40 protein-coding genes and 1 pseudogene (2 of these 41 cut by a window edge) are annotated in these 57,671 nt (G+C 35.8%); 13 read left to right on the forward strand and 28 right to left on the reverse strand.

The window, feature by feature from the left end; translation table 11 throughout:
- From argE to PQO00_RS16010, 11 genes and pseudogenes are all read left to right on the forward strand, one after another.
- On the forward strand, positions 1–696 hold the 3' portion of the coding sequence (gene argE / locus PQO00_RS15965; protein WP_274185853.1) for an acetylornithine deacetylase. Its footprint begins 528 nt before the window's first position; only the last 696 of its 1,224 coding nucleotides appear in the window; the start codon falls outside the window, past its left edge; its stop codon occupies positions 694–696.
- Positions 697–933: 237 nt separating this feature from the next.
- A complete protein-coding gene (locus PQO00_RS15970) occupies positions 934–1,380 on the forward strand; it encodes a DUF4870 domain-containing protein (protein ID WP_274185854.1) in 447 nt (148 codons plus the stop codon).
- Positions 1,381–1,476: 96 nt separating this feature from the next.
- Positions 1,477–1,818 (forward strand): PadR family transcriptional regulator, encoded by a 342-nt coding sequence (locus PQO00_RS15975; protein ID WP_274185855.1) that lies wholly within the window; start codon positions 1,477–1,479, stop codon positions 1,816–1,818.
- On the forward strand, positions 1,815–3,641 hold the full coding sequence (locus PQO00_RS15980; protein WP_274185856.1) for a PspC domain-containing protein: 1,827 nt from the start codon (positions 1,815–1,817) through the stop codon (positions 3,639–3,641). The genes PQO00_RS15975 and PQO00_RS15980 overlap by 4 nt, the downstream gene beginning before the upstream one ends.
- A 102-nt stretch (positions 3,642–3,743) precedes the next feature.
- Positions 3,744–4,472: a head GIN domain-containing protein gene (locus PQO00_RS15985; RefSeq protein WP_274185857.1), complete on the forward strand. Its 729-nt coding sequence runs from the start codon at positions 3,744–3,746 to the stop codon at positions 4,470–4,472.
- 1,041 nt (positions 4,473–5,513) lie between these two features.
- Positions 5,514–5,585: pseudogene (locus PQO00_RS20430) on the forward strand (hypothetical protein); the annotation flags it as partial.
- Between the two features lie 360 nt (positions 5,586–5,945).
- A complete protein-coding gene (locus tag PQO00_RS15990; RefSeq protein ID WP_274185858.1) occupies positions 5,946–8,750 on the forward strand; it encodes a pitrilysin family protein in 2,805 nt (934 codons plus the stop codon).
- A 60-nt stretch (positions 8,751–8,810) separates the two neighbouring features.
- Positions 8,811–9,257: a protein-disulfide reductase DsbD domain-containing protein gene (locus PQO00_RS15995; protein ID WP_274185859.1), complete on the forward strand. Its 447-nt coding sequence runs from the start codon at positions 8,811–8,813 to the stop codon at positions 9,255–9,257.
- Positions 9,258–9,396: 139 nt separating this feature from the next.
- Positions 9,397–11,358, forward strand: a complete 1,962-nt coding sequence (locus tag PQO00_RS16000; protein WP_274185860.1) for a protein-disulfide reductase DsbD — start codon at positions 9,397–9,399, stop codon at positions 11,356–11,358.
- A gap of 46 nt (positions 11,359–11,404) precedes the next feature.
- A complete protein-coding gene (locus PQO00_RS16005; RefSeq protein WP_274185861.1) occupies positions 11,405–12,412 on the forward strand; it encodes a TlpA disulfide reductase family protein in 1,008 nt (335 codons plus the stop codon).
- 100 nt (positions 12,413–12,512) lie between these two features.
- Positions 12,513–14,033 carry an aminotransferase class V-fold PLP-dependent enzyme gene (locus PQO00_RS16010; protein WP_274185862.1) on the forward strand — a complete coding sequence of 507 codons (1,521 nt, stop codon included), beginning with the start codon at positions 12,513–12,515 and terminating at the stop codon, positions 14,031–14,033.
- Positions 14,034–14,228: 195 nt separating this feature from the next.
- Here the strand turns inward: PQO00_RS16010 and PQO00_RS16015 are convergent, their stop codons facing one another.
- Positions 14,229–17,168: an FAD-binding and (Fe-S)-binding domain-containing protein gene (locus PQO00_RS16015; protein ID WP_274185863.1), complete on the reverse strand. Its 2,940-nt coding sequence runs from the start codon at positions 17,166–17,168 to the stop codon at positions 14,229–14,231.
- Positions 17,169–17,352: 184 nt separating this feature from the next.
- Positions 17,353–18,246, reverse strand: coding sequence for a LysR family transcriptional regulator (locus PQO00_RS16020; protein WP_274185864.1), 894 nt, complete (start codon positions 18,244–18,246; stop codon positions 17,353–17,355).
- A gap of 81 nt (positions 18,247–18,327) precedes the next feature.
- Here PQO00_RS16020 and PQO00_RS16025 point away from each other — a divergent pair, with 81 nt between their 5' ends.
- The gene (locus tag PQO00_RS16025) at positions 18,328–19,236 is read left to right on the forward strand and encodes a DUF1338 domain-containing protein (RefSeq protein WP_274185865.1); all 909 of its coding nucleotides are present in this window, start codon (positions 18,328–18,330) and stop codon (positions 19,234–19,236) included.
- Between the two features lie 419 nt (positions 19,237–19,655).
- On the opposite strand, the gene PQO00_RS16030 is transcribed toward PQO00_RS16025, so the two are convergent.
- The 20 genes from PQO00_RS16030 to PQO00_RS16125 all read right to left on the reverse strand — a co-directional run bounded on the left by PQO00_RS16030 (position 19,656) and on the right by PQO00_RS16125 (position 47,141).
- Complete coding sequence (locus PQO00_RS16030; protein WP_274185866.1) at positions 19,656–20,069, reverse strand: DUF2000 domain-containing protein; 414 nt, start codon at positions 20,067–20,069, stop codon at positions 19,656–19,658.
- A 6-nt stretch (positions 20,070–20,075) separates the two neighbouring features.
- Positions 20,076–21,029: a helix-turn-helix domain-containing GNAT family N-acetyltransferase gene (locus PQO00_RS16035; RefSeq protein ID WP_274185867.1), complete on the reverse strand. Its 954-nt coding sequence runs from the start codon at positions 21,027–21,029 to the stop codon at positions 20,076–20,078.
- A gap of 86 nt (positions 21,030–21,115) precedes the next feature.
- Positions 21,116–22,339: a 6-phosphofructokinase gene (locus tag PQO00_RS16040; RefSeq protein ID WP_274185868.1), complete on the reverse strand. Its 1,224-nt coding sequence runs from the start codon at positions 22,337–22,339 to the stop codon at positions 21,116–21,118.
- Positions 22,340–23,071: 732 nt separating this feature from the next.
- Complete coding sequence (locus PQO00_RS16045) at positions 23,072–24,883, reverse strand: chondroitinase-B domain-containing protein (RefSeq protein ID WP_274185869.1); 1,812 nt, start codon at positions 24,881–24,883, stop codon at positions 23,072–23,074.
- Between the two features lie 4 nt (positions 24,884–24,887).
- A complete protein-coding gene (locus PQO00_RS16050; protein WP_274185870.1) occupies positions 24,888–26,039 on the reverse strand; it encodes a T9SS type A sorting domain-containing protein in 1,152 nt (383 codons plus the stop codon).
- A gap of 199 nt (positions 26,040–26,238) precedes the next feature.
- Positions 26,239–27,120, reverse strand: a complete 882-nt coding sequence (locus PQO00_RS16055; protein ID WP_274185871.1) for an alpha/beta hydrolase — start codon at positions 27,118–27,120, stop codon at positions 26,239–26,241.
- A 14-nt stretch (positions 27,121–27,134) separates the two neighbouring features.
- Complete coding sequence (locus tag PQO00_RS16060) at positions 27,135–28,064, reverse strand: polysaccharide lyase family 7 protein (RefSeq protein WP_274185872.1); 930 nt, start codon at positions 28,062–28,064, stop codon at positions 27,135–27,137.
- 5 nt (positions 28,065–28,069) lie between these two features.
- Positions 28,070–29,980 carry a sialate O-acetylesterase gene (locus PQO00_RS16065; protein WP_274185873.1) on the reverse strand — a complete coding sequence of 637 codons (1,911 nt, stop codon included), beginning with the start codon at positions 29,978–29,980 and terminating at the stop codon, positions 28,070–28,072.
- Positions 29,970–30,623, reverse strand: coding sequence for a bifunctional 4-hydroxy-2-oxoglutarate aldolase/2-dehydro-3-deoxy-phosphogluconate aldolase (locus tag PQO00_RS16070; RefSeq protein ID WP_274185874.1), 654 nt, complete (start codon positions 30,621–30,623; stop codon positions 29,970–29,972). Before PQO00_RS16070 ends, PQO00_RS16065 begins: the two co-directional genes overlap by 11 nt.
- A gap of 12 nt (positions 30,624–30,635) precedes the next feature.
- On the reverse strand, positions 30,636–31,673 hold the full coding sequence (locus PQO00_RS16075; protein ID WP_274185875.1) for a sugar kinase: 1,038 nt from the start codon (positions 31,671–31,673) through the stop codon (positions 30,636–30,638).
- 20 nt (positions 31,674–31,693) lie between these two features.
- On the reverse strand, positions 31,694–32,449 hold the full coding sequence (locus PQO00_RS16080) for an SDR family NAD(P)-dependent oxidoreductase (protein WP_274185876.1): 756 nt from the start codon (positions 32,447–32,449) through the stop codon (positions 31,694–31,696).
- Between the two features lie 25 nt (positions 32,450–32,474).
- Positions 32,475–33,746 carry an MFS transporter gene (locus PQO00_RS16085; protein WP_274185877.1) on the reverse strand — a complete coding sequence of 424 codons (1,272 nt, stop codon included), beginning with the start codon at positions 33,744–33,746 and terminating at the stop codon, positions 32,475–32,477.
- A complete protein-coding gene (locus PQO00_RS16090; RefSeq protein WP_274185878.1) occupies positions 33,747–34,115 on the reverse strand; it encodes a cupin domain-containing protein in 369 nt (122 codons plus the stop codon).
- 12 nt (positions 34,116–34,127) lie between these two features.
- A complete protein-coding gene (locus PQO00_RS16095; RefSeq protein ID WP_274185879.1) occupies positions 34,128–36,362 on the reverse strand; it encodes a heparinase II/III family protein in 2,235 nt (744 codons plus the stop codon).
- Between the two features lie 13 nt (positions 36,363–36,375).
- Positions 36,376–37,827 carry an IPT/TIG domain-containing protein gene (locus PQO00_RS16100; RefSeq protein WP_274185880.1) on the reverse strand — a complete coding sequence of 484 codons (1,452 nt, stop codon included), beginning with the start codon at positions 37,825–37,827 and terminating at the stop codon, positions 36,376–36,378.
- Between the two features lie 31 nt (positions 37,828–37,858).
- Positions 37,859–40,267, reverse strand: coding sequence for a chondroitinase-B domain-containing protein (locus tag PQO00_RS16105; protein ID WP_274185881.1), 2,409 nt, complete (start codon positions 40,265–40,267; stop codon positions 37,859–37,861).
- Positions 40,268–40,276: 9 nt separating this feature from the next.
- Positions 40,277–41,761, reverse strand: coding sequence for a RagB/SusD family nutrient uptake outer membrane protein (locus PQO00_RS16110; protein ID WP_274185882.1), 1,485 nt, complete (start codon positions 41,759–41,761; stop codon positions 40,277–40,279).
- A gap of 11 nt (positions 41,762–41,772) precedes the next feature.
- Positions 41,773–44,910 (reverse strand): TonB-dependent receptor, encoded by a 3,138-nt coding sequence (locus PQO00_RS16115; protein WP_274185883.1) that lies wholly within the window; start codon positions 44,908–44,910, stop codon positions 41,773–41,775.
- A gap of 1,158 nt (positions 44,911–46,068) precedes the next feature.
- Positions 46,069–46,779 (reverse strand): FadR/GntR family transcriptional regulator, encoded by a 711-nt coding sequence (locus PQO00_RS16120; RefSeq protein WP_274185884.1) that lies wholly within the window; start codon positions 46,777–46,779, stop codon positions 46,069–46,071.
- A 185-nt stretch (positions 46,780–46,964) separates the two neighbouring features.
- Positions 46,965–47,141: a hypothetical protein gene (locus tag PQO00_RS16125; RefSeq protein ID WP_274185885.1), complete on the reverse strand. Its 177-nt coding sequence runs from the start codon at positions 47,139–47,141 to the stop codon at positions 46,965–46,967.
- Positions 47,142–47,387: 246 nt separating this feature from the next.
- Between PQO00_RS16125 and PQO00_RS16130 the strand changes: the two genes are divergently transcribed.
- Positions 47,388–47,723 (forward strand): zinc-ribbon domain-containing protein, encoded by a 336-nt coding sequence (locus PQO00_RS16130; protein ID WP_274185886.1) that lies wholly within the window; start codon positions 47,388–47,390, stop codon positions 47,721–47,723.
- A gap of 598 nt (positions 47,724–48,321) precedes the next feature.
- Here the strand turns inward: PQO00_RS16130 and PQO00_RS16135 are convergent.
- From PQO00_RS16135 to PQO00_RS16160, 6 genes are all read right to left on the reverse strand, one after another.
- Complete coding sequence (locus tag PQO00_RS16135; protein ID WP_274185887.1) at positions 48,322–49,152, reverse strand: endonuclease/exonuclease/phosphatase family protein; 831 nt, start codon at positions 49,150–49,152, stop codon at positions 48,322–48,324.
- 10 nt (positions 49,153–49,162) lie between these two features.
- On the reverse strand, positions 49,163–51,004 hold the full coding sequence (locus PQO00_RS16140; protein ID WP_274185888.1) for a family 43 glycosylhydrolase: 1,842 nt from the start codon (positions 51,002–51,004) through the stop codon (positions 49,163–49,165).
- A 200-nt stretch (positions 51,005–51,204) separates the two neighbouring features.
- On the reverse strand, positions 51,205–52,908 hold the full coding sequence (locus PQO00_RS16145; protein ID WP_274185889.1) for a sulfatase: 1,704 nt from the start codon (positions 52,906–52,908) through the stop codon (positions 51,205–51,207).
- A gap of 377 nt (positions 52,909–53,285) precedes the next feature.
- Positions 53,286–55,604 carry a beta-glucosidase BglX gene (gene bglX, locus PQO00_RS16150; RefSeq protein ID WP_274185890.1) on the reverse strand — a complete coding sequence of 773 codons (2,319 nt, stop codon included), beginning with the start codon at positions 55,602–55,604 and terminating at the stop codon, positions 53,286–53,288.
- Positions 55,605–55,606: 2 nt separating this feature from the next.
- A complete protein-coding gene (locus tag PQO00_RS16155) occupies positions 55,607–56,392 on the reverse strand; it encodes a prolyl oligopeptidase family serine peptidase (protein ID WP_274185891.1) in 786 nt (261 codons plus the stop codon).
- Positions 56,393–56,577: 185 nt separating this feature from the next.
- A protein-coding gene (locus tag PQO00_RS16160) for a glucoamylase family protein (protein ID WP_274185892.1) crosses the window boundary here: on the reverse strand, positions 56,578–57,671 show its 3' portion. Its footprint extends 865 nt past the window's final position; the window shows 1,094 of its 1,959 coding nt (coding positions 866–1,959); its start codon lies off the right edge, out of view; it ends in the stop codon at positions 56,578–56,580.

Raw genomic sequence — 57,671 nt, forward strand, 5'->3', positions numbered from 1 at the left:
TATGCAATTATAGGCGAACCTACTCTTATGGAGCCAATCGTTGGACAAAAAGGTATTTATATTTTAGAAACGGCTGTTAAAGGTTCTGCAGGACACAGCAGCAGAATTAAACAAGAAGTAAGTGCCATTCACGAATCTGCGAGACTTATACTATGGCTAGAAAATAAAATGAACGATTTAATCGATGCTGGTCGAATGGACAATCGTTTTAATCCGCCACATACCTCAATTCATATTGGACAATTTAAAGGTGGTATTGCTCCAAATGTTATTGCGGACAAAGCTTCTTTTTTTTGGGATTTACGTGCAATCCCAATGGATGACACTAAAAGTATTGTTGCTGAATTTGATGCACATTGTAGAACACGAGAACAAGAACTCAAAACTATATATCCCGATTTTAAAATTAAAACAGTGGAAAGCCATTGGCCTGTACCACCATTAAACACTAAAGAAACGGATAATGTGGTGTCATTAATAAAAAAAATATCAGGACACTCAAAATTAAATACCGTTGCCTATGCCTCTGAGGCTGGTCAATTTAAAAATGGTGGCTTCCAGAGTGTTATCTGTGGGCCTGGTTCTATTATTCAAGCTCATAGAGCCAATGAGTTTATCGCTAAAGACGAATTGAAAAAAGGCATGGAAATGATTTCTAAATTAATTATAGAAATGTCACATCCTGATTTTACATAAGTCAAAGTTAGAATACTTAATGACCAATCGGAAATAGGCTAATTTTATTAAAAGATTTATTTTTTGAAAAGATTCCCATTTACTTTTTACGAGATAGCATCTTATTATCAGTCGATTAAAGCTATCTCTATAAAAAAGTAAAATGTTAATATTTTGTTAAATTTAAGTACTATGCGTAACATAATACCTTCTTTTAGACATATATTTGTATAAGAAACTATTATATGTTTTAAAACCATGTTAGACAATCATCAAAAAAACATTGCAACATTTATTCATTTATCAACCTTTAGCAGGTTTATAATACCATTTGGAAATTTGATTGGTCCTATTATTCTTTGGGTTGCTAATAAGGATAAGTCAGAATTTGTAGATAGGCATGGCAAACAGGCTATCAATTTTCAAATCAGTATTTTACTATACGCGCTTATTTTAGGAACCTTGACCATTCCATTTTTTATTTTTAAAATATTTAATGGCATCGACTTTATAGATTTTCATGGGTTTCATGATTTTCATATCAATATTGGCAAGCCTTCTCCTCTACTCTATATTGGTGGTAGCTTAGGGGTTTTGGCCATTATAGGTTTCATACTGGAACTTGTGTTTATTATCAATGCAAGCTTAAAAGCTAGAGACGGGGAGCTATACAATTATCCATTAACAATCCATTTTTTAAAATAATATATACCAAGAGCTTAGCTCAAGTATATGTCAATTTTTCATCAATATAATCAATCAAAAAATGAACAGTTTCATAATATTAAAACGCTTTAGAATATGAAGATAGAAAACACAAAAGCACAAATGCGCAAAGGAGTGTTGGAATTTTGCATACTTTCTGTCTTAAAAGACGACGATGCTTATGTAGCAGAAATTTTAGGCACCCTTAAAAATGCTAAGCTGCTTGTAGTAGAAGGGACTATTTACCCTTTACTAACCCGACTTAAAAATGCAGGACTTTTAAACTACAGATGGGAAGAGTCGACCTCTGGACCTCCAAGAAAATATTATGGATTAACAGAAACAGGGAAATTGTTTCTTAAAGAATTAAATACGACCTGGAGTGAATTACAAAACGCAGTAAACATAGTAACAAGCCAAAAAACAACAAAAAAATGAATAAAACTGTCAACATAAATTTAGCTGGTATATTTTTTCATATCGATGAAGATGCATACTTAAAATTACAACGCTATCTTGAGGCTATAAAACGTTCATTTACAGATTCTCAAGGGCGCACTGAGATCATATCGGATATTGAGGCGCGGATTGCAGAACTTTTTAATGATCGCGTACAGAATAATAAAGAAGTTATACGTATTAAGGAAGTAGATGAAGTTATTTCAATCATGGGACAACCAGAAGATTATTTGGTTGATGATGAAATTTTTGAAGACGAACCTCAAACATCTTATAAACGTAAAACCTCACCTTCTAAAAAACTATTCAGGGATACAGACAATTCCTATGTTGGAGGGGTATCATCTGGATTAGCACATTACTTCGGTATTGATGCTATTTGGATTCGTTTAGCCTGGATTATCCTAATCTTTGGAGCTGGTACAGGATTTCTTTTGTATATTTTGTTATGGGTTTTAGTGCCCGAAGCAAAAACAACGGCAGAGAAAATAATGATGACGGGGGAACCCGTTACTATTAGTAACATTGAAAAAAAAATTAAAGACGGTTTTGAAAACGTAACAGATGTTGCCAAAAATGTCACCGATTCTGTTGGTGCTGCGGCTAAAAATGTTTCAAATTCTGTTTCAAACGCAGCGAAAAATGTAGATTTTCAAAAGCAAGGAAATAGGATAAAATCAAGTTCTAAAACATTTTTTGATACACTTGGAGAAGTGATTATGTTCTTTTTTAAAGTGTTTGCCAAATTTATTGGGGTTATACTGCTCTTTACAGGAGCAATAACGATTATATCTTTAATAATTGCTTTATTTTCTTTAGGCGTAGTTAATGTTATTCATATTCCCGGTCTTGATCTCATTGATGTTTTTAACACGGGAAATACACCTGTATGGTTAGTATCTTTATTTACCTTTTTCACAGTTGGAATCCCTTTCTTTTTTCTGTTCTATTTAGGATTAAAAATATTGATAAACAACCTGAAGTCTATTGGTAATATTGCTAAATTCACCTTACTAGGTTTGTGGTTGATATCTATTATTGGTTTAATCGTTATAGGCATAAGGCAAGCGAGCGAACACACTTTCGACGAACGTGTTATTGCAAAGCATGAATTAAACATCACCGCAAATGATACGCTAAAAATTAAAATGGCAGAAAATGATTTTTATGTAAACAGTTATTATAGAAACCATTCGTTTAAAGTATTAAATAACGAAAATGGAGAAAAAACGATTTATAGATCGGATGTTAGAATTATAGTTAAATCTACTACCGATTCTTTGGCCAGAATAGGTATTGAAAAAAGTGCTGATGGCAGTAATTATGAAAAAGCTATTGAACGTGCCAAAAATATAAGTTACAACTATGCCTTTAATGGACATGAATTATTATTGGATTCTTATTTAGCTACCCCTGTAGAAAACAAATTTAGTGACCAGGAAATCGTTGTTATTCTTTATTTACCAGAAGGAAGTATTGTTTATTTTAATAATAACACCAAGCCCTTTTTAAACTATAGAACCTATAATGGAAACATTGTATCCTCAAGTGATGCTAACCATTATTTACAAATCACTGATGATGGTATTACATGTTTGGACTGTCCCATAGAAGAATCTTCTAGTGTAGAGATCGACATTCATGGCGATGATTCCAGCGTTAAATTAGATAGTAATGGCTTAGAGATAAAAGATGATGACGTCAACATAAAAGTAAATGCAAAAGGTATTTCTGGAGAAGATGATGCTATTAAAGTTAAAATAGATTCTAGCGGTATTAATATAAAATCAAAAGACAATTAACAATTCATCAATAAAAACAAACAATTCAGACATTTAAATTACTAATCGACAATCCTTAATTAGATCTTTGAAAAAAAAACATCAATCAAAAAACGAACAACCATGGCAACACTAGTAAAGTTTATTTTAGCAACTATTTTAAGCTTAACACTTTTTTCATGCAATTTCGATATGAACTTCAATACTGGAGTTCGCGGAAATGGAAAGGTTATAACAGAAGAAAGAACAATTAATGAGCCTTTTTCAACTATTAAAGCTACCGAGGGATTAGATGTATATCTAACACAAAGCGATAACGAAAAGATCTTCGTTGAAGCTGATGAAAATCTACACGATCTTATTCTAGTAGAAGTAGTGAATGGTACTTTAAAAATACATACCAAAGAAAGTATTGGCAGAGCTACATCAAAAAAGGTTAAAGTAAGTTTTAAAGATATTTCAAGTATCGTATCTACCAGCGGAAGTGATGTATATGCTACAAATGTGATAACTACTGAAAATTTAGAGCTTAAATCGACCAGTGGTAGCGATATGAAACTTGAAGTAAACACCTCTGTACTAAATTGCAAGTCGACTAGCGGTAGCGATTTAAGATTATCTGGAAAAACAGTTAAACTTGTTGCAGAAGCTACCAGCGGTAGCGACATTAAAGCTGCCGATTTAATTGCTGAATCCAGTCATGTACAAGCAACAAGTGGTGCAGATATTACTGTAAACACATCCAGAGAACTTACAGCAAAGGCAACAAGCGGTGGTGATATAAAATATTACGGAAATCCAGAAAAAGTAGATAAAAACAATAGCACTTCAGGTAGTATAAGAAAACAATAAACCAACTTTATAGTACTCGGTACCGCAACCATTCCTATTCCCGATCCCAAAGGGCCTACCATTTCGTAGATTTAGGAATGGAAAATTTGATATGGACCTGTTCAATTGGCATTGTTAACCCTGATCACGAGGCTTGCAATAGAAAATGTTTTTTTATTTCGAAACAAATTTGAATTATAGTGTGCTTATATGAAATAGAAAACATGTACTCAGCTTCCTGCCGGTGACTAATGTGCGTACACAAATAAAGCACAAAAAAAAGATTGGACACGAATGGCACAAATTTTCACAAATTATTCAGACTATTGACAGATTTCAAGCCTATATAGTCTAGGGATTCATATTCATGCTGTGTCCAATCTATACCATAAAGTATTGGATTCGTGTGAATTTGTGCCATTCGTGTCTTTTTTATAGATGTGTACTCACGGTAGCTGCCAGCGAGGCAGGGACTGGGTATAAAAGTATTGCTAAAACAAAAATGGACACAGTTCCTCCCGATTTTACATGTCCAGATATAAATGTATCCCTTAGCTCTTTTAAGGGAATCCTCAATTAAAAAAAACAGGGGCAGCCCTTAGCCTTGACGAGCAGATTCTTCAGGGCGTTCTTAAAAAAGTTTTAAGGTCATTTCCAAAGTGGGAGCTAGTCCGTGGGATACGTATGGAATATAATATCCCTATTAACCGTTGTGTGAAATGAATGCTTTTACATAAAGTGTTTATTATTAAATCGTAGCTCCATATAGACAGCCTGGTGATGGTAGCGCTTCCAGTTTACATAAGGCCTGGAGTATGGCATGGGTTTTGTTAACGTTCAGTTATATAAAGGGAGGCGCTTAGGGCTTTAACCGTAGTAGTTAATTATAGTAAAACACCCTGCCATTGGAGCGGGACAATCCTTAAAAGGAAGCAATTTTGCAAATATTATGGAAAGGATTAGCTTTAAAAACGGTATTTTTCCAAAGCACATCAAAGTGGATAATGGAAATAAATTTATTAGTATGGGCATCAAGTAGAACCAGACTTCTAAAGACCAGGAAAATCTACAGACAACCCTTTTATAGAGAGCTTTAATGGCTCTTTTAGAAATGACTGTTTAAACGTAAATTGATTCCTAAAAATGGAAGGTGCACAGGAAAGACCAGATATATGGAGAGCGGTTTATAACAATTTCAAACCTCATGGTGCATTGGATAACATACCTCCCAATGTGTACATTAAGATGAACAAAAATAGCTCGGATTCTCTACTTTTAACTGATTCTTAACATAAGAGGGGGCAAAATATTTTTTTAAGAGAACTTTAACAGAGCCTTTATAGGGGTAAATAGATAAAATGTCGACTTAATATTATATAGACACCGTTTTAATAAAAAATAAATAGATGAAACGCCCATGAGAATTGCTTTCACACACACGAGGATGATTATCAAGACGTTCCATATGACCTCTAAAACAATAAAAATAAACATATGAAACGTATTCTTTTGCATGTATTAGTTAGTGCCTTTTGTTTTAATGCCTTAGCACAAAACTTAAATTTGAATGCCCCGCTACCAGTAGATCAAAGTATTAAAAAAGGTGTTTTGCCCAATGGCATGACTTATTACATTCACAATACAGATGTTACAAAAGATGTTGCCAGTTATTATATTATTCAAAATGTTGGTTCTGTTCTAGAAAATGACGAACAGCAAGGCTTAGCCCATTTCTTAGAACATATGGCATTTAATGGTACCGAAAATTTTGTTGGTAAAGGCATTTTAAACACACTGCAAAAACATGGACTTGTTTTTGGAAGGGATATTAATGCTTATACCTCTTTTGATGAAACCGTATATAATATAAATAATATCCCTACTACCCCAGAATTAATAGACACAGGGTTATTAATACTACACGATTGGTCAAACTATTTATTATTAACCGAAGAAGAAATTGATGCCGAAAGAGGGGTTATTAAAGAAGAGTGGCGTACAAGACAAAGTGGGGGGATGAGAATACTTCAAAAATCGTTACCTACCATGTTCAATAATACCATCTATGCTGAACGTTTGCCAATTGGCCTAATGGACATAGTTGACAATTTTGAATACAAGGCTTTACGCGATTTTTATCATGATTGGTATAGAACAGATTTGCAGGCTATTGCTATTATAGGGGATATTGATGTAAATGCCATGGAGGAAAAAATAAAAAAGTTATTTTCAAAAATCCCTAAAGTAGATCATGCAAAAGAGCGTTTTATTGTAAATATTCCAGATAATGATACCATGCTATATAGCATGGCAATGGATGAAGAAGTGACGACCTCGCAAATAAATTTTGGTATAAGACATCCTAAATCCTTAACCAATGAAACAGTTGCAGATTTAAAACAATCCCTTTTAAACAGTTTGGTAACAAACATGTTATATACCAGAATAGATGAGATTACCCAAAAACCAGATGCCCCATTTTTGGCAATGCAAGTAGATTATAGCAGCCATTCTAGAGCAACAAATGCATTGAATGTTAGGGTTTACCCAAAACCAAATGAGCAACACAAAGCTTTTAAAGCCGCTTTGGAAGTCATAAATCGTGCTGTAAAATTTGGGTTTACAACAGAAGAAATAAACCGGTCCATACTTTATTTTAAAAACCATTATAAGACTCAAATAAGTAAAAAGGATGACAGATCCCATCTGTCCATAGTTTCAACAATACAGCAAAACTATTTAGAAAATGAGACTATGACCGATATCGCAAAAAATTATGAGCTCATAGAAAAGATATTTGATGCTACAAACAGCAAAGAGATCCACAACAGACTTAAACAATTATATACGGCAAAAAATAGATTTTTAACAGTAACAGGTGTTAAAGGACATAATAACCTAACTAAGGAAAATGCTTTACAGATTATTAAAACTGTAGAAAACGACGATACACTTGTCCCCTATTCAGATGCATTTGCCGGGAAAACACTTATTTCTAACTTAAAGATCAAAAAAGGAAAAATAACGAAAGAAAATAATAATAAATCGTTAGGCTCCACTACTTTTGTTTTAAGCAATGGCATCACTGTACATTATAAATTTGCCGATAAGAATAAAAATGATGTAAACTTAAACGCTTTAAGCTATGGGGGTACATCTTTACTAAAAGATGAAGATTTACCGTCTGCTAACCTGTTGGCCAACTTAGTCAACATGTCTGGTTTAGGAGATTACTCTTCAACAGATTTAACTAAAGTATTAGCAGGAAAAACGGCTTCAACAGATATTAATCTTTCTGGCTTATCAGAAGGCATTAGAGGGTCTTCTGTAACAAAAGATGTCGAAACGATGTTACAAATGGTATATTTACGTTTTGTAAAACCGCGTTTTGATAAGGATGCTTATAAAGTACTTATGGGTAATATTGATAATTATATCATAAGAAGAAGTAATGATATAAATCAAAAAATCGGTGACAGTGTTACTGTTGCGATTTATGGAAAAGATCATCCAAAAGTACGCTTATTTACTACAGATTATGCCAATGATATTTCTTTTGAAAAAATGAAAGAAATCTATTTAAATAGGTTTAATAATGCATCCGATTTCGAGTTTTTTATAATAGGTGATATTCAAAAAGAAACGCTTAAACCTTTATTGGAAAAATATATTGCAAGTATTCCAACAAATAACAGCTCTGAAACCTGGAAGGATAATTCGGTCGATTGGGTAAGTACATCTATAGATAAAGATGTATATTTAAAAATGGAAGACCCAAAAAGTTCTGTAAGAATAGCTTATAAAAACGATTATGAATATAATTTAAAAAATAAATTAATAGCACAGGCAGTAGGTGACATGCTGCAACTGAGATTTACAGAAACATTAAGAGAACAAGAAGGTGGAACCTATGGGGCAAGCTCCTATGCCGATGTCTCAAAAAGACCCACTCAAGAAGCTTCGATTATGGTGACTTTTGATTGTAATCCAGACAAGGTAGAACAACTAATAGCCATCGTTCATAAAGAACTAAAGAAGATGGCAAATGGTGACATTAATCAACTAGACTTAGAGAAAACAACAACTAACTATTTAAAGGAGAGAAAACAACAACAAGATTATAACAGCTATGACATGCGATTACTTGTTAATTATTTCAGAGAAGGATATCATATGAACCATCCAGAAAATTTCGAAGATATCGTGAAAGGCATGACTATTGATGACATAAAATCTTTTGTACACAACGTACTTGTGGATGCTGAAACGTATGAAATAGTAATAAAACCTTTAAAGTAACACTTGTTACGTTAAACCATAGTCTTAATCTTATTTTTGAGAACAATATAAAAAAACGACATGAAGAAACTACTTTTAATATTTGCCTTAGGAATTAGCGCAACGACATTTTCACAAATTCACGATCCCGTAAAATGGTCTACGTCCGTAGAAAAAATATCTGATACAGAATATGAGCTGCTTGCTACTGCTACCATAAGTGGCGCATGGCATTTATATTCCCAAAACGTTCCAGAAAATGGTCCGATTCCAACAAGTTTCACTTTTGAAGGCGATTCCAATTATTTAAAAAAAGGTAATACTAAAGAAGAAAAAGGCCATACCATTCAAGATCCCATTTTTGATATGGAAATTAAATATTTTGATACAAAAGCATTATTTAAACAACGTATAAAACTAAAAGGTAAAAAACCCTTTAATGTCAATGCAGTAGTAGAGTTTATGGTGTGCAATGACACGCAATGCTTGCCACCAAAAGAAGTTGATTTGATTTTCGAAATAAAATAACTATAATAATTTAAACTAACCATAAAATCTTTCTCTCAACCTTGTGTTCTCAACAAGGATTTATTTGAATTAGTCACTCAACAAAAGAAAGATGTAAAGGGTTGTTGTAACAACAACCCTTTTTTTTAAAACGGTAAAAATGAAAAAAGTACTTTTATTTATTATTCTATTAAGCTCATGGTTTGTTGATAGCCAAATTCATGAACCAGTAAAGTGGTCAACATCTGTAGAGAAGCTTTCGGAGACAGAGTACAAATTAATTACAAAAGCAAGCATTGAAACAGGCTGGCATTTATATTCACAATCGGTGCCCGAAGACGGTCCCATTCCAACTAGTTTCATTTATGATGATGCCAATGGTGCATTTAAAATAATTGGTAATACCACAGAGGAAGAAGGTCATACCGTTGATGATCCTATTTTCAATATGAAAATTAAATACTTCGAAAACAATGCCGTATTTGAACAGAGAATTGAAATTTTAGGCGATATATCCACTGTGAATGGTTTTGTTGAATTTATGGTTTGTGATGATGAGAAATGCTTGCCACCAACAGAAGTTGATCTAGAGTTTATTATAACGGACAATAAAGTAGTAGACAACAATAAAGTAGTAGAAAGTAATACTTCAGAAAAAGATACACCCAAAGAAGGAGAATCCAAAAAAGGGTTATGGACCATATTTTTTATAGCCTTTCTATCAGGATTTGCAGCATTACTAACGCCTTGTGTATTTCCTATGATCCCTATGACCGTGAGCTTCTTTACTAAACAAAGTAAAAACAAAGCCCAAGGTATTAAAAATGCGATCATCTACGGTATTTGCATCATTGTAATATATGTGTTATTAGGAACAGCCGTAACAGGAATATTTGGAGCCGACGCTTTAAATGCGTTAGCCACAAATGTTTGGTTTAATATTATTTTCTTCCTGTTATTAGTCATATTTGCTGTCTCCTTTTTAGGAGCCTTTGAAATTATGTTGCCCAATTCCTGGGCAAACAAAGTAGATTCACAAGCAGATAGAGGTGGTCTTATAGGTATCTTTTTTATGGCTTTAGCTTTAGCCATCGTTTCTTTTTCCTGTACTGGCCCCATAGTAGGTACTCTATTAGTAGAAGCAGCATCAAAAGGCGGCTTAGCGCCCATAATAGGTATGCTAGGGTTTTCATTAGCCATAGCGCTACCATTTGCCTTATTTGCGGCCTTCCCAGGCTGGTTAAACTCTTTACCAAAATCAGGAGGCTGGTTAAATACAGTAAAAGTAGTCTTGGGCTTTTTAGAATTAGCATTAGCTTTTAAGTTCCTATCGCAAGCAGATTTAGTATTACAAACCCATCTGTTGGAACGCGAAGTGTTTTTAGCCATATGGATTGCCATATTTGGGGCTTTGGCCTTTTATTTATTTGGAAAAATACAATTGCCCCACGATTCGCCATTAACCCATATTTCGGTAGGACGTTTAAGTATGGGACTCCTCGTACTGTCTTTCACCATTTATATGATTCCAGGATTATGGGGAGCACCTTTAAATTTAATAAGTGCCTTTCCGCCACCGCAGGAATATAGCGAATCTCCTTATGGCGTAGGCTTTTCTAAATTGGGAGGAGGCTCAGCATCTGCATCCCATGATGACTTGCCAGAGGGCGCTCATTTATTGGCCCCACATGACATACTAGCTTTTAACGATTACGATAAAGGGCTGGCTTATGCAAAAAAAGTGGGCAAACCGGTCATGATAGATTTTACAGGATGGGCCTGTGTAAACTGCAGAAAGATGGAACAGAACGTATGGCCAAAACCCGAGGTTTTACAGATCCTAAAAAACGATGTCGTTTTAATTTCATTATATGTGGACGACAAACGAAAGTTAGAAGCAGATGAGATTGTAGACTCAAAATTAAAACCGGGCAAAAAACTAAAATATATTGGGCAAAAATGGAGCGAAATGCAAACCATTAAATACAAAGCAAACTCCCAACCATTTTATGTGCTTATGGATCATAATGAAGATAATTTAATAGATCCTGTAGCCTATACTCCAGATGTTGAAGAATATCTTTCATGGTTGAAAAATGGTATTTCGAAATTTAAAAAATAAAGAAGTAGATGCTCATGTATATGAGAATAAATTAAAACTAAATTCAATGAAAAAATTAGCGTATATATTATCAATAGCCCTAGTACTTGTATCTTGTAAAGAAGAAGCTCCTAAAGATTACGTGACCCTTTCGGGCACTATTACCAATCAAAATTCCGACTCCTTAATCGTTGCACAACGAAACATTATCAAAACAATTAAGGTCAATCCAGAAGGTACTTTTTCAGATACACTCAAAATAGAAGCTGGTCACTATATTTTATTCGATGGCAAAGAACAGGCTAAAGTGTATTTAAAAAATGGCTACGATTTAAAAATAAGCTTAGACACTAAAGCATTTGATGAAACCCTTAAATATGAAGGTAACGGTGCCGAGGCTAATAATTATTTGGCCCAAAAAGGTTTGCTGAATGAGAAATTAATCGACTTTGAAGAATTGATGGCTTCAGATAAAGCAAGTTTTGATAGCAGTTTGGATAACTTAACTACAGAGCTTAAAGCTTTACTGGATAAAACCCAGGGCTTAGATTCTACATTTATTGCCGGACAAGAAAAAGAAGCTGAGATGACTGCAAAACAGCTAACCATGATGTATAACCAAAAACAAACATTGTTAGCATTAAAAGGCCAAGAATCGCCAAAATTTGTTGATTATGAAAATTATGCAGGGGGTACAACATCCTTAGACGATTTAAAGGGCCAGTACGTATACATTGATGTATGGGCTACATGGTGTGGACCATGTAAGGCAGAAATTCCTTATTTAAAAGAAGTAGAGGAAGCTTACCATGATAAAAATATAGCGTTTGTTAGTATCTCGGTAGATAAAGCAGAAGACCACGCAAAGTGGAAAGAAATGATTGCTGAAAAAGAATTAGGAGGTATTCAATTAATGGCAGATAATAATTTTAAATCTAGTTTTGTACAAGACTATAAAATCAACGGCATTCCAAGATTTATACTTATAGATCCTAGTGGGAATATCGTCTCTGCAGACGCTCCCAGACCATCAAATGAAAAGCTGAAAGATCTATTTAACGGATTGAAAATTTAATTAAGTGGTTACTGCTTAATTATTCTTTATTGTTTTAGTAAGAAGAGTCACTTTGGTATTTGATTAAATCAAGGTGATTCTTCGTTAAAAATTTAAAACTATGAACCTAAGAACTAGTGCTATTAAAAACATTTTTAGCAATAAAAAAGAGGGATCTCGCCTAGAAGCTTATTTTAAGCCTTTTAGGGATGGCATTGTAGGCATAAATCAGACCTTTGAGTCACCATACGGAAAAAAGAAGATTATTTATGCCGATTGGACAGCCAGTGGCAGACTCTATAAATCCATAGAAGAAAAGTTATTAAATGAGATAGGGCCATATGTAGCCAATACCCATACAGAAACCTCTATTACGGGCTCATCCATGACCTTGGCATATCATAATGCCAGAAACATTATAAAAAAGCATGTAAATACTTCTAACGAGGATGTACTTATTACTGTTGGCACAGGTATGACAGGTGCTATTAATAAGTTTCAACGTATTTTAGGTTTAAAGGTTAATGAAAACCTAAAAGACCACACGCAAGTTCCAGAAGCCTTAAGACCGATTATTTTTGTATCCCATATGGAGCATCATTCCAATCAAACATCTTGGTTGGAAACTATTGCCAATGTTGAAGTCATTCCCTCAAATGAAGCAGGCTTACCATGTATTGAAAATTTACAAAAACTCATTACAAAGTATAAAGATCGCCCTATAAAAATAGCTGCTATTACAGGGTGTTCCAACGTTACGGGTATTAGAACCAATTACCATGAAGTGGCAAAAGTCATGCATCAGAATAATGGCCTGTGTTTTGTTGATTTTGCATGCTCGGCACCTTATATAGACATAGATATGCATCCAGAAGATGAGGAGGCATATTTAGATGCCATTACCTTTTCTCCACATAAATTCTTAGGAGGGCCAGGTGCTTCAGGTGTGTTGATCTTTAATAAAAAATTATATAAAAACCTGGTACCGGATAATCCAGGAGGCGGAACCGTATCTTATACGAACCCTTGGGGGGATCATGATTATATAGATGATATAGAAACCAGGGAAGATGGCGGAACACCTGGTTTTTTACAAGCTATAAAAATTGCACTATCCATTCAGCTTAAGGAGAAAATGGGTGTGCAGAATATTCTAGATAGAGAGCATGAGTTAAATGCTATCATTTTTGAAAAACTTAGAGCTATAGAAAATTTAACCATATTGGCACCTGAACATACCGATAGGCTAGGCGTGTTTTCATTTTATATTGATGGTGCTCATTATAACTTAATAGTGAAGCTTTTAAATGACCGTTTTGGGGTACAAACCAGAGGGGGCTGTTCTTGTGCAGGAACTTATGGGCATTATCTATTAAATGTAGATGAGCCGACTTCTAAATCCATAGAACAAAAAATATTGGAAGGTTGTTTGATAGAGCGTCCGGGCTGGGTAAGAATGTCTATCCACCCAACTATGACCAATGCAGATATTTACTTTATCTGTGATGCTATAAAAGAAGTGGCCGAGAATTACGAGCACTGGGAAAAAGATTATGAATACAACGCTGTAAAAAATGAGTTTATCCATAAAGGAAATCACAATATTGAAAAAGAGATAACAAAGGAATGGTTTAATTTATAAAAGCAACAAAATATTAAATTTTATAACTCAATAATACCAATTATGAATTAAAATACACTATTCAAACTCATTCATTAATTCATAATTGGTATAAATCTTTTTTAAAGGACCAAAAAATAGCATTCAGAACACTCCCCTACAAAAAACAAAGTCGTATTTATTCAGAATATTTTTAATATAAATTTATGCTCGCTTTCATACAACATCTTCATGCTCTGAAAAATCGGATAATGCCTTTCTTAAAATACTAATGGGGTGTTCAGCAATGCGTTTAGTTCCATCAAATACTTGATGTCTACAGCTAGTGCCCGAGGCAGCAATTATGGTCGATGCTTTCATATTTCTAATTCTAGGAAACAAAGTGTCCTCTCCTACTTGCATACTAACTTTGTAATGTTCTTTTTCATAACCAAAGGATCCTGCCATGCCACAACAACCTGAATTTATAACACTTACAGAATAATTTTTTGGAAGATTTAGTATGTAAAAAGTGGGTTCTGTTCCACTTAATACTTTTTGGTGGCAATGGCCGTGAATTTTTATTTGTAATGGCTTTTTAGTGAACTGGTTTTCTGAAATGTTACCTTTTAATATCTCGCTCTTGAGAAATTCTTCAATAGTGAATGTATTATTAGAAACATGTTTAGCAGCTTCTTTATTATCAGCCAAACGTAAATATTCATCCCTAAAAGATAAAATCGCCGATGGTTCGATTCCTACTAAAGGCATTTTATCTGAAATCAAATTATTAAAGATTGAGATATTTTTATTCGCAATAGTTTTTGCTTCGTCTAAAAAGCCTTTAGACAAATAACTTCTACCACTTTCTTCATGATCAACAATATGTACTTGATATCCTAACTTAGTGAGCAATTCAAAAGTATCGATTCCAATTTGAACATCGTAATAATTCGTAAATTCGTCTACAAATAAATAAACCGATCTTTTATCCAATAGTTTATTGGTGGGCTCATTAACGTTGTTTCTATGCCATTTCCTAAATGTTTTTTTGAACAACTTAGGCATACTCCTTTTTTTAGCAACTCCTAATATTTCCTTTACTAAAAGCGTGTTTAAAAGAACATTGGTTAAACTAGGAAAGACACTCCCTATGCTATTATACTTTACATTATTGGCCAACATTTTAGTTCTAAAAGATGGCGGATTCTCTTTTTGATATTGATATAAAAACTCTGCTTTAAAACTAGCCACATCTACATTACTTGGGCACTCACTGGCACAAGCTTTACAGCTCAAACATAAGTCAAAAACAGCTTTTAACGCTTTGTGGTCAAACTTATTTTCTTTATCTGAGTTTGTTAAGAATTCACGTAACGTATTGGCCCTGGCCCTTGTGGTATCTTTTTCGTTTCTAGTGGCTCTATAACTTGGGCACATGGTACCTCCTGCCGATGGTGGTTTTCGACAATCGCCAGAACCATTACATTTCTCTGATGCCCTTAAAATCCCTAACGAATCCGAAAAATCCAATAAAGTCTCAACTTCCGGTTCCTTTCTATCAATTTCATAGCGCAATGATTGATCCATAGGGTAAGCATCAACAATTTTCCCCTTATTAAACACATTATTAGGATCGAAAGTATGCTTTATCTGCCTTAGTAATTCATAATTTTTTTCACCGATCATAAGTGGTAAAAACTCGCCACGTACTATGCCATCACCATGTTCTCCACTAAAAGAACCTTTATACTTTTTAACGAGCTTTGCCGTTTCGGTAGTAATTTCCCTAAACAAGGCGACATCTTTAGGTGCTTTTAAATTTAATATAGGTCTTAAATGAATTTCGCCCGCCCCGGCATGGGCATAATAAACCGCTTTTTGCTTATAACTATCCATCATTTCAGTAAATTCGGATATATAAGCAGGTAAATCTTTTAAATCTACCGCCGTATCTTCAATACAGGCCACTGCCTTTGCATCTCCAATGATGTTTCCCAATAAGCCTAAACCGGCTTTTCGTAATTCAATAACTTTTTTTATGTCTTGGTTATATAGTTTTGGAAAGGCATATCCAAAGTTATATTGCTTTAAGTCCTCTATTAAATTAGAAGCTAGCACATCTGTTTTTTCTACTGATTCTGCCCTAACCTCCATCATCAAAATAGCTTTTGGATCGCCTTCAATAAAAAATCTGTTTCTCGCCTGTTCCCTGTTATTTTTAGTACAGTCCAAAATAGTTTTATCTAATAACTCACAAGAATATAGGTTATGCTTCATGGCAATAACAGTGGCTTCTAAACTCTCTTGGATACTATTAAAATGAGCGACTACAAAGACCTCCTCTTTTGGTGGTAAGACATCCAATTGTAATTTAATTGCTGTTGAAAAAGCCAGTGTTCCCTCACTTCCACATAGTAGTTTGGCTATATTTATATTTTCAACAAATCCGTTAGGTGCCTTATCATCTAAAAAGGCATCAACGGCATACCCCGTGTTTCTCCTATGAATTGATTTTTTTGGGAATTTTTCGTGTATTTCTGCTTGAACATCTTGTTTTGATAATGCCTTGAAGAGCATCTTATAAATAGCGCTCTCTAAATCTGATCCCAATGGTTTCTTTTCGAACGCTTCGACCGTTAAAGCATTGAATGTAGCTTCAGATCCATCGGATAGCAACGTTTCCAGCTCTAGGACCTTATCCCTCGTAATACCGTATTGAATGGATGTTGAACCTGAAGAATTATTACCAACCATGCCACCAATCATACACCGATTACTGGTAGATGTATTTGGTGAAAAGAACAACCCATAAGGCTCTAAGAAAATATTCAATTCATCCCTAATAATACCGGGTTCCACGGTAATAGTTTGCTGTTTTTCATCGAACGCTATTATTTTCGTGAAATATTTTGACACATCAACAACAATGCCGTCTCCAACACATTGCCCTGCCAAGGAAGTACCTGCAGTTCTAGGTATAAGTGTTATATGGTGTTTATTAGCAAAAAAGATTAAGTTTTTAATATCATTTTTGTCTTTTGGATAAGCTACCGCTAGGGGGATCTTACGATAAACAGAAGCATCGGTAGCATAAATTCTCTTATGTAATTCATCAAAAAAAAGATCTCCTTTTAATTTTTTAGAAAGCGCTTTTAAACTTTTTTTAGTTTTCAATTCTGGCATGTTAATCTGTATTGTTTATGCTTCTTAATATGTGTTTTTCAAATAACCGGCAAGACTTTCTTTACTTTCTAAATTCAATGTCGTACTTTTTAACTTGTAAATTTACAAAGGCTAGCTTTTTTTTTCATGATAACGACATTAATTATTTCTTCTTATCAAAAAAGTTTTAACCACTTCAATTTAGAATATACCCTAAAAAAGTTTTTAACACCGGGTTTTTATAATTTTTCCTCCAAACGGCAAATAGTTCTGTTTTTGATTTTGTTTCCTTCAACTCAATAAAGCGTATTTTATAATTATTTTCGTCCCGTAAAGAATTCGGAATTATTGATAACCCCATACCATTTTCAACCAATTTAAATATCGTAGCGCCATGAATGGCTTTATGGGAAATTTTCGGACTAAAATTATGCTCCGAACATAAATTTAATATTTGCTGGAAATACATAGGGCTACTTTCGTTGGGGTACAAAATAAAAGATTCATCGGCACATTGGCCTATATTAATAAAATTGTTTTCGGTTATTGAATGCCCTTCTGGCAATACCAACGAGAAATTCTCTGTGTAAACAGATTTTATATTCATTTCGGGAGACACTTTGTTAGATCTCAAAAATCCGATATCAATATGGTCCTGTTCCAGAGCCAGTAATTGATCCGAATTAGTAAGTTCTTCCAAAGACAAGCCTACTTTAGAAAAATCATTTGTAAAGTGCTTAATAATTGGCGGCAAGTAATTTTTCATTGCCGAACCTACAAAACCAATTTTAAGCTGCCCTATATCTCCATCTAAAGTCTGCTGCCATCGTTCCATGGACTTATCCAAATAGTTAATGATGCCTTGTGCTTCTTTAAGAAAAGAAATTCCAGCTGGGCTCAATGACACTTTTCGATTCGTTCTATCAAATAATTTAACACCCAATATAGACTCTAACAGACTTATTTGTTGACTAAGTGCAGACTGGGATATAAGCATCTTAGAGGCTGCTTTTCTAAAATGCAACGTCTCGGCCAAAACCAAAAAATAACGCATGTGTCGAATTTCTAATTGATTTGTTTTACTTATCATTTAATAATTAATAAAAATTATTACTACTCAAAATTACTTTTATATTTACACAAATAAAAATTTCTTTTAAAAAAGTCAGTTATGAGTAATAATAACCAAAACCCTTTGGAAAAGGTTTTAGAAAGTTTGTTGACCCCTTACAAAGAACGCGTACTGGATGTTTCTAAAATAGTAACAGCCATGTTAAACGAAGGCATTATTAATGATGAAAATGATATTGTAAATGACCATATAGCCTTTAGAACCTTAGGGATTGAAAATTTGGGCATAGCATCTTTAGAAAAGATATTTTTACATTATGGCTATAAGAAAAAAGATTTTTATCATTTTGAAAATAAAAAACTTAATGCCTATTGGTATGCCCCGCCTTCAGAAAAATATCCAAGAATTTTTATAAGCGAACTTAGGGTTTGGGATTTATCTAAAGACGTTCAAGAAATTATTTATAAATATACCAAGTCTATTGTATCCGACCCTATAGATGCATTAAACCTAGATAACGTTGATGACATTTCTGCTTTTTTAACTAATCCTCTATGGCGTTTACCTTCTCTTGAAAACTATACAACGCTTTTAAATGAAAGTGAATATGCAGCCTGGGTGATATACAATCGCTACTATCTCAATCACTATACCATAAGTGTACATGGTCTTCCAAATGGCTATAATACCATTGAGGATTTTAATGCCTTTATTGAAGGTATTGGCATTACGTTAAACACGGCCGGGGGTAAAATTAAAACGAGCTCGGATGGGCTATTAAAACAAAGCAGTACTGTAGCAAAAATGATTAAAGCTGAGTTTTCGGATAATAAAAAAATGGATATAGCTGGAAGTTATGTTGAATTTGCAGAGCGCAAATTACTTCCAAACAGTCCTACCTCTTTAAAGGATAAAACCGATAACAAATATAGAAGGGATGGTTTTGAAACTTCTAATGCCGATAAAATATTCGAAAGCACTTATACGGAACAAACTATTTTAAAATAACGTGAGTTCGATGTAAGCATAACTTTATTAAACTGACTTCAATAATTTAATTTTGGTTGTCTGGTTGAGTACTTCGGTAAACTCAGCACAGGCTCTGTCGAAACCTATTGTTGATTATCAGTGATATAAAACATTTCGACTGCGCTCCTGACAAGGGAAATTTAAAGACTTTTTAGACATCCTCTTTCTTTGGCTAACTCTTCTATCTTAGATAGTTCATAGCCTAACTCTAGGACAAGTGTATCTTTTGGCCAAAATGCTTTTAGACAACTCTCGTGATATTTAGCGTCGGTATTTTCATTTTGACAAATATTTTGTTTATACAAAATTCTGCAATCACCCAAGAATAAATGTATCCAGATCGACTCTTCCCGTAGTCAAAATGAATTATGGTAGCATCAGTTCTTTATTATAAAGACTCATTCATGGAACTTAAGCCCATTCAATGCCTTGTTTAATTTTCTATTTTCACCATAAATGACTATTCCTACCAGTTCCTGATTCTCATCCGTTGTCTTTCCCATTTCCAAATGATTTCCCCCTTCATTTTTTGTTGCAAATAAAGACTTTGTATAAATCCCGATATGTAATTCCCTATCTTTTGCTCTTATAAATGCTCTATTAATTTGCGCTTGGTCATCGGCTTTGTAAATGAGAATTGGCTGTTTAATAAAAGGAAGGAATTCCGATTTTGATGCATTGATAAAGGGCTTTCCGTGAGTTTCGGGAAACTGTATGGCAACTGAACTTGCCAAAAATGAGGCAACATTCAATTTTTGCCATGCCATCAAATCGTTTTTTATGACTATGGCTATTTTGTTTTCAAATTCCATTGATGATTATTTTAATTTTAGTTCCATTTGAATGTTGCACCGTTCATAAGGCGTGTCATGTCCTGAGACCTTCTTAAACCCTAGTTTCTCATATAATGATATGGCCGGTTTTAAGATGGTGTTGCTTTCTAGATATAGATAGGTAGCATTCAATTCTTTTGCTCTTTCTATAATGGCTTTCCCTAAAAGAGAGCCTATTCCCTTACCTCTTGCCTTAGGTGAAACAGCCATTTTTGCCAGTTCATAATCATATTTACCATCTTGCATTTTCAGCAGAGCACAAACGCCCAGTACAGTATCATTTTGAACAGCTACCAAGATTTCCCCGCCGCTATCCAGTATATATTCTTTGGGGCGGTCCAAAGCCTTTCTGTCTGCAGCTTCCAATTTGAAATATGTCGTTATCCACTCTTCATTAAGATCTTGGAATGCGGAATGATGTTCCGGCAAATAATCTACAATGGTTACACTTGATGATTCTCTTACTTTTTTTTCTTCCAAAACCCTTGTCAATAGTGATTTTTCATCAAGTAAGTATTCAAACTCTTGAATGGCCAGCCAAATGTTATGCTTTGTTTGGTTCAGCATATTTTTAATGGCACTTTCAACATCGTTATACTGCTCCTTGATTCTTTCTGCCAAATCAACTCCCTTTTGGGTCAATAGGATATTGTTCTTTCTACCATCAAAAGCATCCTTTTGTTCGATGACCAATTCGCTTTTTGACATTTCCCGAACAATTTTAATGACTGAAGGATGTGATTGTCCAATGGCATTGGCAATGGAAGTAATGGGCTTTCCCTTTGTCTCATTGGATAGAAAATAGAAAACAGGAAACCATTTTGGTTTTAGTTTTATTCCATAAGCATTATAAATATGTTGTGCATCTTCCGTCACTTTTTCGCTTAAAAAACGTAGTCTGCTCCCTAATGCCATCTCGCCAATCTTATCAAAATCCATTTTATATATGTTATTAAATACGTAACTGGTTACAAATATATGAATTTAAAACAATATGTCATTCAAAAAAGGCGAAATATCCTTGATTAATTTTTAACTAATATTTTTTTAAAATCATATGTTGCAGGACTAGACACATACCGCTTTGCCGCATCATAATCACTTCCTTCCAAAAAGTATAAATTCTGAAAACATAAATGGGCAAATTCCGAATCTATTTCAACCAACCGTGGCTTGATCTTTCCTGCTTCATCCTGCAAGTCTTTTAAATACAAAGGTTGTATTTCACCACGTGAGTTTGCTGAAACCAAGCAACCGCTTTTACCTTCATCAAACAGTTTCTTTACCCCAATCCCCAAAAGCGTGCATAAAGTCAAATCAAAACCTATGGGCCTGCTACAACGTAATTCATATCCTAATTCAATAGGGCGTGTCTTAATATCAAGGCCTATTTCATTCATCTTTTCTTGAACCAATACATTTAATATATGTGATTTGCTCACGTTCCCCAGCTCTGGATGCCCATGGGCATCATAGGTGAAATTTATCCCTATCTTATCCAATTCAGACTTTGATAAATTATGAAAGATTCCCTCACTCACCATGGCTACGCCATAATGAACCCCCTTCAACCTTCTTTTGATGATAGACGATATGATTAAGCGGACGACCTTATCTAATGTGATTTCGGTTTTGTTAAACATCTCAGGAATCACCAACATCGGAAAATGACAACTTGTAGCAATCCCAAAAGCCAAATGTCCGGCCGACCTTCCCATGGCAGACATGACAAACCAATTTTGGCTCGTTCGTGCATCTTCATATACCGTATTCCCTATTCGAACACCTTCATCCTTGGCCGAATGAAATCCGAATGTCGGATTTCTATCTGGCAAGGGTAGATCGTTATCAATCGTCTTTGGAACGTGGATATTGGAAATGAATATATTTTCTTTCTCCAAATATTGGGTAATCCTATTTGCTGTAGACGCCGTATCGTCACCTCCAATGGTCACCAGCAATTTCACATTATTATCAATAAAAACAGACTTGTTTAATGTGTCTTTATTTGGCTTAAATCGGCTCATTACCAAGGTTGAGCCACCTCGGCTAAATATCCTATCTGCATGAAAAAAATCAAAATCTTTTATTTCCTGGGTTTTTGAAAAAAGCCCCTTGAACCCTTCGTGAAGGCCTAAAACACGATACCCATCTTTTAAAAAGACTTTGGCTACCGTGCTTATAACAGAATTAATGCCTGGAGCGGGACCTCCACCACATAAAATCAATACCGCTTTTTTATTTTCCATTATTCATAATTCACCAAAAAAGGTGGCTTTATATTTATCTCGTTACTCTACCTAATACCAATTTGAATATAAAATGTCGCATGTCGACTCGTTTACCCAATCAAGTTGAGTACAGGCTTTTTTAAATTTAAAAGCCTTGTTCTTAAATTCCGTAGCAACACTATGCAATCTAATCACAGCGTTTTTATATTTTAAAATAACTTCGGCTTTAATACGACATTTTATACTCAAATTGGTATAAGAGATTCATGTCTTTAGCTTTTCTACTTCCAAATCAGTTATCACGTTTACTAAGGCGTACTTTTTTAGGGTTTCGTCCAGATACTTTAACCTATAGGAGACATGCAATCGGGTACTTCTATCACATTGTAGGGATGGTAATAATAATTTCATAGGCACTAACCAATCCATTAGCTCTTATACCAAATGAATTTCAAAATAACCGTAATTATTTTGAATTATTTTTAGTTCAGATAAAATAGAAAATCTAAGCATAGCATTCGTTATGGTTATATACCCAGTCAAGCTGAGCACATGTTTTATATTGAAATATGTGCTAAAAAGAAATCGAAGATTCATGAACACCTATTTTTAAAATGAAAGATAGTGAACTAAACAAACATTATAGGTTGTTTTGATGTTTATTTGGTATTAGTTCCACTTATTTGGTTGCAGCCAAGTATTAGTATTCTACCCAAAAACCTATATGGTTATAACTCTTAGCCCTATCAATTATTTAATGATCAACTGTTGGGTATAATACTTACCCGTATCTGTTTTTATTTGCACTAAGTATAACCCAGAGGGTAGGTTTGACACGTCTATTGAAGCTGTTTCATCGTAATCGAATTTGATGAGCTGTTTTCCTGTGAGTGTATGGATTGTAATGAATTCTATTTTTTGGGCCCCTGAATCCAAATAGAAAATTTCCGATGCTGGGTTTGGTACTATTTTCATACCGTTTTTAAATTCATTTTCCATAATGGCCAATGAACTATCTTCATCAGCATAAGGCCCAACATCACTGGAGGATACAGGTGTTCCGTAAACAATAGCATCATTACTAAAATGATCTGCTCCTGGATTGCTTGTTGAAGGTCTTGGTTGCCCTTGTATGTCTTCATCGACTACCAAGGAAGACAAACCATCTCCTAACAGGGGTGTTGAAGCACCTGCCTGCCAAAGTGTGCCTACCTCAACCAAATATGGATTGGAATTGACGACCTCTGATGATGAAAAGCTGTAACCATCGCTATTTAAAACCGCAGATCCAGTAGGATACATCAAATTAGCGTTCCATAATAACTCACCATTTTGATCGTTGTGGATTTTTATTAGGCTATTTTGTGAACCTGTCACTAAATTATTGGCCAATATAATATCTATTAAGGGCTTATCGTACGATCCATTGCTTTTGGCATATCCAATTTCAATACCATACGTATTATTTACTAGTGTATTATAAGCAATGGTAATACGTTCGCCCCTAAAATGAAGTCCATAATTGGTATCGACCCCATCTATGGCATCACCTTGGGTTAGGGTAATAGGAGCATCAAAAAGTGTCCCTTCCAACCCTTCAAAATAGTTATTAATAATGATGTGGTCAGTTCCATAAGCCCTTACACCTCCTGTATACAAGGTTTGTAAATCAAGATTACCATTTGCTTTTCCGCCCCCAAAGAAATAGTTCCCTTCTACCAAACTTCTATTTCCCTGTCTTAACGTAAGGGTTCCATAACTTCTATAAAAGGTGTTACCTCTAATAATATTATCACAAGATTTTACCGACACAATCTCGGGATCACCATCACATTCCTCAAATAAATTATACGCTACGGTAGTGTATCCACTGGTAGTAGACAGTTGACTATTGCCAACACGTATGGCCTCTTTACCATTTACGACCCTTGGTGCGCTATTATAAAAATAATTGTAATCTATCAAGTCATATTGTGATTGTTGATTAACACTATGATCCTCATTATATGTGCCGTCAATAGTAATGAAATTGCCTTCAGTTGTTTTGTTCTGAAACTTGTTGTGATCTATGCGGTTATGATGGCTTAAATATTGAAATGTATAATCGTTGTAATACCCTGTGACAACAACCCACTTCACAGAGGCCGTAGCATGCAACTCAAATTGATTTCGGGTAATCCTAATATTGTTTGAGCCTTCTAGCTTAACCATGGTATTATTTCCGGTACAATCGAAAACAAAACCTTCTAGAATTAGGTGCGCTGCCTTCTTAAAGACAAAATGGGAGTCTCCGGTCAAGGTTACCCCTCCCACGTTTTCAGCCTTTATGGTAATTGGGTTATCGGCAGTGGCATTGGCCGTGAAGCTACAATAAAAATCATTGTAACTACCATCTGAAACAATAAACACTTCCCCTGGTGATGCACTGTTCACGAGATTTTGCAAATTGCTATCTGTATTTACATATGTTTGACCATGCGAACCTATAGCACTTAAAATGCATATCAAGTATATGGTCTTTCGTATTAAAGAGGGTTTTGTATGTTTGATAAAGGGCTCCATGAATTTATTGTTTTATAAGTTTCTTAACCAGCATATGCCCCTCTTCATCTTTAAATTGTAAATGATATATCCCATTTGTGAGGTTACTTAGGTCAATTTCATGGTTAGCCATATCCACTTTACCTGAATAGACCATTTGTCCACTAAGATTAAACAACTTGTAATTCACCTGGTTCAAAGTATGGATATTCAATTCCATATTAAACGGATTAGGAAAAACATGTAGGTTTGGGAAATGATTAGATGTCACAGATAGAATCGCTGCACAGGCATCTGCGTCAACCACAAAATTAGTGGTTCCATTTACACTATAATTGCTACCTAATGCCGTTTCAAGATCTCCCCCAGGTTCAAAATGTGATGGATTATCGGTATAAACACAAGTTAAACTGGGATTGGAACTAATTTTAAAATAGGTAAATACCGTATATGGTATACTCCCCAAATCGATGCTAGATAGATCATTTTCATAAGCACCCAATTTTTCCAACCCAAGATTAGCTGAGACATCTAAATCGCCAGTAACATTATTATTTTGAAACCTTAAATAGGTAAGTGTTGTTAAGTCCGAAATATCTATACTGGTCAATTGATTCTCATAAACATCCAATCTAAAAATCCCAGTATTTCCACTAATATCTATATTTGTTAAGCCATTATTCTGCACATACACATACCTTAGTCTAGTAGGATCTGCACCTGCGTTTAGGGTCGCGTTCGATAAATCCAATGAGGTCAATCCGCATTCATAGGCTTTGACATGGTATAATTTGGTACAGCCGCTAAAATTCAGGGATGTTAGCCCAGAATTGCCATAACAATAAAAATTAGTTAATAGATCCAATCCAGACAGATCTATTTCCCCTATAATAGCATTGTTTTGGCAGTACAAATTTTTAAGTTTCGGAAACTGGTTAACACCGGACAAGTCCGCAACAGTGGTTACACTAGCACCTGGCAAATCTATATCTGTTATTAAATTAATATCTGTAAAAGTTATAAAACCATCTGTAGTATCTCCATCTGGAGTTATATTTGAAACGAATTGTGTTTCCAAATAGGCTTCAAAGGCGTCATCTGGTATAGACACCGTCGTTTGCGATAGTACAATTGCACTTATAAGTACAATAACACAAAAAAGTAGTTTAGTTTTCAAAATTTATGTTTTTAAATAGTTAGTATTCCTGTTAATTGTTTTCACGACCCTTTTAAACCAATTATTAATTGAAATGAGCTACAGAAAACGACATTGCTTATTTGTTTTAGCCTGCTGCGAGTTATTTGCATAGCCTAAGCTATGGAAATGATGAGTAAAGTGATAAAACGAATTAATGAATGAGTTTAAATAGCGTATTTTAATTCATAATTGGTATTAAACCCAAATCGTCTAAAAACGTCCACATGCGTTTACTAAAAAGCGATTTTTCTTCTTTTGTCAACCCGCCATGTTTTCCCCCTGGAATGGTTAAAAAATCAACTTTTACATCGTATTCCAACAGCTTATCGTAAAGTGCCTTGGATTGTTGGTATGGGACTGTGGGGTCATCATCGCCATGGATTATAAATATCGGCGGACTTTTATGGTTCACATAATACAATGGAGAAACCGATTTTATAAAGACCTCATCTCCAAAGCCATCTCCCAACCATCTTTTGGCAGATTTCCAATAACTCAAGGGCAATAAATCGGTAACACCATATTTATCTATTATGGCAGCCACTTTTATCTCTCCATTATAAGGACAATTAGTATCGAATTCTTTATTATTGGCCAATAGTCCAGCCATTAATGCCAAATGACCTCCGGAAGAGCCTCCCATAACAACAATTTTATTGGTATCGATATTGAGTTCCTTAGCGTGCTTAAATAAGTATATGAGTGCACATCTCACATCTTGTACTGCTCCTGGTGCAGGTGACACATCTACCAAGCGATACTCAACATTAGCAACGGCATAGCCATTTTTAAAAAAAGATCCATAGCCAGTTTGCGACTCCTTCACACCGTGGTTCCATCCACCGCCATGAATATTCATCACTACCGGTGTGGGGGTACTGGAATTTGGATTGGTATAAAGGTCCATTCTCCCTTCCCAACCATCTACTACGGTATAGACAACATCAATTTGAGCATCGTAACTGGCAGGATACGTTACAGGTTTGTATTTCTTTTCTTGTCCATAAACAGAAACAAAACCGTATAAACTAAAAATTGACAAAAGAACTAATGTTTTCATATCTTCTAGTGTGTTTAGTGTGTTACTTTAAGATTGTAATATTTAATTGAAGCATGTGCCGTTGGGTCTGTTGCTGTTAAATAATTTCCTGCCTTGAAATAGTTTTCGAAAGGCCATTTTTCAAGACTTATATCCTGGAAAGTATAGTTTTTATTGTTTGCACTAATCATAATTTCACCTTGTCTGGCCGTAATTTTTATTTGAAAACTGTCAAACCCAACATAACCGAAATCGTACTTTATGTCCGTCCAGGTTGATGAACTATCGTCGTATAAATCCAGTCCGCTTGTAGACTCGTCCACTAAGGTTTTTTTATAAGCAAAAAGTTTACCGTCTATCCAAATCATTTTAAGCAATGGAGGTGCATGGTTACTACTAAAATTATATGTCGTCATATCTTCTTGCGATATTATACCATGTATTTGCATGACAATGATACGATGGTATTGTCTGCTGGTTTCGGTATCATTGGAAACACTTGCAACTTGTAAGGTCCCATCCATTACCCCGCCTTCGACCAAGCTCCAATTATCGTAATTGCTTCCGGGTGTTTGCTGCTCTCTAAGTTCAGTTCTTGGATAACTACTATTGGCCGTGGTTGCATTGCCTGGATAGGTATAAAAAACAATGGAGGTATCGGTGGCATCATCGTACATAAATGGCTGTAAATCGGTGATGGTTTGATACCCAAAATCAATCAGATCGGATGGTTGGTATTCGTCTGGTTTAGAATCGCCATTTAAATCAACTGGCAAGGTTATTTTCCAGTGATTGAAATCAATATCCGCATACGAGGCGTTAGGATTTTTATCCTCTTCTTGAGTTTCGTTCAATTGAACCTCTTTATCTTCGGTCGAACATGATAGCAGACTAGCGATAATTAAAAAATATATTACCATGGCATTTATATAAAAACATTTTTTTTTGCTTACAACTTTTCTCATCCTGTTTAATTTTTAGTTGTTTTAAATGGTGGTGCAGGCAACCCACTTTTATTAAAAACCATGACCTCCCCAGGGGCATCTTCCCACAAGTACCTGACTATCTGTGGCGATTTTATTTCTTTAGCGTGTAGACGTATAACATTTTTTGAAACCTGCTTGGCACTGGCTTTCTTGAATGTGTTTCCGTCATTGGAAACCACAAAGCCATTTATGTTATTGGTATCACCTTTTATTATTAAAGACTCATTGAACGTCACCAATACCTCTTCCGAGTTAAACTGGACTTCACTAACCCCTGGCCCTCCTAGTGCTGCCCGTTTGTCTCCATAGGCTAAATTGTAAGCAGCAAGCGCTAATCTCCTTCCTACTTCTTGTTTGTTTTTGGGGTGTACATCGGCGTCTTCACCAATATCCAAAGTCACGACCATGGCTGTTTTATTTAGATCCAAAGCGGCAGCTTGGGCTTCCCGTATGGCAGGTTCCCTATTCCCTTGGTTGGCATAGTTGGCCAACTGAACAAAAAGAAATGGTACTTCTTTGCCCCATTTACTGCGCCAATCGGTAATCATTTTTGGGAAAAATTGAGCATATTCCTCTGGGTTTTTGGTATTGGATTCACCTTGGTACCAAATAACACCACGTATCTTATAATCGAAAAAAGGGTGAACCATACTGTTATATAAGGAACTTGGATAATATCTTGGATGCACTCTGGATGGTGGTTTTGATATCTGTGGCGTCCCTACTTTATAACACCATTCTCCTACCAATGATAATTTTCTAATCTCCGTTTTTAAATATAAATCGGAATCGGCTCCCCTAAAACCACCTAAATCGAGTAGGTTTTTTATCTTTATGGTGATTCTGTTTACGCCTTCTTTTAATATTTTGGATGGCACTTTATAAACCCTGTCAAAATCCTTTTTAGTGGAAGCACCAACTTGAATGCCATTAACATAAGTTACATCTTCGTCATCTATCCTTCCAAGGCTTAGTATTAATTCGCCCTCTAGGTCCCTACGTTTCAATATAAATTCTTTAGTTACCCATACAACACCATAGGTTTTTTTCAAATCCGTATTTCGCCATAAAGATGGCAACCTGAAAACCTCCCAATTGGAATAATCGGTATCTATAGATTCCCAATGTTCCTTAATTCCTAAATCTTGCTCGTCTTGGGTCTTGGAGTAAACTTTATGGGCCTTTTTATAATCCATCATTGCTTTTTCCATATCCATTCCCGCCATAGATTTCAAAAGTTCTCGACGAACTGGATCGTGTTCAAAGAACTTAGCATCCATCCAAGCTTCAATATTGGTTCCTCCCCAGGAGGCATTGACAAGTCCTATGGGAATATTATAGGTTTCATATAGGTTTTTTCCAAAGAAATAAGCCACTGCCGAAAACCCTTTGGCATTATTTGGCGTACAGCTTTTCCAGCTACCGGACGGCAATTCGGTTTCTTGGGTACCCGCCATGATTCTGGGAACTGTAAACAGCTTTATATTTTCATAATTGGCCTTTGCCAATTCATCTTCACCATGCAATGCATTCTCAATTTTCCAAGCCATATTGGATTGTCCCGAACAAAACCAAACATCACCCAAATAAACATCAGAGAGGACAATGGTATTGTCTCCTTTCACCTGTATTTCATAGGGTCCTCCTGCAGGTTGAGGGTCGAATAAAACTGCCCACCGCCCCGCTTTATCGGCGACTGTTGTTAGTGTCATTCCTAGGAAATTTACCGAAACCGTTTCATCGACCGCCGCGGTACCGTATATATGGATAGGTTCGTTACGCTGAAGTACCATATGACTGGAAAAAAACCGTGGCAACTCCACCTTGGCCAATAATGGGTCATGACACATCAAGAGCATCAAGAACAATCCAATATGTTTGAGTTTACAATACATTTAATATTTCTTTACAGGTTTCGGATATAGCTTGATAGTTAAACTCCCCAGCTTTATTCCTTTTAAACAAACTGGAACCAATTCCTACACAATGCACCCCAGCATTTAAATAAGCTTTAACGTCCTCTTTATCTGCTTTTATCCCACCACTTGGCATGAGTTTTAATTCTGGACAGGGTGACAGAACAGATTTTATAAATTTCGATCCGCCTAAACTATCCACGGGAAACACTTTTACAAGAGTGGCGCCATTTTGGTAAGCCGTGTACATTTCAGATAAAGTGAAACATCCAGGGATCCAAGGGATATTATGTTCTTTGCAAACTTGGCCCACATTTGTATCTAAAATCGGAGTGACTATAAACCGGGCGCCAATAGCTATAAATCTTTGGGCATCCTCTACTGTTTTAATGGTTCCAATACCCAACACCAAATCGGGATATGCCGTTGCACTCCAACTCAATAATTCCTTAAACACTTCATGGGCATTGCTTCCTCGATTCGTGAACTCAATTTCTTTAATCCCTCCCTCATAGCAGGCTCTAATTAGTCTTTTACAAACCTCTAAATCGTCATGATAAAACAACGGTATGACCCCTGTTTTAGAGAACGGCAGGTCCGCTTTTTTTACATTTTTATTCATATAGAATTCTTTTTACCTAGCGACACGCCCAGATGCATCCCCAGACATTAGTTTTAAAACTTCATTTACCGTTACTAAATTTGCATCGCCCTTAATAGTATGTTTTAAACATGAGGCCGCTACAGCAAAGTTCAATGCTTCCTGGTCATTATCGTAGGTGTTTAAGGCATAGATTAAACCTCCCATAAAGCTATCTCCACCACCTACTCTATCTACGATATCAGTAATTTGATAGGTTGGTGACTTTATCATTTCCTTGCCGTTATACATAACTCCGGCCCAGCTATTGTGCGAGGCACTAATTGACCCCCTAAGGGTAGTTATTACCTTTTTGGCCCTTGGAAACTTTTCCATCATTTGTGTGCATACAGACAAGAAAGCTTCTGCCGTAACATCATGGCCATGCTTATGAACATCTAGGTCTTTAGGATGGATTCCAAAATGCTTTTGTGCATCTTCTTCATTGCCTAAAATAACATCGCAATATGATGTTAATTCGGTCATGATCGCTTCTGGATCCTTTCCATATTTCCAAAGCTTTGCCCGATAATTCAAATCGGTTGAAATGGTAAGCCCCATTTCAGAGGCAACTTTCACCGCTTCTAAACAGGCATCGGCCGCACCTTGCGAAATGGCTGGCGTTATACCGGTCCAATGAAACCAATGGGCTTCTTTGAAAACCTTCTTCCAATCTACCATACCAGCCTCTATTTGAGCCATTGCAGAATGCGCTCTGTCATATACTACTTTACTGCCTCGGCTTACGGCACCTGTTTCCAAAAAATATATTCCCAAGCGATCCCCTCCAAAAAGCACATGGTTAATACCTACATTTCGCTTTCGCATTTCCATCATAGCACAATCGCCAATGTCGTTTTTTGGAACCCTAGTCACAAACTCTACGGGAAGTCCATAATTTGCCAATGAAACAGCTACATTAGACTCTCCGCCTCCATATATGGCCTCAAATTCGTTAGCTTGTGAAAACCTTAAATGCGCTTTGGGAGCAAGGCGTAACATAATCTCTCCAAACGTTACTATCTTCTTCATACCTATTCAATTATGTGATTTTAACTAAAAGCCAAGCCACCATTAATGTCAATATTATTACCCGTTAAAAATGAAGATTCATTAGATGCCAAGTAGGACACCAAATCGGCTACTTCACAAGCCTCACCTTCTCGTTTAAGCGGTGTACCATTGGCCACTTTTTCCCGAACTTCGTTTTTAGTAAAATCATCGTGGAATTTGGTCGCTATCATCCCTGGACAAATGGCATTTACACGAATACCCGAAGGCCCAAACTCTTTGGCCAATGATCGTGTAAAGGTCATAACCGCACCTTTTGAAGCTGCATACAAGGAAGCGCCAGGTCCTCCACCATCGCGAGCTGCCTGTGAAGCAAAATTTACAATGGAGCCCCCTGCTGCCATAAATGGTCTAACCGCTTTAGTTACTAGTACGACCGACTTAAAATTGACATCCATTAACAGGTTATAAAACTCGTCATTTATTTGGTCGATGGTCTTTCTAGCAAACAGACCTCCAGCTACATTCACCAAAATATCAATAGATTCCCCATAGGTATCCACGGCCTTGGACACCATATTATCTATGTCTTTTGGGTTGGTCATATCCCCATATACCGCAATTCCCTCGCCACCAATTTTTTTAATTTCTTCCAAGGTTATTTTTCCATCTTCTTCACTATCGTAATAGTTTACCACAACTTTGGCTCCCTCTTGGGCCAATTTTATGGAAATGGCTCTACCAATATCTCTTGCGCCACCGGTTACAATTGCTACTTTATCTTTTAAATTGCTCATCTTAAAAATTTTAATTATATATTGATTATTGTTTTACAGGTTCTATTTTTTTAATTAATATCATTATTGATAGTATGGCCATAGGTGCCAAAATGGCTATAATTATAAAAACGGGCGTGTAGGATATGGCCGTGATTTTAGGTACCAACCAGTTCATTACAATCACCGACAATGCTCCTACACTACCAGCCAATCCTGCCAGAGTACCCACGGAAGGGCCTCGAAAGAGATCACTTGAAACGGTTTGTATGTTCCCAATTGAAAATTGAAATCCGAACAGAACCAATCCTACAACATAAATGAAAGTCATAGGGTTGTTTTCGTTTACGAAAAAAATAATTCCCAAAAGTCCCATGAAAATTAGTAGGCATCCTATACCAATGCTAATCTTTCTGGAAGCATCCACCGTTCTGGTCTGCATAAGCTTGCCACAATACCACCCCCCCAATATACTTCCGGCCATACCTCCTAAATAAGAGATCCATATGGTTGAACCAATATCGGCTATACTAAAGTTGTATTTTGAGTTAAGGTACAACGGCATCCAACCCACAAATAGCCACCAAATGGGTTCAATAAAAAATCTAGACATTAATACGCCCCAAGACTCTTTATAGCTTAAAATCTTACGAACGGACAGCCCTTTTTGTTTTTTGGAGCTATTGTCGTTATCAATCCTGCCGGGCAGAATTAAGTTTTTTTCCTTTTCGGTGATCCAAGGGTGGTTTTCTGGAGTCGTTTTGTTGATGACAAGCCATGGAACAATCCATAAAAGCCCTATAAGACCTATAATAATATAGGTAGAACGCCATCCAAAATGCCCATAGAGAAAGGCTATTAAAACGGGAGCTACAACGCTGCCCAAAGAAGCACCGGCATTAAATATACCTTGTGCAATGGCACGTTGGTTAATAGGAAACCACTCTGCATTACTTTTAACGGCTCCTGGCCAATTTCCCGCTTCTCCAATTCCCAACATGGCCCGCACTAACGTCAACGATACCAGCCCTCTAGCAAAGGCATGAAAAGCAGATGCAACAGACCATACTAAAATGGATACTACAAACCCCAATCGGGTTCCAATGACATCGTATAGTTTCCCTGATAAAAATTTCCCAACGGCATAGGTAATCATAAACACGTTTAACATGATGGCATAATCTGCCTCATCCATACCTAGATCTTTTCCCATTTCTGGCCACATTACGCCAAATGCCGTTCGATCAATATAGTTAATTACCGTTGCAATACAAATGAGTGTAATGATCCACCACCGTAGTCCCTTAATCTTTACCATTTAATTATTTGATATTTTAACGTTTAAAAAATCTTCTCTCATTGGGCTAAAAACATCGATAAGCATTCCTGCTTCCATACATTCTGCTCCATGGCTTATATTAGGGGCTATATAAAACCCATCTCCTGCTTTCAATATTTTTTCAACACCATCAATACTTACTTTAAATCGACCTGAGACCACATAAGTTGTTTGCGCATGAAAGTGGTCGTGTAGATAACCTATGGCTCCCGTTTCAAATTTTACCTTCACCATCATGATTTGTGTATCGTATCCCACAAACTGTCGCGATATACCATCGCCCACTGTTTCCCATTTGTCCTTACTACTTTCGAAGAACGGCTCGCTAAATATTTTTTGATACTTCATTGGTTATTAGAATTAGTTTATGGTTATAAGTTTATAGTTTCCTTTCCATTTGAAAGTTTCTCCTTTTAGAATCAATTCGTGTGCTTCTGTGGGATCACTTTCCTTGAACGATAAGATTATTTTGTGTTTTAACTGATTTTTAAACTGAAAAACAATCACCATGTAGTTTTCATCCTCATAGTCGATGTCCAAAATTTCAAGGTTACTGTTTGGACTTTGAACTGTTTCCAATCGAGGGTCTATAGACCCGTGAGGCTCAATTATGGACACAAATGAGGTTGCATCGACTCCATTTCTTCGAATTAAGTAACCTGGATCGTGCCTAAGATTGAAATCAGGATCTGTTGCACCCATTTCGGTTAAAATAAAATCGGTACGACCATTAACTACCGTAGAAATGGAATAAAACTTGTTTTGGTTTAAAAAGGTTAATCGGCCAAAGCCATCGGCCAAACTCCCCGATGCTGTTTTATATAAATGCTGGTAACCAGATGAATGTCCTAGAGTATTTAATGATTTAGGTATTTTTAACGGATAATTGGTATCCATTAACTGGCCCAAGTACTGATAATTTAAATCGTATTGGTGGGAACGTTCAGAATCGACCCTAAACACATCTAAAAGCATAGGGTTTTTGCTACTTGTAGAATCGAGATCTATCATAGCAATAGTTCTTTTTAAAACGACATCATCATAGGCCGTTGTTTCTTTAACCGAAATTATTTGAACAGATTCCGATTCCAGATCGGCATATAATAATTGAGGCGCAAATTTTTCGGCATCGTCCCTATTTCCATTGTAATGTGAGGTTTCATCAACAATAAGTGTATTATGTGCAATGGACTGTTTTGCAAAACTGGTGTTTTCCGGTAAATAGCGTCCTCCCCTTTTCGATTCAACATTTAAATATCTCGCAGCGCCATAATCCTGTAAAACTTCACGTCCCTCATCGTATACCATTAAGGATAACCTATCAAAATGACCATGCCCCATGCCATGGGTCGCAAACTTGAGCACTGCATTAAACTGCCCCTTTTTGGATGTGTCCATTCTCAATAAAGCTAGGCCTCCAGATGCTCCATCTGCCCCATCCCTGATTAATTTAGGTAAGCGTTTAAAGTCGTTTACACCCTCTTTATTAAGGGCTATCGCCGACTTTAACCCGGCATTGGTTATAGTCACCATATTTTGTTCTTTTATAACAGATAATAAGGTAGAATCGTTATATCTGGTGAATCCAATATTGGAGGCAAATACCAATTCCCGACTTCTAAAATCCTTATCCTTTATGGCGTCATTATAGGGGTAAAATTCTCCTGAATCTGTAGTTAGTTGAAAAATAGTGGTAATGGCTTTGTGCAATAATTGATCCCGGTATTGAAAAATCTCCAACTCTGGTTGGTTTTCTTGAATCACTTCTGCAAAAACCACAAAGGGCAGCATGGCATAACGTTGATAATACGGTCCTTCGGAATAATAGCCATCGGGCGAAAACAATGTATTTAATTGGGCATAAAACCCCGATTGGCCATTTAATTCACTTCCATGTAATGCTTTATTTACCAGTAGGGTGTCTTTTAATACATACCCCGTCATACCTACAGCGGCCACACTCCATGTGCCATGGTTGTGAATTTTATTAAAAGTTTCATAAGAATCTTCACTCAAAAAGGTCACGAGATTTCCAAAGAGTTGTTCTTCTATGGTTTTTACATGGGCTTCTGTTAACGATTCTTTCACCAAATCATAGGCCTGAATACTATAGAACAACCAAACCGATTCATTAAGTCCTTGCCAAAAGAGTTTACCTGACGGATGGTTTGCCTTTCTTTTAGGATGCAGAGGCAAGCTTGGATACAGGTCTGCATAACCCAAAAGCATTTGTTCTACATAGTCTGCATACGCGCTATCCTTGGTAATGCTGTAAACTATCCCGGCAGCATACATATCGGCATAATTCTTTTTATGCTTTTCATGGGAATACCCGCCTCCGGGGTCTAATGGTTCAGGAATCTCAATACCAGTATCCAAGGCTTTGTCGGCCTGATCTTTTATTTTGCTATAAGACTGCTTCAACAAGTCATTTGAATCTAGCATCCCCGCAATTGAATTGGAGGAATGGCCGGATAAAATTAGTCGTGTTTTGCCATAGTCCTTTGTAGAGTGCTTCTTATGGTCGCCATTTTGGCAACCAACAAGAAGGAACAAACAACATATGTGTCTCAATATTAGTTTCGTTGTATTCATAGAAAAAATAATTTTAACCGGCAGAGTCAAATAAATCCGTTACATCTATGGCACCAAACTCGGTCAATACAGAATCTGTTACAATAATCCAATCCAAGTTTACAATGACCGGGAAAACGGATACACTAGACCCCGTGTTGAATCTAAATTCAAAACCAGACCCAGTTGAGGTGACCGATGGGATAAAGCCATTTAATCGTACTGCATACAATTTCCATTCACCACCTGTGTTGATATCAGGCCCCGATAGTTGTCTCCTATTAACCGAACTTGTTCCTCCCATATAAATCTTTAGTATAGGTTCTGTATCTTCTGTATTTATCCAAAAGTGCATAACGGCATTGTTATTAAAATGCCCCTCATCAAGTACATAAGGAAAAGTATCGTTGTTGGTTTCCCTATCTAAACGCATTCTGGCAATGGTACTACCTGTTCCCGTATTCATGTTCAAGTTATAGTAACTCGAACCAGGAAAAGGGGGTTGAGGTACATTTCCATTCAATTGCTGTGTGGCCAATGGGTCTTTACTATAGTTTATTACAAAGACATCTTCGGTATAGGAATCGAACTCTATATAACTTTCAAATTGCCCATTAATATAAGGCACGGATGGTTGTGTTATTTTACTTGAAGTACTATAACTTACTACAATATCCTGATATCCAGTAACTACAGCAGAGGGTACATTAAAACTTACGGACGTTGCGGTGGCGGTATTGAACGCAACGGTTTCTCCACCCACCGAAATACTCGTGATAAGGTTCATGTCTGTACCAACAAGGGTAACCTCGTTATCACGGCTCATGAGGGATGGCCAAGCATCAATAATTGGCGTAGGTATAAGAATATTAAAACTACTGCTCAACGGTCCCGAAACTTCTCCAGACGAAGAATTGTAGTAATAGTTCACTTCTACTGGGCTTACTTCGTTATTAGGAACACTCACAACCAGAGCCTGCCCCTCCTTAAACTGAATAACACCTTCCATATCACCAAAAGTAATGCGTGAAATACTTTCCAGGTTAGTACCTTCTATTACAATATTATCATTAACGGTAGCGCTTTCAGGAAACGTGGTGGTGATTGACGGTGTCGGATAAGTAACATTCAATACCTCTGAAGAAACCGCTTCTTTTCCTGCTGAAGTCACAATTTTAATGCTACCAGAACTTGCATTTGCAGCGACTTCTATTTCAAGGGTCTTTCCATTGACACGTTGAGTGATTTGACATGCTGTATCACCTATATAGGCTTTATCTGCAAAATTCAAATAGTCGCCAGTAATGATAACTTTGGTCAATATATTGGCCGTACCAGGAGAAATGCTGGCTATTGTGGGTTGGGCCGATAGTATTTCTTCTACCGTTTGGTCTACTTCTACATCTGCATCGCAGGAGAAAAAGACCTGTAATGAGGCTGTAATAGTCAAAAGAAATACAATGAGTAGTCCGCGTTTTGTTTTCATCTTAATGGTTCTTTAAATTCAAAATATTAGTTTAGTCTATAATCCCAATGTCCTTCCCATCTGATGCCGCATTTTTTAGCTGGGAATTATCTTTGAGCAAAAATGTATCTCTGTCCGACCACTTGGGGTTAGAATATATTATGTTTTCCAATTTGGCCTTACTGGATACCCTAAGTTCTCCAGAATTGTATACAACTGTGTTTAGGACCTTATTGTTAACACCTTTTAGAATGGCAGAATATTTTGAAAAAGGGCTTTCTGCAAAAATGCTATTGGAAATCGTTACGTATACAATACCATTGGTCCTTAAGGCTCTTCCTTTCTCATTGTTATACACATTATAAAACACACAATGATCTATATTCAGTTGTCCCCCCAAGGTAGACTCATCATTTCCTCCGCGATAAAAATTTATCGCAAATTGTTCTATATCCTTAAAAATAGTATTACTAATATCAATTACTTCGGCATTATACTTACCAACATCGTCCTTTTCGTAACCTAAATTGAGACCTCGAAGGGCATTTTCGAACCTTGAGTTTTTAATTTGTATAGTATCTGCAAAGGTGCCCTTATAAGCCTTAAAAATAGCACCACCATCATCATTAAACCCATGAATAAAAACGTCGTCCATTTTTAATTTATATGAATTGGAGGTAGGTGTATTTTGTGACACAATCGCATATCTTATCTTTTTGCTAGAAGTGCCATCTATTTCAAGGTTTTTTATTTCTAATGAACTTCCTTCGGTGACCTTAAAAAAATAAAAGGGATCCTTATCCAATCCTTTGGCAATTTTTATAATGGTCCTTCCTTTTCCAGCACCATTAATAATCATATTGGACGAAATTTGCATGGGTCTATTAATTATATATTCGCCTTCTTGTAATTCCAAAAGATTATAATCGCGCGCTTTTTTTATCGCATTTACAAGGGTATTTTCTCCAGGAGCAACCTTTACTACTTTATACGCCTGTTTAGGCTTTATACTTTCTGTGGGGGTCGCTTTTTGCAATTCCCAAAGCACTCCTGAATTAGTGGTTAGTGCCACTGGAAGCTTTTTATTTCCTGGGATTACGGCTCCCGCTCTTAATTGGGTACGTACCGTACCGGTTAAATCGGTTCTCAAGGGCCTATAAGTAGGTTTTACTTCTAAGATAGAATCACTTGAAACACTAGGAACAGAATAAAATTCGATATTATCCCAGGCTAAATTGACCTTACTGAACCCTTTGGCTTGAACTTGATAATTTCCTTGAAATTTATTGCCAGAGAATGTTATTCCCGATATATCGTCTGAAACATCCAAAAGCTCCATTGCTTTTGTTCCATAGAATAAATTATTCGCCACAATCGTATTTTCTGGCGTCGCCGTACGCTCGGTATCGCTTCCTTCGCAAAGCTGTAAGGGACTACAATTTATAAAAGTATTATTTTGGATAAGTACATCTTTTACTTGATTATATCTATTTGCCGGTCCATTTGGCACGCCATTCATAATAACCAATGGTCCTCGAAAGCCATCTCCAGTTAAACCGATCATTAAGTTGTTCTGGATTAAATGTCCTTCATTAATGACCCGAATACCTCCGGTATGTGGTTTATTGTTTCCAAAGAACACATTACCTTCGACCAAGCATCGATTTCCATGTCTTAATGTTAAAACACCTTCACTCTCAAGAAACAAATTGTTTCGAATGATGTTATCGCATGTTTTGTTAGAGATAATTTCCACCTCTCCGTTACAATGCTCGAATACATTCTCTTCAACAATGGTACGCGACGATTCCATAGCGGTGTGGCTGGTACCAATTCGAATGGTTTCCCCTCCATTAGAACCTAGAGCCGGTCTAAAACCAAAATAATTTTTATCTATTCTGTGATTGTTTTCATAATTTTCCGGGTTACCCTTAAGTCCAACTATGAGTACCGGACCACGGTTGGTTTTCCCAAAAAATGAACTATGGTCCACTCTATTATTTTTTCCCCATAGCTCAATCCATTGGTACTGTATGGAACGATCTGACGGATTATAATTTGTTATAGCGCAATTGGTCACCCGACAATACTTGGCAAGTTCATTGGCATTTTTCTTGAATGAAATAACAGCTTTTCCCTCTGTATTTCCTTCTTTAAACCATAGACCTTCCACTTCAAGATTTTCGCCATAAATAAGCAATCTTGACGTACCATTGAGTATGACTTTTCCAGGTGTTTGCGCCTTTAATTTAATTGGTTTATCCGGGAGACCTTTAGACGAAAATTTGATACTTACATCTGTCCAAATTTTATCTGCCATTACAATAACATCACCAGGTTTTGCATTTTCCAATGCACTTTTCAGTTCGTTATTGTTTCCCACCAGTATGTCATTGGCAAACACACTTAAAGTACATAAGCATAAAAGAACACCTAATATTATATCTCTATTTGTTTTCATATACCAATTTTAATATCCAACGTTTTGAGCTATACTTGAGTTTAAATCAATTTCATATTGTGGAATAGGCAACAATAGCTGGAATTCCTGAATTGGACCTGTGTTAAACTGTGGGCTATCGGGATCGTTATACTGATCTTCGGTAGCGAAATGCGTATTCATTACGGTAATAGCCCTACCCGTCCTAACCAAATCATACCAGCGTTGGTTTTCGAAGGCAAATTCTAATTTCCGCTCTAGCTCCAGTGCGAGTTTAAACTCGAAATACGTACCCACTTCGCTCGTTGTATAAGGAGGCAATCCTGCGCGTTCATGTACCTGATTAAGTAAATCCATTGCATCTGATGTAGGCCCAGACGATTCGTTAATGGCTTCGGCAAGAAGCAACATAGCATCTGTAAATCTAATTATTGGCCAATCATTTCCGGCATCGTCAACCGAAACAAAATCTGAATTGTATTTTTTAATATATTGAAATTCATTTACCTGCCCTTGAAATCCTATCCAATAATCGGCCATAGACACATCTTTTCTTGAATCGCCAAACGGATAGGCTTCGGACATGCTTGTTGCAGGCACATTAAGCTCGTCGCCACTACCTGTAACAACATAGTTATCGCTTTGTAATGGTGAAAAATAGTTTGCAAATGGCGCTCCCAATCCAATACTCCCCGTTTGGTAACGGGCGGCAAATAAAATTTCACTATTATACTCATTGCCTATATCGAAAACATCGGCATAGTTGTTCAAATAACCAAATGGACTATTATATACAACGTCACTCAAAGTAGTTATGGCCATTTGTACATTAGCATCTCCTCCAATGGTTAAATAAGCTTTGCCCAATTTTGATAATGCAGCCCATTTTGTTATTCTTCCCAATCCTGCTCCTTGAGCCTCATCTGGTAAATACTCTGATGCAAATAGGAGATCATCTATTAGAAAATCGTAAACCTCTGGAACTGTACTTCTATCCATGGATTTGGCCTGATTTCCTGAAACGGGTTTATCGACTATAAATACCCCTCCCCATAGTCTAACCAAATTAAAATAGGCATGGGCCCTAAAAAACCGTGCTTCTGCCTCGAATCTATTTGCGAGATCCATATCATCTACGACATCAATATTGGCAATAACATTGTTAGCCAATGAAATGGTCCTATAACAGGCCCGCCAATAATCTTCAACGAAAATATTTTGCGAATTCAATACAAACCGGTCCACTTGTCTGTAGGGAACATTAGCCGTTTCACTATTTCTTGAACTCATATACGTGTTATCCGAGCGAAGTTCGGTAAGTACAAACTCCTTATCCAATAGTAAGTGCAAGGAATTATATATCCCAATGACAGCCAATTCTATTTCATCGGCATTATTATAATATGCATCGGCACCAATATCCGAAATTGGTTGTAAATCCAACTTATTATCACATGAGGATGCAGATATCCCTAAAATTATAGTTAATGCAATTAATTCAATATATTTTTTCATGAATCTAGTTTTTAAAAATTAATATCCAATCCAATGGTGAACTGTTTCTGGATAGGATAAGTTCCACGCTGATATCCCGATATAAGTGGTGATCCATATACACCACTTGTATTTAGTCCTTCTGGGTTAACGCCATAATAATCATCGGCCATAAAAAACAACAAATTCTGAGCTGAAGCAAAAAGTCTTACTTTTTCCAATTTCATTTTCTCCAAAAATTTAGATGGAATGGAATAGCCCAATATGACCTCCCTTAAGGCTATATAAGACGCATCCTGAATGAGATAGTCTGTTAGTACCCAGTCCCTTCCTAATTTTTCTCGCGGTTTTGTAGCTGGGAAATTTTCGTTAAACCACCGCCCAGATACAAAATTGCGGTGTAGATATCTCGGCTCTGTGTAATAACCATCTCCATAAAAAACTTTGGCTCCATGCGACCCTTGAAACAAGAAATAAAGATCAAACGATTTACATTTAAAGGTATTACTAAAGCCCCATGTGAAATCGGGGAATGGGCTACCCAGCGTAGTCCGGTCATCCGCATCAATTATGCCATCGTTATTCACATCGGCAACCCTAATACCCCCAATGGCATCTTCAGAGGTGCTAGGAAAGGTATTGAGTTCTTCTTCATTTTGAAAAACCCCTGCCATTTTATAACCATAAAATTGTATGGCTTCTTCCCCAACCCTTGAAATATATTGTTCGTTACGTTCGCCTTGATTTATAAATTGTTCCTCGCCTCCCAATGAGATGAGCTTATTTTTATTTGCCGATAGGTTAAAATTACTATCCCATGTAAAATTGCCATTTCCCAAATTTGAAGACAGCGTAAACTCCCATCCTTGATTTTGTATTTTACCTATGTTATTCCAGTAATTATCATGTCCTGTAATAAAGGACACATTTTGTTGCAGCAATAATTTATCGGTTACGGAATAATAATAGTCTACGGTAAGGTTTAATTTACTTCCAAAAAAGCTCATGTCCACTCCTGTATCGTATTGTTCCGTTTGTTCCCATGAAATGGCCTCGTTACCTAATGTCAAACCATTTTCTGCCAATCCTGAGGTTACTACCCCACCATTTTCTCCAATAGAGTAATTGGATGGAAACAATAAATTGGTAAAGGCATAGTTTTCAATATTATTGTTACCAACAATACCTAAGCTCGAACGTATTTTAAATTGGTTGATGAACTTGAAGTTATTCTTCCAAAAGTTTTCTTTATGAACGTTCCATCCCACCGATGCCGATGGAAAAAATCCATATTTATTATCTGGTCCAAACAATGAGGATCCATCAAATCGACCAGCCAAGGATAACAGATATTTTCCATCGTATTCATAATTTAACCTCGCTAAATAAGACAACAGTGAAATTTCCTCTTTGTTGGTATATGTACTGTTAGCATCAATAACCGTTGCAGCATTAATGGTTTCTATTAAATCGGTTGGAAATTGTGTTCCGCGAACGGATCCGTTTTTGAAGTTTGAATATTCAAAAGTGGTTCCTAACAGCCCATCAAAATTATGGCTTCCGGCCTTTAAACGATAATTTAAGGTGTGCTCCGTAATAAACTTATTGTACAACCTCGTTTGGTTTAAGGCAAAAGATTCTGCGGTACGGTTAGCCAGAGAATTTCTAAAAATCTCATAATCACGGTACTGGAAATAGTTGCCAATAGTTCCCTTATAGGTTAGTTTCTTATTTATTTTCCAACGTGCATACCCATCGGAAACCATCCTGTAATCATATCGAGATCTATTTTCATTTTCCATTCTGGCAATGGGATTATTATTGCTGGATCCCCAAAGCGAGCTTACCGTAAAGGTCTGTGTATCACCATTACCATCAACATAGGAAAAAGTGGTGTTGTTAAAGTGTCTTGGATGTGCATAAGAGCCAACGGGTTGTCCCGTAAGTTCTGAGGTGAATCCATTATGTCTTATTGGCCCCCATTGCAGCGCTCTTGAATAATCGGAAAACCGAACGGTAGGCTGTCTTAACCTTGAATAGGACGGTCTGAAATTAAAACCGATATCTAAATTTTCGGATAACTTAGTAGAAAGTCTCCCTTGAAGATTGAGCCTATTGCTAAAATTATCCTTAAGGAGCCCCTCATCTTCAATCCATTGTGTAGAAATATAATAACGTGTATTGGAATTTCCCCCTGATATATCCAGTTGGTAATTATTGATAGATGCAACGTTGCGCTGTGCTTGTTCTGGCCAGTTTGTACCACCAGTTTCATCGGCCACGATGCGTTGTGCTCTTTCTCTGGTACTATAATCCAAAATACTGGGTTCTGTACCGTTTTGAGCAGCTTCAAAATTTTCAACCATTTGTCTTTCATTCAACAACATATCGGTATACTCATAAGCATCCAACACATCTATTTGTCTGTAGGCTTCCTTAAAACCAGCAAATGTTTTGAAACTATACTTGGGCGTAATACTTCCTTCTTTTGTTGTTATTAGGATCACCCCATTAGCTCCACGGGAACCATATAAGGCCGTAGAGCTGGCATCTTTCAATACTTCAATGGATTTTATGGAACTTGGACTAATAAATTCCAGTGCATCTGCAATAGGGAATCCATCTACCACAACCAATGGTGAACTGTTGGCACTAATTGAGCTTAAACCTCGAATGGTTATTTGCGGTGACTCACCCAATTCGGAGGCAATGTTTTGAATTTGCACACCAGCCATTTTACCTTTTAAAGATTCGGTAACCGAACTATAGGGCAGTTCATCAAGATTGTCATTGTTGAGACTTGAAACCGCCCCTGTTAAACTTGACTTTTTCTGTGTACCATATGCAACAACGACTACTTCGTCCAACTTTGATTCATCTTGAACCAAAGTGATTTGTAAGTTATTCTCGCCAGTAACAATGACTGTTTTAGTAACATACCCCAAATAGGATATACTGAGCACATCGTCGACTTTTACATCGAGGAAAAATTGGCCATCAAAATTGGTTACTGTTCCCTTGGATTGGTTAACAATAATAATATTGGCTCCAATTATTGGCATACCATCTATTTCTGAGGTTATTTTACCTTGGAGTGTATAAGAAGAATTCTGAGCTGTTACTGTTACAGTTCCCAACAGCAATAGCAAATAAAAAAGTTTTTTGTTCATAATAATTAATTAAACAATTAAGTTTATTAGTTTTAACTGATGTTATTCAATTTTGAAAATCAATAATTGACTTCATTCATATTTGAATAGCTAAGAGCGGGTCAATCCCAAACTCACCCATCAATTCTTTTAGCTATAAATTCAACTAGTATTAAAAAAAATCATTTGGACCTACCAGACATATTTTTTACTAAAATATTTAATGGTTTTCCAGATTGGTTATCCAAATTGGTTACCCAAATATATAGACTTTTTTTTGTTATCCAAAAAAAATTTAATAATAATTAGTTTTAAAAGGTATTTTGTTGGTTTTTAATCCCAATAAAAGCAACTTTAATGCGCTATTAGAAACAATTGTTATGCTTCATGGAAAATAAAGCAACTTAGTTTCCTTTAGCTTCCATTTTATTTAGTCCTTATATATAAATGGCCTAAAACATCATAGTGTCAGCACCTTATAAGACTACAGGGGCTTATTTTTATTTTCTATACTAACTAAGGCAAAACACATGCTTCAAATGGCAAACGTCTTCTCGTCATATTGTGTTAGTAGTAAATATCATGGCAAGTCTTAAAAAAAAATTAAGAGTAGCCCGATCCTTAATTAGCCTATGAAGACATCCGTAATATCTTTTTTTAGTTTCCTTATTTTTACTTTTCTAAGGAAATTATTCATTCGGCTACAGCATGAAGATTAAAAGGCCTGTCTGTGATTTATATATTTAAAATGTTAAATTCAAAACTCTTAAATATTCTATGCCCTGCTTGCTGCCTTAAAACGAAATTCTTCAGATAAGTTAGCTTTAATATCTTTTATTTTTTCATATGACAACCAGTTAGCAATACGTTCATATAGCGAACTCATTTAGACTTTTTCAATTTGCTAAAAAATTGCTGTTTTCAGCTCTGTTTTTGTCTTTTTTTCCTTCCGTAGCTCTGCTATGCAACTCAAAAAAGACTTCAACTGAGACAAAAAACTTCTAATTTTCGCTTAAATCCAAAAAGTCTAAATGAGTTCGGCATATTAAACTTCAAAATCTACAAATTTAAACGCAAATTATCTCTTGCCAGAAAATTAAAAATGCATTAAATAGACATAGCTGTTTTTATGCTTTCCTTTTTCTAGTAACCTTTAAAAGACAAATTCAATTGCTTACCTTAGATTTTGGTATTATAGCAATATTGGTATAATATATTGAAATGAACTTTCATTTTTTCTTTTGCTAATTGAGGGTCTTGATTTTTAATAGCAAGATAAATGTCTTCATGTTCTTGAATGGACAAAAATGATTGATTGGCATCACAGACGTGATACTTCTCAAAATTAGTAATGATTTCTGGACTAATAATTAACATAAAAGTATTCATCGAACTATTTTTACTGGCCTTTGCTATCGCAAGATGAAACAGTAAATCTTCTTCAACCGCTTTACCAGTATTATGCACTTTGGCCTTATACGCCTCTAAAGCTTCCTTAATATTATTGAGATCCTCCTCTGTCCTTCTTAAAGCTGCAAGTCTCACCGTTTTTAATTCCAAAAGGATCCTAGTTTCAACTAGAGATTTAAAGTCGGGAGTCTCCAAACGTAAAATATCATCCATCATACCACTCATGGCGATTCTACCTATATCAGCAATAAAAGTTCCACTTTGGGGTTTGGATTTAAGAATTCCAAAAAACTCCAGTTTTTGAATCGTTTCACGCACACTACTTCGACTCACACCAAACTTTTCAGATAGCATCCTTTCTGATGGTAATTTGTCCCCAGGCTCAAGATTTTTATATTCGATAAGCTCCTTTAAACTTGATATTATACTCTTTTGTATATCTTGATTTTCTCCTTTTGTAAGTAACTCAACTTTCCTCATATATAAACTTATTGACTGGTTAACCAAATTGGTTGCTAAGTTAATAAAAATCTTTTAACTAATGCACAATATGGTGTTACTTACAGCTATTGGCCAAAGATTATTTTGACCAATAGCTTTATAGTGAACTAAATTCAAAAAAGATCAACTCTAACAAATAAACCTTATTAATGCTACTCTTTAGTTTAGTAACCTTTATTTTGGGTTAATATCCCATAACTCACATCTATTTCCCTCTGCGGAATAGGATAAACCAATCTATAGCTACTAAAATTATATCCCTGTTCTGTTAAGTGAGACATCATTACCGATGTTACTTGATCTGTTCTTTTAAGATTGCTTTCTTGCCTTGCATAATACAAACTGTATATTTAGCAAAGAATTGTGCAACAGGCACAACGGCTATGGATATCTTTGCGGCGGAATTTCCGAGAGGAAATTCCTGTTTATTTGCTAACTTTGGCTTACGGCAGAATAGTTCTGCCGAACCATTAAACCATAGAAGACCGTTACCAGTAACATTGCACAGAAACTGAAAGAAATAATTATTTTAAAAACTAAAAGTTTGAATAAAAAACAAACCCATAAAAATTAAACTACTTATAATTATGATAATTTTTGGATTAAGAGCCAGTAATATAGGTTCATTAAAAATTGAAAGTTCCCAATGCGAATATTGTAAAAACCGAGGAACTCAAAACATTGCTGAATTTGGAAGATATTTTCATGTTTTTTGGATTCCAATATTTCCACTAGGAAGGAAAACATTTGGTGAATGCTCACACTGTAAAAGAACCATAAAGAAAAAAGAGTTTGATTCCGAATTGAAAAAACTCTATGCTAAAAATAAATCAACAATACGCAGACCTATATGGCATTGGTCTGGACTGATTATCATTGGACTGTTTATTGCTCTGATTTTTATTCTGGCTAAAACCAATTAAAAACAACTATTTACAACAGCGGTAACCGTTGCACAAGCCCCTAGATTATAAAAAACAGACTTCCATAACTGCCTTAAAAGGCAGTTTCTTTTTTTTAGATCAATTATAATTAGCTGCTTTAAACTGCCTTAAAAACAATGTTTCAAGACTGGATACACTCTTTTTTACGGAAAATAATAAAACTAGTATCCCCGGGCTTCTTTTTACTCTTTTCTGGGTGAATTTCAGATACTTTTTTAGGTTATAAGCAATAGCGGACATGTGCATCTGCTTGTTTGCTTGTGCTATGCCTGGGGATTTACTTTTCGAATCCCCAGAAATTGAGTGAGCGTCCCTAATACGAGGTCTACGGTGCTTAGGCGCTTGCCTTTCATGTATAGCTAAATCCATATAAAATAATATGAACCTTCAGAGTAAAAAACCGAATTTCTTCGTTAAAAATACTCGCCGTAACTAAGCTATGCCTACGCTTTTTTCCTTGAACTTCTATTTTTTATTTCTAAATATTCTATGCCATTTTATATCGACTTAGCTATAGCCTCTTCTAGCACTGTTTACTCGATTGTTATTACGTTCGTATTCTTCTACTTAAAAGGAATTAGTTTGATTTGAAATTTAATTCAACAAAAACGGGTAAATGATCCGAAGGGTATTGCAAATTCCAATTATCGCTTAAAACCGCATATTTAGTCACCTCAACATTTTCACTCACAAAAACATAGTCGATTCGACTTATCACAGGTTTATCAAAATGAAACCCGTTATATGTACCTTCTGGACCAAAATTTATGCTGGCCGTATGCTTTGAATCTTTTAGTGTTTTTTTAATATAAAGAATACTCTCATGGTCTGGCTCCATATTAAAATCGCCTGTTAATATTACAGGGTCATTCTTTTGGTTAAGTTCTGTAATTTTTTCAATAATCAGTACCGCACTATTTTTTCTTGCTTCAACTCCAACATGGTCAAAATGTGTATTAAATACATAAAATTGTTGCTTCGTTTTTTGATTTTCGAATAATGCATAGGTGCAAACCCGGTTGCAAACTGCATCCCAACCCATGGATACTTTATTGGGTGTTTGAGACAGCCAAAATGTAGATGATCTTAAAATTTTAAATTTGTCCTTTTTATAAAAAATGGCTGAAAATTCTCCCTCACCCTTTCCATCGTCACGCCCAACTCCTACAAAGCTATAATTTGGCAACAAACGATCTATATCTTTCATTTGATTGGGCATCGCTTCTTGGACGCTAAAAATATCCGGCTCATGAAACTTGAGCTGGTTCATGAAAAATAACTTTCTATTTTCCCAACTATGCTTACCATCTTTTGGATAGTCTAGTTTGATATTATACGTCATTACTGTATAATATTGGGCGTTACTTAAGGTTGAAATTAAAAATAATACAAGAAATAGGCGTTTCATTATTAAAGGTTTATTGGGTAAATAAAATCTCGCTTTTTGCCGAAATTCCATTTTCGTTAAAAGCTTCCACTTGATAATAATAACTTTGATCTATAGTTAAAGCTCGTAATTCATAATTTGGTGTATCATACATTAAAGCTGAAAGATTGAGTTTATCTTTTGAAATTCCCCAATAAATGACATAACCTGTTGCATTTTCAACTTTGTTCCAAGTTAAATTGGAATTTCTTCGGTCTTCTTGTCGTTCAACTTTAAAGTTTGAAGGTGTTTCGGGTACTGCTTCATAACCGTTTCCAAAAATTCTAAACTCCGAAATAGACAAATAATTATTGGTACAATATATATGGTTATATCTTATATATCTAGCATCAACAGGCTTTTTCAACTCAATATAACCATGAGGCATATCACGAGTGTTTTCATGATAATCCGAAATGGTTTCCCAAGTTTTTCCATCGAGAGAACCTTCAACAACAAATTGCTGTTTTAAGTTGTCTGGTCTTCCATAAATAGCGCTGTTAAAATCTTGGAAGTTGATTTGAATAGCTTTCACATTCATCTTCTTTTCTAAATCCACCTCAACATAAATGGAATCGTTATTAGCTTCTGAAACCCAATATGAACGGATTTCTTCATCATTAATTTTTTCTATATCAAACGCTGTAATTTGTCCTAACATATAACCGCTATCACTTTCATCGACCACATTAATTTCTTTAGTTACTAAACCAGAGTTTGTTTTTACGGGCTTATTATACGATAACAACATCCATCCTGTAAAACGTTCTTTGTGGTTATCTACTTTAGTGTTTGGTAAAAAATGTGGGTAGTCACCATAAGCCGTATTAACATACATTTGCCCATTGTCCTTTTCAAAACCTGCCGGATACATTCCTAATCGACGTTCAAATTTATAGTTAACGGAAATTGCCATCGTAGCATAATGCCAATAATTACCTTGGTTATCTTTTACGGTGCTTCCATGACCAGAACCTTTTAAAAATCCACCAGGTTTATATGAAATTGGGTTGTATGGGGCATATTCAAAAGGGCCAAACGGACTTTTACTAGTACGAACACCATCTGCATACACATTCCATTGGGTTCCTGGTGCACCATATTCCAAATAGTAAGTGTCTCCGTGTTTCATCATCCAAGGCCCTTCTAAATAAGGTTCAATATCAGATTTATGGTCTTGTCCAAACCGCTCCCAGCCATGTTTTTCAGGCTCTAAATTGAATAAATCTTTTTCCTCTCCTATTGGTACGTAATAATTTTCTGGATCCAATTCTACTACACGAATGGGCCATTTGTTTGAAGATTCTTCATATAGATAAACTTTTCCATCATCATCCACAAATAAGTCTGGATCCTGAATACCTCCCGGTGGATTTAATACTGCAAAATTAGTTTTCCAATCACCTAGTTCGGGGTTATCGGTTTCTATAACTGGTCCACGACCAGATGGGTCTCCATAAATAATCACTTTTCCATCCCTTACCGCTGCTGCTGGCGCATTACTTCCTTTAAAATACCAGCTTTGAGGGCGTATAAATTTCCAATTTAACATATCATCAGAAGCCCAATACCCGTGCGAACGTGTAACAAACATATAATAGCGCCCCTTAAAATTTACAACAGCAGGATCTGCTCCCGAACGATAGGAAACGTTGTTTTTCGCTCTGTAATGAGACATGTATGAATAGTCAATATCTATTGGGTTACAGTAGGTTTTATAATTTCTTTTATTCGTTTCTTTTGAAGTATTTTCTTTTGAAACCACAGCACCATCAGACCTGTTTTTACAAGAAAAAAAAGTTAACATTATTAATATAAATTGTGCAAATTTCATTTTAAAATTTTTTGATTGTCCGTAATTTGTCATAAACCTAAAAATATATTGTTTTTGTCATCCCGAGGCAACGAGGGATCTCATTGATTATCAACAGATTATTCACTATAGCCTGTACTGAGCGTAGTCGAAGTATTCTGAATGACAAAAAAATCATTATGTATGATTACGGACATTCAGTAAAATTTTTAGTGATGATACTATTTTGAGCCCGTATTGCCTCTTAATCTTTCAAATTGATCGTAAGCTCTACCTACCTTTTCTTTTGGTGCTTTTTCAAACTCTTTTTCTGTGACATTATATTGTTCTTGTAGTTCTGTTAGTCTTAATCTAAGTTTAGATTCAACATCCTCATAGTCACTATTATCAATCAAATTATTTAGTTCTTGTGGGTCGTTTTGTAAATCGTACAGTTCCCATTCATCAATATCATCATACACGTGAATTAATTTATAACGATTGGTACGGATACCATACATTTTTTTAACCATATGAAATGCTGGATAATCATAATAATGATAATATATAGCGTCTCTAAAATCTTTTGACTTTTTGGTACCTTCCAACAACCCTTTAAACGATTTACCTTGCATATCATTAGGGACATCGACACCTGAAAAATCTAAAAAGGTTTCGGCAAAATCTAAATTTTGGGTCAAACCTTCAACAACAGTTCCTGGTTTTATGGTTTTTGAATACTGAATTAACAAAGGCATTTTTAAAGATTCTTCGTACATGAAACGTTTATCGAACCAACCTTTTTCACCTAAATAAAATCCTTGGTCTGAGGTGTAAACAACCATAGTGTTTTCGAGTAAATTATTAGCTTCCAAATAATCTAAAATCCTCCCAACGCCTTCATCTACGGATGCTATAGTTGCCAAATATTCTTGAAGATAGCGCTGCCCTTTCCATTCGGCCAATTCTTTTCCCGACAAATTTGCATCATGAAAAGCATCATTTTTTGGCTGGTAAGCTTTGTCCCAGGCTGCACGCTGTTCTGGTGTCATACGATCAAAGTCTCTTTTCCATGGATTCCAAGCCAATTCTGTACTTCCTTTTTTCTTGGTCATTTTTAAGTCATGACCTTCATACATATCTGTATAAATAGTTTGTAATTGCTCTTTAGACGCCGTTGATCCTTCATGGTTAGTAAAATATGTGCTTGGTAACGGGAATTTTATAGAGTCATATTTATTTACGTGACGCAATGCTGGCATCCAATTTCTATGTGGTGCTTTGTGATGTACCATTAAGAAAAAAGGTGCTTCTTTGTTTTTAACCGACTTTACATAATCTATAGCATAATCTGTAATTAAATCTGTTGCATAACCTTTTACAACTGTTGTGTCCGGCAATTTTGCTGTCCAGTGAGCTGTTGTATCTACATGCTTTTTATTGATATGGATAGTGTCTTGAATTTTGATAAACTGCGGATTGTAATAATTGCCTTGATCGTTTAAAATATTCCAGAAATCAAAGCCTTCAGGATAACCGTGCAAATGCCATTTACCAATAATTGCAGTATTGTAGCCAGCCTTTTTTAATAACTTTGGAAGTGTTTGTTGCTTACCGTCAAAACGATCTCCGTTCATTCTAAACCCATTAATATGGCTGTGTTTACCTGTTAAAACCACAGCACGACTTGGACCACAAATAGAATTGGTACAGAAATTATTTTTAAAGATTGCGCCATTTTTTGCAATTCTATCAATATGAGGTGTTGGAGCTAATTTAGCAATATCATGCCCATAAGCACTAATAGCTTGAACAGCATGGTCATCGGCCATGATGTAAATAATGTTTGGACGCTTTTTTTGTTGGGTTTCTTCTTGTTGTCCTTCATGTTCTTTACAAGATTGAAGTACTAAAAAAGAAATCAATAAAATAGTTAAAGACTTCATTATTAATTGGTTTTTTTTGATTGTCCGTAATTTGTCATAAACCTAAAAATGTATTGTTTTTGTCATCCCGAGGTAACGAGGCATATCATTGATTATCAACAGATTCTTCACTATAGCCTGTACTGAGCGTAATCGAAGTATTCTGAATGACAAAAATATCTTTATGCCTTCCTTAACAATATTGAAATAGTAAGATGTTTCAAAACTCATCTAACTTTTTAGCTATCACATGAGAACCATCCAAGATTAAATATCCTGGACTTTTTGAATCGCAACACTGCCCCGCATAAAACCCATCTGATGCAAAATCAGATAACGAAAAATGTTGCTTGGACAAGGAAATCAATTCCTCATCTCGATAAATTCCTCCAATATTGTTAATTAGAAAATGTAAACGAAGCTTTTAAAGCTGCATCTGAATTTGTACCTACAAATACTTCAAAATCTCCAGGTTCTGCAACAAAGTCTAAATCGTAATTATAAAATTTTAAGTCCTTATTTGAAATGGTAAAAGTTACTGTTTGGGTTTCTCCTTTTTTAATCATCACTTTTTTAAACCCTTTTAACTCTTTTACAGGACGTGTTACAGAGCCTACTATATCTCTTATATAAAGTTGAACGACTTCTTTTCCGTCATAATTTCCAGAATTAGTTACATCTACAGACACGGTAATTTCACTATCCCTATTTATAGATGTTTTGTTTAATTTTAAATTACTATAATCAAAATTTGTATAACTTAAACCATACCCAAAAGGGTATAGTGGCTCATTGCGAACATCGAGATAATTACTTTTAAACTTTTCAAATTTTCCTTCAGAATTACCTAGTGGTCTTCCTGTATTTTTATGGTTATAAAATATTGGAACTTGCCCTATATTTCTGGGAAACGTTGCCGTTAATTTTCCTGAGGGGTTCACATCCCCAAATAGTACGTCTGAAATGGCTAATCCAGCTTCACTTCCCGGAAACCACACATTAAGAATAGCTGGGACATTCTTGTTTTCCTCAACTAAAACTAAAGGTCTTCCTGTAAACAACACTAACACCACCGGTTTTCCGGTTTTTAATAACGCATTTAATAAGTCTTTTTGTACTTGGGGAATATCTAAATTAGTTCTGCTACTGCTTTCACCACTAAATTCTGCGGTCTCTCCTATGGCAGCAACTATTACATCTGATTGTTTTGCAATAGATAAAGCTTCATCAAGCAACTGTTTATCGGTTCTTTCATCACGTGGAATTGTTTTACCAAACATGGTTGTGCGTTTTTCGAGCTGTAAATCATAATCTACATTGCTTCCTTTTGCATAAAGCACATGTGCTTTATCGCCTACAACTTCTTTTAATCCATCTAAAACAGTGCTTGATTTTTCCTGATCTGTTGCCACACTCCAAGTGCCTGCCATATTAACTGCTGTGTTTGCCAACGGGCCTATTAATGCAATGGTTCCTGATTTTTTAATGGGCAAAGTTTCGTTTTCGTTTTTAAGCAATACCATGGATTCTGCTGAAACCTTACGTGCAAACGCTTTATGTTCTGCTGTGAAAATTTCGGTTTTTGCTCTGTTTTCATCACAATACCTGTAGGGGTCTTCAAATAATCCCAATTGGTATTTCGCTGTTAAAATTCGTTTTACTGCCGTATCAATATCATCCATAGCAACCAATCCCTCATCTAAAGATTTTTTCAATGTGGACAGGAACCCTTCCGATACCATATCCATATCTGAACCCGCTTTTAAAGCTTGCGCCGATACTTGCTGAAAACTACCAACTCCATGATACATCATTTCTTCAATTCCAGTATAATCAGTTACCACAAAACCATCAAAACCCCAATCGTTTCGCAATAATTCGGTTAATAACCATTTATTTCCAGTTGCTGGAACACCATCAATTTCGTTAAAGGAAACCATGACAGAACCAACCCCAGCATCAATAGCTGCTTTATAAGGCGGTAAATATTCATTGTACATTCTAATTCGACTCATATCAACTGTATTATAATCTCTACCCGCTTCAGGGGCTCCATATAGTGCAAAGTGTTTTACGCAAGCCATTAAAGTATTGTTGGCTGTTAAATCGTCCTGTTGATAACCTCTCACCATGGCGCTTGCTATTTGACTTCCTAAATAGGCATCTTCTCCATTTCCCTCGGAAATGCGTCCCCAGCGCGGATCTCTAGACACATCGACCATAGGGGAAAATGTCCAATTAATTCCATCTGCACTTGCTTCAATGGCCGCTATACGCGCCGTTTTTTCAATCATATCCAGATCCCATGAAGCAGATAGGCCCAATGGAATTGGAAACGTGGTTTTGTAACCATGAATAACATCCATTCCAAAAATTAACGGAATACCTAATCGGCTTTTTTCAACTGCTATTTTTTGTACCTCTTTAATTTTTCCAACGGTTTTAATATTGAAAAGACCACCAACTTTACCTTCTTCAATTTTTTTGGCAACATTCGAGCTTTCTGAAACACCTGTTGTAATATCTCCTGAAGATGGTAAGTTTAACTGGCCTAATTTTTCCTCAACGGTCATTAAACTTAAAATGGAATCTACTTTAGCTTCAAAAGAATTGTTATTTGAGGGCGTATTGGAATTATTCTGATTTGAATGGCAACCCATAAAAATTATGGACACAATTAGTATTGAAATATTTTTAATGTTAGTGAGTGTATTCATCTTTATTTTTTTGATTTTGAAAATAGCCAAGGCAACAAATTTGGTTCGGCAAAAGCAGAATCCCAACTATTATGGTTATCATTGGCATATAGTGAAAAATTAGGCTTGCCGCCAGCTTCTAAATAGGCATTTACCATGCTTACTGATAGTTGAGGGTTTACAACATCATCCTTAGCACCATGAAATACCCAAAGCTCGGTTTTATTGGCATATTCTTTAACGCCATGAGGATTTCCACCACCACAAATGGCAAACGCAGCAGCAAACATGTTGGGTTTTCGATTTAGTATTTCAAACGTACCCATACCTCCCATTGAAAGTCCGCCAACATATATTTTGTTATTGTCTACATAAGGTTTACCCACATATTCTTCCATTAATTGTATCACTAAATCCAAAGCTTTAGTAGGTGGTTCATTTAAAGGGTAAACTAAAGAAATAGGTTTAGTGGTTCTGTCAACTTTGGCATTAGACCAATAACTATTTCTGGGGCATTGCGGAAAAATAACTATGGCCGGAAATGCACCTCTATTCATTTGATTGAGAAATAATTTGCTGCCGTGAACCAGTTGCTTTTTATTATCATTACCACGTTCTCCAGCACCATGCAGAAACAACACTATGGGATATTGCTTTTCTTCGGAAAAATCTTTTGGCAACAACATTCTATATTTAAGAGTATCGTTTCCTTTAATAAACTCTTTTCCCTCATACAGATCTTGTTGCGCTTCTATTGTTCCTAAAAAAAGGATTAAACAGAATGCTAAAAAAAATTTCAATTGTTTCATATCTCTTATTATTTAAATTAATTGTCCGTAATTTGTCATAAACCTAAAAACATATTGTTTTTGTCATCCCGAGGCAACGAGGTATCTCATTGATTATCAACAGATTCCCTACCTGCCGACAGGCAGGTTCACTTCGTTCTGAATGACAAAAATATCATTATGCATGATTACGGACATTCAGTTATTTAATAACTGAAGCCTAAAGTATTCAAACCATTTTGTATATCCTCATTTTGCATAAATAAATTCCATAGCAAACCTGTTCTGTAATTTTCAATCATAACAATTTGCGGACCTTGATCTATAGCTAAATAAGATGCTGCATACCATTCTTCGGTTGGATTGAATGCATCTATAAAACCATAATCTCCCCAAACTCTATCACCAATTTTATAATAGAAAAAACGAATGGCCTCCATAGATTCCGTTGGAGAATATGGTAATGATGCTATGGAAGCCGTTGGTGTAATTACACCTAAATCGTTTGTTGGACTATGTGCTGAATACCCATCATTGCTGTCGCTTGCAGTAAGTCCCCAACAGTTGTTATAATAGCCTATATAATTCTCAGGGTTTTCTTCACAATATGAATAGTTGATTAATGAATGGTTTACATTTTGCGTCCAGTAATTGGCATATTCATCCTGAAGGTTTCTTGGATCTAATCCTAAATAGGAATAATGGGAAAAGAAAAGTGGACCTCCATAATTATTCCCCAAAGGCAAATTATAGCCATAAAAAGAATCTCCGTTTACCATATTTCCACTTTGTGCATAACCTTCATCATAAACTATTTCTGCAATTGGATGTGTTGGTGAAGAAGCTGCAAGAACATAAACAATCTGTGTTTCGTTATGTCCTTGAATTTTTAAATTCATTTGCCAATCGTAATTAGGAGACCAATGCCAATACAAAACATTTTCTCCGCCTTTCGTAAACCAATTCCACTCGACATCTTCCCAAAGGGTTTTAATTTTATTCTTGAGTATATTTTCTTGAGTGTTGCCAGAATCAAGATACTGGTATACTGATAGTAAACCTTGTATCAAAAAAGCGGTTTCAACTAAATCGGCGCCATTATCAAATTGGGAAAAGGGTACAACTTCTCCTGTAGTACCATTTAGCCAATGTGGCCAAACACCGTGAAACCGATCTGCAGTTTCTAAAAAACTTATAATTGTTTCCCAGCGATTTATAGCATCGTTTCGGGAAATGAACCCGCGTTCTATAGCCACTATCATAGACATTAGCCCAAAACCTGTACCTCCAGTGGTCACTA

The organism is Flavivirga sp. 57AJ16, assembly GCF_028736925.1.
GTDB lineage: Bacteria > Bacteroidota > Bacteroidia > Flavobacteriales > Flavobacteriaceae > Flavivirga.

Excerpts from the sequence above, each read along its gene's own strand:
- PQO00_RS15970 (WP_274185854.1), top strand. The coding sequence starts at position 934 with ATGTTAGACAATCATCAAAAAAACATTGCAACATTTATTCATTTATCA.
- PQO00_RS15975 (WP_274185855.1), top strand. The coding sequence starts at position 1,477 with ATGAAGATAGAAAACACAAAAGCACAAATGCGCAAAGGAGTGTTGGAA.
- PQO00_RS15980 (WP_274185856.1), top strand. The coding sequence starts at position 1,815 with ATGAATAAAACTGTCAACATAAATTTAGCTGGTATATTTTTTCATATC.
- PQO00_RS15985 (WP_274185857.1), top strand. The coding sequence starts at position 3,744 with ATGGCAACACTAGTAAAGTTTATTTTAGCAACTATTTTAAGCTTAACA.
- PQO00_RS15990 (WP_274185858.1), top strand. The coding sequence starts at position 5,946 with ATGAAACGTATTCTTTTGCATGTATTAGTTAGTGCCTTTTGTTTTAAT.
- PQO00_RS15995 (WP_274185859.1), top strand. The coding sequence starts at position 8,811 with ATGAAGAAACTACTTTTAATATTTGCCTTAGGAATTAGCGCAACGACA.
- PQO00_RS16000 (WP_274185860.1), top strand. The coding sequence starts at position 9,397 with ATGAAAAAAGTACTTTTATTTATTATTCTATTAAGCTCATGGTTTGTT.
- PQO00_RS16005 (WP_274185861.1), top strand. The coding sequence starts at position 11,405 with ATGAAAAAATTAGCGTATATATTATCAATAGCCCTAGTACTTGTATCT.
- PQO00_RS16010 (WP_274185862.1), top strand. The coding sequence starts at position 12,513 with ATGAACCTAAGAACTAGTGCTATTAAAAACATTTTTAGCAATAAAAAA.
- PQO00_RS16020 (WP_274185864.1), bottom strand. The coding sequence starts at position 18,246 with ATGATAAGTAAAACAAATCAATTAGAAATTCGACACATGCGTTATTTT.
- PQO00_RS16025 (WP_274185865.1), top strand. The coding sequence starts at position 18,328 with ATGAGTAATAATAACCAAAACCCTTTGGAAAAGGTTTTAGAAAGTTTG.
- PQO00_RS16030 (WP_274185866.1), bottom strand. The coding sequence starts at position 20,069 with ATGGAATTTGAAAACAAAATAGCCATAGTCATAAAAAACGATTTGATG.
- PQO00_RS16035 (WP_274185867.1), bottom strand. The coding sequence starts at position 21,029 with ATGGATTTTGATAAGATTGGCGAGATGGCATTAGGGAGCAGACTACGT.
- PQO00_RS16040 (WP_274185868.1), bottom strand. The coding sequence starts at position 22,339 with ATGGAAAATAAAAAAGCGGTATTGATTTTATGTGGTGGAGGTCCCGCT.
- PQO00_RS16045 (WP_274185869.1), bottom strand. The coding sequence starts at position 24,883 with ATGGAGCCCTTTATCAAACATACAAAACCCTCTTTAATACGAAAGACC.
- PQO00_RS16055 (WP_274185871.1), bottom strand. The coding sequence starts at position 27,120 with ATGAAAACATTAGTTCTTTTGTCAATTTTTAGTTTATACGGTTTTGTT.
- PQO00_RS16060 (WP_274185872.1), bottom strand. The coding sequence starts at position 28,064 with ATGAGAAAAGTTGTAAGCAAAAAAAAATGTTTTTATATAAATGCCATG.
- PQO00_RS16065 (WP_274185873.1), bottom strand. The coding sequence starts at position 29,980 with ATGTATTGTAAACTCAAACATATTGGATTGTTCTTGATGCTCTTGATG.
- PQO00_RS16070 (WP_274185874.1), bottom strand. The coding sequence starts at position 30,623 with ATGAATAAAAATGTAAAAAAAGCGGACCTGCCGTTCTCTAAAACAGGG.
- PQO00_RS16075 (WP_274185875.1), bottom strand. The coding sequence starts at position 31,673 with ATGAAGAAGATAGTAACGTTTGGAGAGATTATGTTACGCCTTGCTCCC.
- PQO00_RS16080 (WP_274185876.1), bottom strand. The coding sequence starts at position 32,449 with ATGAGCAATTTAAAAGATAAAGTAGCAATTGTAACCGGTGGCGCAAGA.
- PQO00_RS16085 (WP_274185877.1), bottom strand. The coding sequence starts at position 33,746 with ATGGTAAAGATTAAGGGACTACGGTGGTGGATCATTACACTCATTTGT.
- PQO00_RS16090 (WP_274185878.1), bottom strand. The coding sequence starts at position 34,115 with ATGAAGTATCAAAAAATATTTAGCGAGCCGTTCTTCGAAAGTAGTAAG.
- PQO00_RS16095 (WP_274185879.1), bottom strand. The coding sequence starts at position 36,362 with ATGAATACAACGAAACTAATATTGAGACACATATGTTGTTTGTTCCTT.
- PQO00_RS16100 (WP_274185880.1), bottom strand. The coding sequence starts at position 37,827 with ATGAAAACAAAACGCGGACTACTCATTGTATTTCTTTTGACTATTACA.
- PQO00_RS16105 (WP_274185881.1), bottom strand. The coding sequence starts at position 40,267 with ATGAAAACAAATAGAGATATAATATTAGGTGTTCTTTTATGCTTATGT.
- PQO00_RS16110 (WP_274185882.1), bottom strand. The coding sequence starts at position 41,761 with ATGAAAAAATATATTGAATTAATTGCATTAACTATAATTTTAGGGATA.
- PQO00_RS16115 (WP_274185883.1), bottom strand. The coding sequence starts at position 44,910 with ATGAACAAAAAACTTTTTTATTTGCTATTGCTGTTGGGAACTGTAACA.
- PQO00_RS16120 (WP_274185884.1), bottom strand. The coding sequence starts at position 46,779 with ATGAGGAAAGTTGAGTTACTTACAAAAGGAGAAAATCAAGATATACAA.
- PQO00_RS16130 (WP_274185886.1), top strand. The coding sequence starts at position 47,388 with ATGATAATTTTTGGATTAAGAGCCAGTAATATAGGTTCATTAAAAATT.
- PQO00_RS16135 (WP_274185887.1), bottom strand. The coding sequence starts at position 49,152 with ATGAAACGCCTATTTCTTGTATTATTTTTAATTTCAACCTTAAGTAAC.
- PQO00_RS16140 (WP_274185888.1), bottom strand. The coding sequence starts at position 51,004 with ATGAAATTTGCACAATTTATATTAATAATGTTAACTTTTTTTTCTTGT.
- PQO00_RS16145 (WP_274185889.1), bottom strand. The coding sequence starts at position 52,908 with ATGAAGTCTTTAACTATTTTATTGATTTCTTTTTTAGTACTTCAATCT.
- bglX (WP_274185890.1), bottom strand. The coding sequence starts at position 55,604 with ATGAATACACTCACTAACATTAAAAATATTTCAATACTAATTGTGTCC.
- PQO00_RS16155 (WP_274185891.1), bottom strand. The coding sequence starts at position 56,392 with ATGAAACAATTGAAATTTTTTTTAGCATTCTGTTTAATCCTTTTTTTA.